General features: G+C 71.0%; 51 protein-coding genes, 2 pseudogenes and 1 riboswitch (1 of these 54 running past the window's edge). Of the genes and pseudogenes, 21 read left to right on the top strand and 32 right to left on the bottom strand.

From position 1 onward, the window contains the following. The first annotated feature begins 25 nt into the window (after positions 1 to 25). From DQ384_RS09910 to DQ384_RS09900, 4 genes are all read left to right on the top strand, one after another. Positions 26 to 511: an ATP-binding protein gene (locus tag DQ384_RS09910; RefSeq protein WP_181871121.1), complete on the top strand. Its 486-nt coding sequence runs from the start codon at positions 26 to 28 to the stop codon at positions 509 to 511. Between the two features lie 127 nt (positions 512 to 638). Beyond that, positions 639 to 965 carry a class I SAM-dependent methyltransferase gene (locus DQ384_RS42130; RefSeq protein ID WP_220182865.1) on the top strand — a complete coding sequence of 109 codons (327 nt, stop codon included), beginning with the start codon at positions 639 to 641 and terminating at the stop codon, positions 963 to 965. A gap of 158 nt (positions 966 to 1123) precedes the next feature. Further along, positions 1124 to 1324: a hypothetical protein gene (locus DQ384_RS42125; protein WP_220182864.1), complete on the top strand. Its 201-nt coding sequence runs from the start codon at positions 1124 to 1126 to the stop codon at positions 1322 to 1324. Between the two features lie 94 nt (positions 1325 to 1418). After that, positions 1419 to 2201 (top strand): hypothetical protein, encoded by a 783-nt coding sequence (locus DQ384_RS09900; protein WP_147268718.1) that lies wholly within the window; start codon positions 1419 to 1421, stop codon positions 2199 to 2201. Between the two features lie 16 nt (positions 2202 to 2217). On the opposite strand, the gene DQ384_RS09895 is transcribed toward DQ384_RS09900, so the two are convergent. Further along, positions 2218 to 3072, bottom strand: coding sequence for a class F sortase (locus DQ384_RS09895; RefSeq protein WP_220182863.1), 855 nt, complete (start codon positions 3070 to 3072; stop codon positions 2218 to 2220). After that, positions 3069 to 4406, bottom strand: a complete 1338-nt coding sequence (locus DQ384_RS09890; protein ID WP_114028400.1) for a hypothetical protein — start codon at positions 4404 to 4406, stop codon at positions 3069 to 3071. The genes DQ384_RS09895 and DQ384_RS09890 overlap by 4 nt, the downstream gene beginning before the upstream one ends. Before the next feature lie 247 nt (positions 4407 to 4653). Between DQ384_RS09890 and DQ384_RS09885 the strand changes: the two genes are divergently transcribed. From DQ384_RS09885 to DQ384_RS41160, 3 genes are all read left to right on the top strand, one after another. Further along, entirely contained in the window at positions 4654 to 5799 is a 1146-nt protein-coding gene (locus tag DQ384_RS09885) for an acyl-CoA dehydrogenase family protein (RefSeq protein WP_114028399.1), read from the top strand. Positions 5800 to 6032: 233 nt separating this feature from the next. Beyond that, positions 6033 to 6197, top strand: a complete 165-nt coding sequence (locus tag DQ384_RS41165; protein WP_181871120.1) for a hypothetical protein — start codon at positions 6033 to 6035, stop codon at positions 6195 to 6197. A 962-nt stretch (positions 6198 to 7159) separates the two neighbouring features. After that, positions 7160 to 7321, top strand: coding sequence for a hypothetical protein (locus DQ384_RS41160; RefSeq protein ID WP_181871119.1), 162 nt, complete (start codon positions 7160 to 7162; stop codon positions 7319 to 7321). A 370-nt stretch (positions 7322 to 7691) separates the two neighbouring features. Here the strand turns inward: DQ384_RS41160 and DQ384_RS09880 are convergent, their stop codons facing one another. From DQ384_RS09880 to DQ384_RS09840, 9 genes are all read right to left on the bottom strand, one after another. Then, a complete protein-coding gene (locus tag DQ384_RS09880; RefSeq protein ID WP_114028398.1) occupies positions 7692 to 9278 on the bottom strand; it encodes an aldehyde dehydrogenase (NADP(+)) in 1587 nt (528 codons plus the stop codon). Positions 9279 to 9324: 46 nt separating this feature from the next. Next, positions 9325 to 11055: a dihydroxy-acid dehydratase gene (locus tag DQ384_RS09875; RefSeq protein ID WP_114028397.1), complete on the bottom strand. Its 1731-nt coding sequence runs from the start codon at positions 11053 to 11055 to the stop codon at positions 9325 to 9327. 33 nt (positions 11056 to 11088) lie between these two features. Continuing rightward, positions 11089 to 12012: a U32 family peptidase gene (locus DQ384_RS09870; RefSeq protein WP_114028396.1), complete on the bottom strand. Its 924-nt coding sequence runs from the start codon at positions 12010 to 12012 to the stop codon at positions 11089 to 11091. Between the two features lie 53 nt (positions 12013 to 12065). Further along, entirely contained in the window at positions 12066 to 12299 is a 234-nt protein-coding gene (locus DQ384_RS09865) for a hypothetical protein (protein WP_114028395.1), read from the bottom strand. Beyond that, positions 12296 to 14074, bottom strand: coding sequence for a hydantoinase B/oxoprolinase family protein (locus tag DQ384_RS09860; protein WP_114028394.1), 1779 nt, complete (start codon positions 14072 to 14074; stop codon positions 12296 to 12298). Before DQ384_RS09860 ends, DQ384_RS09865 begins: the two co-directional genes overlap by 4 nt. Next, positions 14071 to 16209, bottom strand: coding sequence for a hydantoinase/oxoprolinase family protein (locus DQ384_RS09855; RefSeq protein ID WP_114028393.1), 2139 nt, complete (start codon positions 16207 to 16209; stop codon positions 14071 to 14073). The genes DQ384_RS09860 and DQ384_RS09855 overlap by 4 nt, the downstream gene beginning before the upstream one ends. Then, positions 16206 to 17756: an ATP-binding cassette domain-containing protein gene (locus tag DQ384_RS09850; protein WP_114028392.1), complete on the bottom strand. Its 1551-nt coding sequence runs from the start codon at positions 17754 to 17756 to the stop codon at positions 16206 to 16208. Before DQ384_RS09850 ends, DQ384_RS09855 begins: the two co-directional genes overlap by 4 nt. After that, on the bottom strand, positions 17753 to 18805 hold the full coding sequence (locus DQ384_RS09845; protein WP_114028391.1) for an ABC transporter permease: 1053 nt from the start codon (positions 18803 to 18805) through the stop codon (positions 17753 to 17755). The genes DQ384_RS09850 and DQ384_RS09845 overlap by 4 nt, the downstream gene beginning before the upstream one ends. 66 nt (positions 18806 to 18871) lie before the next feature. Then, positions 18872 to 19885 carry a sugar ABC transporter substrate-binding protein gene (locus tag DQ384_RS09840; protein WP_114028390.1) on the bottom strand — a complete coding sequence of 338 codons (1014 nt, stop codon included), beginning with the start codon at positions 19883 to 19885 and terminating at the stop codon, positions 18872 to 18874. 272 nt (positions 19886 to 20157) lie between these two features. On the opposite strand from DQ384_RS09840, the gene DQ384_RS09835 reads away from it, so the two are divergent. Further along, positions 20158 to 20949, top strand: a complete 792-nt coding sequence (locus DQ384_RS09835; RefSeq protein WP_181871118.1) for an IclR family transcriptional regulator — start codon at positions 20158 to 20160, stop codon at positions 20947 to 20949. Between the two features lie 127 nt (positions 20950 to 21076). Here DQ384_RS09835 and DQ384_RS09830 read toward each other — a convergent pair whose 3' ends face one another. The 4 genes from DQ384_RS09830 to pdxH all read right to left on the bottom strand — a co-directional run bounded on the left by DQ384_RS09830 (position 21077) and on the right by pdxH (position 26385). After that, entirely contained in the window at positions 21077 to 23299 is a 2223-nt protein-coding gene (locus tag DQ384_RS09830; protein WP_114028388.1) for an ATP-binding SpoIIE family protein phosphatase, read from the bottom strand. A gap of 168 nt (positions 23300 to 23467) precedes the next feature. Next, positions 23468 to 24172 carry an iron-dependent transcriptional repressor DtxR gene (locus DQ384_RS09825; protein ID WP_114028387.1) on the bottom strand — a complete coding sequence of 235 codons (705 nt, stop codon included), beginning with the start codon at positions 24170 to 24172 and terminating at the stop codon, positions 23468 to 23470. A gap of 199 nt (positions 24173 to 24371) precedes the next feature. After that, positions 24372 to 25661, bottom strand: a complete 1290-nt coding sequence (locus DQ384_RS09820; protein ID WP_114028386.1) for an MFS transporter — start codon at positions 25659 to 25661, stop codon at positions 24372 to 24374. Between the two features lie 70 nt (positions 25662 to 25731). Beyond that, positions 25732 to 26385, bottom strand: coding sequence for a pyridoxamine 5'-phosphate oxidase (pdxH, locus tag DQ384_RS09815; RefSeq protein WP_220182862.1), 654 nt, complete (start codon positions 26383 to 26385; stop codon positions 25732 to 25734). 169 nt (positions 26386 to 26554) lie between these two features. On the opposite strand from pdxH, the gene DQ384_RS09810 reads away from it, so the two are divergent. Together DQ384_RS09810 and serC are read left to right on the top strand one after the other, a co-directional pair. Beyond that, on the top strand, positions 26555 to 27661 hold the full coding sequence (locus DQ384_RS09810; protein ID WP_114028384.1) for a citrate synthase 2: 1107 nt from the start codon (positions 26555 to 26557) through the stop codon (positions 27659 to 27661). A 392-nt stretch (positions 27662 to 28053) separates the two neighbouring features. Then, positions 28054 to 29166, top strand: a complete 1113-nt coding sequence (serC, locus tag DQ384_RS09805; protein WP_114028383.1) for a phosphoserine transaminase — start codon at positions 28054 to 28056, stop codon at positions 29164 to 29166. A gap of 38 nt (positions 29167 to 29204) precedes the next feature. On the opposite strand, the gene DQ384_RS09800 is transcribed toward serC, so the two are convergent. The 9 genes from DQ384_RS09800 to DQ384_RS09760 all read right to left on the bottom strand — a co-directional run bounded on the left by DQ384_RS09800 (position 29205) and on the right by DQ384_RS09760 (position 37190). Then, positions 29205 to 29615 (bottom strand): BlaI/MecI/CopY family transcriptional regulator, encoded by a 411-nt coding sequence (locus tag DQ384_RS09800; protein WP_220182861.1) that lies wholly within the window; start codon positions 29613 to 29615, stop codon positions 29205 to 29207. Positions 29616 to 29753: 138 nt separating this feature from the next. Continuing rightward, entirely contained in the window at positions 29754 to 30389 is a 636-nt protein-coding gene (locus DQ384_RS09795; RefSeq protein ID WP_114028382.1) for a rhomboid family intramembrane serine protease, read from the bottom strand. A 181-nt stretch (positions 30390 to 30570) separates the two neighbouring features. Further along, positions 30571 to 31335 carry a crotonase/enoyl-CoA hydratase family protein gene (locus tag DQ384_RS09790; protein WP_114028381.1) on the bottom strand — a complete coding sequence of 255 codons (765 nt, stop codon included), beginning with the start codon at positions 31333 to 31335 and terminating at the stop codon, positions 30571 to 30573. Between the two features lie 18 nt (positions 31336 to 31353). After that, positions 31354 to 32127, bottom strand: a complete 774-nt coding sequence (locus DQ384_RS09785; protein ID WP_114028380.1) for an SDR family NAD(P)-dependent oxidoreductase — start codon at positions 32125 to 32127, stop codon at positions 31354 to 31356. A gap of 48 nt (positions 32128 to 32175) precedes the next feature. Beyond that, complete coding sequence (locus DQ384_RS09780) at positions 32176 to 32517, bottom strand: STAS domain-containing protein (RefSeq protein ID WP_114028379.1); 342 nt, start codon at positions 32515 to 32517, stop codon at positions 32176 to 32178. 162 nt (positions 32518 to 32679) lie between these two features. Beyond that, positions 32680 to 33438 (bottom strand): energy-coupling factor ABC transporter ATP-binding protein, encoded by a 759-nt coding sequence (locus tag DQ384_RS09775; protein ID WP_114028378.1) that lies wholly within the window; start codon positions 33436 to 33438, stop codon positions 32680 to 32682. After that, positions 33435 to 34199: a cobalt ECF transporter T component CbiQ gene (gene cbiQ, locus DQ384_RS09770; RefSeq protein ID WP_114028377.1), complete on the bottom strand. Its 765-nt coding sequence runs from the start codon at positions 34197 to 34199 to the stop codon at positions 33435 to 33437. The genes DQ384_RS09775 and cbiQ overlap by 4 nt, the downstream gene beginning before the upstream one ends. A 25-nt stretch (positions 34200 to 34224) precedes the next feature. Then, complete coding sequence (locus DQ384_RS09765) at positions 34225 to 35256, bottom strand: energy-coupling factor ABC transporter permease (protein ID WP_114028376.1); 1032 nt, start codon at positions 35254 to 35256, stop codon at positions 34225 to 34227. Between the two features lie 101 nt (positions 35257 to 35357). Next, positions 35358 to 37190, bottom strand: coding sequence for a glycosyltransferase (locus DQ384_RS09760; RefSeq protein ID WP_114028375.1), 1833 nt, complete (start codon positions 37188 to 37190; stop codon positions 35358 to 35360). A gap of 140 nt (positions 37191 to 37330) precedes the next feature. Here DQ384_RS09760 and DQ384_RS09755 point away from each other — a divergent pair, with 140 nt between their 5' ends. The 3 genes from DQ384_RS09755 (at position 37331) to DQ384_RS09745 (ending at position 41625) form a co-directional block, all read left to right on the top strand. Beyond that, positions 37331 to 37702: an STAS domain-containing protein gene (locus tag DQ384_RS09755; protein WP_114028374.1), complete on the top strand. Its 372-nt coding sequence runs from the start codon at positions 37331 to 37333 to the stop codon at positions 37700 to 37702. A gap of 148 nt (positions 37703 to 37850) precedes the next feature. After that, a complete protein-coding gene (locus DQ384_RS09750; protein ID WP_114028373.1) occupies positions 37851 to 40178 on the top strand; it encodes a HelD family protein in 2328 nt (775 codons plus the stop codon). Between the two features lie 217 nt (positions 40179 to 40395). After that, complete coding sequence (locus tag DQ384_RS09745) at positions 40396 to 41625, top strand: monooxygenase (RefSeq protein WP_114028372.1); 1230 nt, start codon at positions 40396 to 40398, stop codon at positions 41623 to 41625. A gap of 75 nt (positions 41626 to 41700) precedes the next feature. Here the strand turns inward: DQ384_RS09745 and DQ384_RS09740 are convergent, their stop codons facing one another. The 3 genes from DQ384_RS09740 to DQ384_RS09730 form a co-directional block, all read right to left on the bottom strand. After that, positions 41701 to 43032 (bottom strand): ferredoxin reductase family protein, encoded by a 1332-nt coding sequence (locus DQ384_RS09740; RefSeq protein ID WP_245966340.1) that lies wholly within the window; start codon positions 43030 to 43032, stop codon positions 41701 to 41703. Positions 43033 to 43277: 245 nt separating this feature from the next. Continuing rightward, positions 43278 to 43883 (bottom strand): DUF305 domain-containing protein, encoded by a 606-nt coding sequence (locus tag DQ384_RS09735; protein WP_114028371.1) that lies wholly within the window; start codon positions 43881 to 43883, stop codon positions 43278 to 43280. A gap of 300 nt (positions 43884 to 44183) precedes the next feature. Continuing rightward, complete coding sequence (locus tag DQ384_RS09730) at positions 44184 to 45512, bottom strand: glycosyl hydrolase (protein WP_245966339.1); 1329 nt, start codon at positions 45510 to 45512, stop codon at positions 44184 to 44186. A gap of 308 nt (positions 45513 to 45820) precedes the next feature. Between DQ384_RS09730 and DQ384_RS09725 the strand changes: the two genes are divergently transcribed. Together DQ384_RS09725 and bluB are read left to right on the top strand one after the other, a co-directional pair. Beyond that, on the top strand, positions 45821 to 47701 hold the full coding sequence (locus tag DQ384_RS09725; RefSeq protein WP_114028369.1) for a sigma-70 family RNA polymerase sigma factor: 1881 nt from the start codon (positions 45821 to 45823) through the stop codon (positions 47699 to 47701). An 89-nt stretch (positions 47702 to 47790) separates the two neighbouring features. Next, positions 47791 to 47985, top strand: a riboswitch (cobalamin riboswitch). A 30-nt stretch (positions 47986 to 48015) separates the two neighbouring features. Continuing rightward, positions 48016 to 48702: a 5,6-dimethylbenzimidazole synthase gene (bluB, locus tag DQ384_RS09720; RefSeq protein ID WP_114028368.1), complete on the top strand. Its 687-nt coding sequence runs from the start codon at positions 48016 to 48018 to the stop codon at positions 48700 to 48702. Positions 48703 to 48716: 14 nt separating this feature from the next. On the opposite strand, the gene DQ384_RS09715 is transcribed toward bluB, so the two are convergent. Together DQ384_RS09715 and DQ384_RS09710 are read right to left on the bottom strand one after the other, a co-directional pair. Then, positions 48717 to 49829 carry a winged helix DNA-binding domain-containing protein gene (locus DQ384_RS09715; protein WP_114028367.1) on the bottom strand — a complete coding sequence of 371 codons (1113 nt, stop codon included), beginning with the start codon at positions 49827 to 49829 and terminating at the stop codon, positions 48717 to 48719. A 111-nt stretch (positions 49830 to 49940) separates the two neighbouring features. Further along, complete coding sequence (locus tag DQ384_RS09710) at positions 49941 to 50786, bottom strand: LLM class flavin-dependent oxidoreductase (protein ID WP_114028366.1); 846 nt, start codon at positions 50784 to 50786, stop codon at positions 49941 to 49943. Between the two features lie 136 nt (positions 50787 to 50922). On the opposite strand from DQ384_RS09710, the gene DQ384_RS41155 reads away from it, so the two are divergent. Then, a complete protein-coding gene (locus DQ384_RS41155) occupies positions 50923 to 51078 on the top strand; it encodes a hypothetical protein (RefSeq protein WP_181871117.1) in 156 nt (51 codons plus the stop codon). Between the two features lie 102 nt (positions 51079 to 51180). Here DQ384_RS41155 and DQ384_RS09705 read toward each other — a convergent pair whose 3' ends face one another. Beyond that, the gene (locus DQ384_RS09705; RefSeq protein WP_114028365.1) at positions 51181 to 52002 is read right to left on the bottom strand and encodes an NAD(P)H-binding protein; all 822 of its coding nucleotides are present in this window, start codon (positions 52000 to 52002) and stop codon (positions 51181 to 51183) included. Positions 52003 to 52172: 170 nt separating this feature from the next. Between DQ384_RS09705 and DQ384_RS09700 the strand changes: the two genes are divergently transcribed. From DQ384_RS09700 to DQ384_RS43615, 5 genes and pseudogenes are all read left to right on the top strand, one after another. Next, entirely contained in the window at positions 52173 to 52913 is a 741-nt protein-coding gene (locus DQ384_RS09700; protein ID WP_114028475.1) for a class I SAM-dependent DNA methyltransferase, read from the top strand. A gap of 48 nt (positions 52914 to 52961) precedes the next feature. Further along, on the top strand, positions 52962 to 53405 hold the full coding sequence (locus DQ384_RS42790; RefSeq protein WP_114028364.1) for a type II toxin-antitoxin system PemK/MazF family toxin: 444 nt from the start codon (positions 52962 to 52964) through the stop codon (positions 53403 to 53405). Between the two features lie 4 nt (positions 53406 to 53409). Continuing rightward, positions 53410 to 53550: pseudogene (locus DQ384_RS44125) on the top strand (ricin-type beta-trefoil lectin domain protein); the annotation flags it as partial. 169 nt (positions 53551 to 53719) lie between these two features. After that, positions 53720 to 54637 (top strand): hypothetical protein, encoded by a 918-nt coding sequence (locus DQ384_RS09685; RefSeq protein WP_114028362.1) that lies wholly within the window; start codon positions 53720 to 53722, stop codon positions 54635 to 54637. A 37-nt stretch (positions 54638 to 54674) separates the two neighbouring features. Then, positions 54675 to 54902, top strand: a pseudogene (locus DQ384_RS43615) (amino acid ABC transporter ATP-binding protein); the annotation flags it as partial. A gap of 119 nt (positions 54903 to 55021) precedes the next feature. On the opposite strand, the gene DQ384_RS40355 reads toward DQ384_RS43615, so the two are convergent. Then, positions 55022 to 55447, bottom strand: a complete 426-nt coding sequence (locus DQ384_RS40355; protein ID WP_147268717.1) for a hypothetical protein — start codon at positions 55445 to 55447, stop codon at positions 55022 to 55024. Between the two features lie 144 nt (positions 55448 to 55591). Beyond that, a protein-coding gene (locus DQ384_RS09675; protein WP_114028361.1) for a sensor histidine kinase crosses the window boundary here: on the bottom strand, positions 55592 to 56760 show its 3' portion. The gene runs 256 nt beyond the window's last position; 1169 of the gene's 1425 nt are visible here — the last part of the coding sequence; its start codon lies off the right edge, out of view; it ends in the stop codon at positions 55592 to 55594.

Here is a 56760-nt window from a genome sequence, read left to right as displayed (position 1 = left end):
CGGCGAGTCAAGATCACGAGGGGCGATGACGATTCAGATGGCAGCGGCCGACCACCGCATCGGACAGGACGGCGACATGGCTCTCCTGGGACAGAAGTGGATACCGGGAGACGAGAAATGCATCGCCTCCGCACGCCGCTTCGTACGGGACATCGCCAACGACTGGAGCGCGGCCGGCGACGTACCGGACCTGGCCGAACTCCTCACCTCGGAAGTCGTTACGAACGCGCTCGTCCATGGGGCGCCGCATCTCCCCGGACGCAGCACCGTGCGAATCTCGGTCGGCCGGGACGGGCCATTGATGACGGTGGACGTGTACGACTCCTGTATCGCCGTCCCGCACATGAGAACGGCCGGCTCGATGGAGACGTCCGGCAGAGGTCTCGCCATCGTGGAGGCCCTGGCCTGCAAATGGGGCTGGAATCTCCACCGCCAGGGAAAATCGGTCTGGTTCCAACTCACCGCATGGCCGCCGAGCCTGCCAGGTGGAGCCCTGAAACTCCTCGCGTAATGTCGCTCGGACGTACTCCGGCCTCGTCCCCGCACGTCGGTCGAGCGGCTCCAGGCGGCACAGAAGTCGTCACGAGAGGAGAACCACGCGCAGGCCGTCCGGCAATTCCGTAATGCAGGATGTGGGCATGACCTCACAACCGCTGTATCACGGGACCGGGCCAGGAGCGATCACTCCCGACGGCTGCGCGGTCGACTACTACGCCACGCTCAAGCCCAGAGGCGAGCCGGAGCGTATCCACGCGGCGATCCCGGAGGGCGCGTCCATCCTGGAGCTCGGCGCGGGTGCGGGCCGGATCACCCACAGCCTGCTGGCCCTCGGGCACGAGGTGGTCGCCGTGGACGAATCGGCCGAGATGCTCGCGCACATCCGGGGGCCGAGACGGTCCACTCCCCCATCCAGTCCCTCGCGCTCGACCGGACGTTCGACGTCGTCCTGCTCATGTCGTTCGTGATCGAGACGGCCGACGACGAGATGCGCCGGGGCTTCCTGCACGCCTGCCGACGGCACGTCGCCGCCGACGGCTGCGTGATCTTTCAACGCTAGCCGCCGGAGTGGTACGACACGATCGAGGCGTTCGAGCGGGTCACCGACGACGGCAACCACGTCCGCATGACGGACATCAGCCGCCCGGGGCCCGGTCTCCTGCTCGCCACCATGGAGTACAACCTCGGCGACCAGCGCTGGACCCACACCTTCCTCAGCAAACGGCTGGACGACGATGACTTCGAGGCCCAGCTCAACGAGGCGGGCCTGACAATGTCCGGCTTCCTGGACGGCGACCGCGGCTGGGTACGTGCCGTCCCACGCTGACTTCGTTCAATACACGCCGTCGCGCTTCCACCGGCGCGGCGCGGCCGCGTCCCCGAGACGCGATCGTGATCAACGGTGACCATGATCAAGTGACATGAAGAGAACATTGACGGTGCTCGTCGCGACGGCACTCGCCGTACTGCTCGCGCCCGCCCCGGCCGAGGCCGCGCCCAAGGACCCCTTATCGGCACTGAAGAAGCTGGTCGCCGCAGGACGAGGCGTCTCCTTCACCGAAGCCGCTGGGGCCGGCGAGAGCGGCAAGCCCTCGTTCACACGCAAGGGCGTCCTGCGGTTCGGCAAGGGCGGGATCGCGGCGTCCGATCTCACTAGTAAGCAGATCTGGAAGGAATCGGACGAGTCGAGCACCTGGAACGAGCCCGAGCGCACGATCAGAATCGGCACGACGTCCTACACCCGAGGCCACCTCATCGGTCAACAACTGCCGCCGGGGAAAACGTGGTGGAAGCAGTCGCCCGGCTGGACCTCGGGCGTCAGCGCCATGTTCGGCAACTACCTCAACGTCGCCGAACCGGCCACCCTCAAGGCGCTGCTCGCCGACGCCGAGCGCAGCGGCAGCACGTACGAGGGCGAGATCAGCCTCAAGAAGCTGCTCAAGGTCTCCCCGTGGACCCGCGCGACCGTGTGGTGGAAAGTCAATGACAAGGCGAAGGTCGGCTGGCGACTCGTCGTGACGTCCTCGGGCCTGCCGCGCCGCCTGACCACCTACGCCATGGGGTTGGACGGCCCGAAGGAGGCGGAGGTGCGGTTCACCGGCTGGGGAGCCAAGGTCACCGTCAAAGCCCCGCCGCGCGGTGCCGTCACGACCAAACTGGTGGGGGTCGACCGTCCCCCGCTGCCGCCGGCTCCGAAGCGGTAGCCCTCCTGGCAGCCGGTCAGCCTCGGCCGGAGGCGGACAGGGTCGCGTAGACGATGATGTTGTCGGTGTAGCTGTGCGCGCGGGGGTTGAAGATGCCTCCGCAGGTGATCAGGCGCAGGCTCGGGCTGTCGACGTGCCCGTAGACGCGCTTGGTGGGGAATCTGTCCTTGCTGGCCTGCTCGGCGCCGTCGACCGTGAACTGCGCCGAGGACCCGTCCGCGCGCACAACCGTGATCTTGTCACCGCGCCCCAGCTCGCGCAGACGGCTGAACACCGCCGGGCCGCTCTTGGTGTTCACGTGGCCGAGGATCACCGCCGGGCCCATCTCCCCCGGGGCCGGGCCGAGCCGGTACCAGCCCGCGAGCTTGGGACGGCTCAGCGGCGGCACCTCGATCTCCCCGGACTTCTCCACGCCGACGGACATTAGCGTCGCGTCCACGCCGATCTTGGGGATCTTCACCCTGGTCGGGGTGGATTTGCGAAGGGGCTTGACCGTGACGGCGGCCGGCACGGGCGGGGCGGCCGTGGGCGCGGCCTCTATCAGAGGGACGTTCGCTCCCCCGGGGCCGACCGTGGCCGCTCCCATGGCGGCGGGGTCCAGTACCGCCTGGCCGGTGCCTGGGTTCAGGTTGACGGCGTTCGTCGCATCGGACGCGGCGGCCGCCGCCGGGGCCCCGGTCGCGTCGAGAGGGGCTACTTGGGCGGGCTTCGTCCCCGGCGCGGAGGCCAGGTCCGTTTCGTCCGTGGGCGAGAGGTACAACAACAGGCCCGTCATCACGGCCCCCACTCCGGCGAGCGATCCCGCCGTCAGCAGGACGGGCGGGAGTTTCGCCTTCCACCTGGTACGAGGGGACGGCGCCGGGGCGCTCAACCGAGGCTTCCTCGGCCGGTGGATCGGTGCGCGGCACGCCTGCGCCTCAGCAGCAACCGGCCGCCGAGACCACCCAGGGCGAGTGCGGTGCCGTACCCGATCAGGAGCGACGCGGTGCCGTTGTCCCGGTCGGACGCCTCACCTGTATGCGCGCCTCCCTTCGGGGTCACGCGTACCTGAGGGGTGGAGCTGGCCTTGGGCTTCGGCGTGACGGTCTTCGTCGCGGTAGCGGTAGCCGTAGGCGCCCCATGCCCCTGCCCACCCCCCGACAACACCACAACTCCCCGAACCGAGTCGTCCCCATCACTGATGTGTCCGTCGCCGTCGTTGTTGCCATCGTTCGAGTCTTTGACCGGGGGTAGCACGTCGACAGTGACCGGCATCAAGTCGTCATTGGAGGTGCAGGTCGCCCTGTAGTACTCCGCAGGGCTCGACAGCGGGTCGGTGATGACATTGAACGCATCCACCAGCATGTACTTGCCGGGAGCGGCAGCCTTATTGATCAGCCAAAGCCTGTGTTCGCCATAAGGAAGATCGTGGACCGACCAGAGAACTTGCTTACTCTCCCGCTCCTCGGCCGGACTGCCATTGACATCTTTCGAGGCGTCACGCTCAACGCTCGGGGCCGATTCCTTATCGAGTCGTATCTCGACAGCGCCCATGTCCTTGTAGCGCTCAGTGATGTACTCAATCCCGGTGCCGACGAAGGTCACGAGAGCCCTATCGCTCACCTGGTCGGTGGCGTGGACATCTTTCTCGTGGTCACCCGCCCGAGACGGGTCGGTCTCACCTGAGTAGAACCACTTGCCGGTGTACTTGATGGCCTCGTGATCATGGTTCCCAGCACCGGGCGACTCGGGCTCCGTATCACCCGCATCGTCGTTGATCAGCGCACTGCCCGCAGGCGGAGTGAAGTCGATGACGACGTCCTTGGGGATGACCGTTATCTTGCCCTCTTTAGTCGTGGAGACCGCGCCCGAGACACCTGAAGGAAGCACGAGCTTCTGACCAGATGCCAGCTCGGCCTGGTCCTTGGTGCCGTCGGAATCGAGTTCACCCTTCCAGAGGCCGTCAACGACTACAGAGCCGGTGAACGACACCTTGCCGCCGGCCTTGAACGAGGCGGGAGACGTCACGTCGGAACTGGTCACATTCCATGTCACGGCCAGCGGTTCTCCGACGTGTACCGACTTTGGTACCGACACCTGGACTTTGAGCGTCTCGTAAACGTCGCTGAGCTTCCGCTTGCAGCTGTAGGTATAGGCGAAGTTGTCCGTATCGGCGACGCTCACATTCGCGGGCAACGCCACCGCGCCCAGGGATGCCAGCGACAAAGCGGCTAATGATCCGCGAACCTTTGAACCCCACCTGTTCACGAGCGCCTCCGATCATCCGGCGGTCGAGGACGACCGAAGGTAGATCGTACGACTTTCAACTCTCGCGGAGTACGGACAGAGAGCCCGCGCGCACCGAACGTAGCTGATTCGTAACGTTCGACTGGTTCGCCGGACGGGGAGGGCAGTGATGTCCGGGTCGTGAACAGAATTGTATTCTAGTGAGCGAGCCCCTAGGAGGATGTGAATGCAGCGAGACCTCTTCGAGGAGGAGCATCTGCTCTTCCGTGACAGCGTGCGGGAGTTCATGACGCGCGAGGTCGCACCCCACCACGAGCAGTGGGAGAAGGACGGCATCGTCCCGCGCGAGGTATGGAAGAAGGCCGGAGAGCTCGGCATGTTCGGCTTCTCGGTGCCCGAGGAGTACGGCGGGTCCGGCATCAGCGACTTCCGGTACAACGCCATCATCGTCGAAGAGATCATGAGATTTGGTGCGACGGGCCTCGGATTCGGGCTGCACAACGACATCATGGCCCCCTACCTGGTCGACCTCACCAACGACGAGCAGAAGCAGCGCTGGCTGCCCGGCTTCGCGTCCGGGGAGGCGATCACGGCCATCGGCATGACCGAGCCGGGCGCGGGCAGCGACCTACAGGGCATCCGGACGACGGCCATCCGTGACGGCGACCACTACATCGTCAACGGGCAGAAGACGTTCATCACCAACGGCATCAACGCCGACCTCGTCGTGGTCGTCACCAAGACCGATCCGGCCGAGGGCGCCCGCGGCACGACGCTGCTCATGCTGGAACGCGGCATGGACGGGTTCACCCGGGGCCGCAACCTGGAGAAGGTCGGCATGCACGCCCAGGACACGGCGGAGCTGTTCTTCGAGAACGTCCGCGTCCCTGTGGCCAACCGGCTCGGCGAGGAGGAAGGTCACGGCTTCTTCCAGCTCATGGCCAACCTGCCGCAGGAGCGGCTGTCCATCGCCGTGGCGGCCGTGGCGGCGGCCGAGTCGGTGCTGGAGACGACGATCGAGTACTGCAAGACGCGCCAGGCGTTCGGGCGGAACATCGGCAAGTTCCAGAACACGCGGTTCGTCGTCGCCGAGATGTCGACCGAGGTGGAGATCGCGCGGCACTACGTGGACAAGTGCATCCGCGCGCTGAACGCCAAGGAGCTGACGGTCGTGGACGCCGCCAAGGCGAAGTGGTGGACCACCGAGCTGCAGAACAAGGTGATCGACCGCTGTCTGCAACTGCACGGCGGGTACGGCTACATGACCGAGTACCCGGTCGCGAAGGCCTGGATGGACGCCCGCGTCCAGACCATCTACGGCGGCACCACCGAGATCATGAAAGAGATCATCGGCCGCTCCTTCGGCTTCTGACCACCACACCCATGGCGCGCACGCCCCGCCGTAGGTGACGACGGGACGTGCGCGCCCCTGCTCTCCGAGCAGAGGCGTGGGCGGCGGGCGGCGAAAACGGGAGGCGCGGAGTGTAGAACGCCGCGCTGGGCGGGGATGGGCCGCATACTGGTCAGCGGAGGCTCCCGAAGGCGGGCTCCCATCGACGGTCCCGCGCGTGGCGGGGCCCCAGCGAGCGCCCGGAGGCGGTGGCGGTGGACAACGGCGGACTGATCCTGCTGATCTTCCTGGCGTTCCTGTTCGCGTGGGGTCTGAACCGGGTCCGCAAGATGCTGCGCTTCGGCCCGATGGCCTACACCGGCGTCATGATCACCTTTGTGATCGTCATGCTGGCCGTGTACACCCAGACACAGCGCTGACACGCATCCCCGCCATCCCCGCACCACCGCATTCCCCCACCACCGCGCCCCCAGCACCGCACTACCGCGCCACCGCGCCGGCACCGCATACAGGTCGGCGTCCTGAGGGTGGTGAGTCGGCCATGTCTGGAGCGTCGTCCGCGCGGGGCGTCCTAGCCGGGGATGGCGGACGCACGACCAGGAGACGCGGGCGGCGGCGACGGTAAACGTCCGGCCGAATGCTGTCAAAGGCGCGAAGAGTGCGATCACCGGCAAACCAGCGAAGATCGCAAGGAATGAAGGTTCCTTCCCCATTCTGTCGGCCAATTTTGCCCACGCGGAGCCGTGGCCATATGGCACGTGCCCGGACAGGGAGTGATCCTGACCAGAGCGCCATCACCTGGCGCGAGAAGAAGTCTGATTCACCGGCAACAGAACTGATGGGGGAGAACCGAGTGATTTCTCGGGATAGAAAGCGTATTTCGCGTCCGTCGGCGAATACGGCCGTATGGGCCGTCGCGGCGACGACCCTGGCGACCGGCGCGCTGATCGCCATGACATCTCCGGCGTCGGCCGGTGTGGGTTCGAAGGTGCGACAAGCCACCGGCCATCTCGGGGCGGCCTGGTCCCCCACCTCTCCTACGGGGACCTGGAGCATGCGCTGCCCGGGGACGGCGACGGTGTCGACCGACGGCGACTGCACGCACTCGGAAAAGCATCGAAAGAAGAAGTGCAAGGGATGCGTGGGCCCGCAGGGACCCCAGGGACCCCAAGGACCTCAGGGACCTCAGGGACCCGCAGGACAGCCGGGAGCGTCAGGTAGTTCCATATCCACCGCGTTCCAGGGGAACACGAAGTTCATCGGTTACGCGCCGGGCGACGGAAGCACGCTGATCCGGGACCCGCGGACCACTCCGCCCTGGCACGACATCAGCAGCGTCGCCGGTTATCCCGGGAAGGTGACGGGCGTCTCCTTGTCCGTGATGGGAAACACCCTGCACGTCACCGTGGTGAACGCAAGCGGCAGCATCGCGCAGTCGCAATGCACCGTGAACCCGACCCCCGGTACGGGATCGAACCCCGCCTGGCCCGGCAACTGCGCCGCGTTCACCAATTTCACCCCGCCGCTCAGGGTGAAGATGTGAGTTAGACGAGGACTCTCAGGAACATGGAACGGCTTGGCCAGTCCTGCCGATCCACGCTATGAGGGGCACGGACGACGAACGGCGGGTGATCAGAACTGTCACAGTCATGATCGCCCGCCGCGTTGGATCGCTGACCGCCGGGCGTGTCCCCCACGTCCGCCGGCGAGACCCGCATCCGCTCCCAGACCGGCACTCCCTCTGAGACCGGCACCCGCGACCGAGACCGGCGCCCGCTCCGAGAGTGGGGGCCGCGCGTCCGGTGCCGACCTCCAAGACCGAGGAAGCCTCCAAGACAGAGGGAGCCTCCGAGACCGCGGGCACGTCACCCCGTGGGGAAGCGCCGGCACGGCGGTCGCCCCTCGTGGACGTCTCAACCGGCGGCGCCGGCCCGGGAGCTCGAAGCGGAACCTCCGCCGGAGGTCCACTCGGAGTCGACAAGGCGGGGGAGCCCGAGCGGGTTGCCCTCGCGCAGGGCCTCGGGCAGCAGGGAGTCGGGCGTGTTCTGGTACGCCACCGGCCGCAGGAACCGGCGGATCGCGGCCGAGCCCACCGAGGTGTGGGCGGCCGAGCTGGTGGCGGGGTATGGCCCGCCGTGGTGCATGGCCTCGGTCACCGCGACCCCGGTCGGGTAGTCGTTCCAGACGATGCGCCCGGCCCGCTCGGCGGCGAGCGCCACCACCGGGTCCAGGTCCTCCCCCGGCTCGGCGTGGAGCGTGAACGTCAGACTGCCCGGCAGCAGGTCCAGCATCGACAGCAGCCGAGCCGGCGAACCGTACCGGACCACGATCGAGGCGGGGCCGAAGTACTCCTCACGCAGGTGCGGCCGGGCGAGGAAGGCATCGGCGTCCGCGACGACCAGCGTGTTCTCGACCTCGACGTCCGACAGCCGCCGCCCCCCGGCCGCGAGGCGCACTCCCGGCGTCGCGCACGCCTCCTCCAGCGCCGAGGTCAGCGCCCCGGCCATGCCGGCGCTCAGCATCGGCCCCCGTCCCCCGGCGGTCAGCTCGCGGCGCAACTCGTCCACCAGCGTGTCGCCGCGTTCGCCGTCGGGCACGAACAGCAGCCCCGGGCTGGTGCAGAGCTGGCCGGTACGGAGCAGCAGCGACGCGGCCAGCTCTTTCCCGATCCGCGCGCCGCGCGCCCTCAGCGCGGGGTCGGTGATCACCACCGGGTTCACGCTGCCCATCTCGGCATAGACCGGGATGGGCTCGGGGCGTGCGGCGGCGAGGTCGTACAGCGCCCGCCCCCCGGCCGTCGATCCGGTGAAGCCGACGGCCTTGACGCCCGGCTCCGCGACCAGTCGCCGGGCGAGCGCATGGGAGCCTCCCTGGAGCAGGGCGAACGTTCCGGCGGGCGCCGCGACGTCTCCGAGGGCGGCGTGCACGGCCTCCGCGCACAGGGCGGAGGTCACCGGGTGCAGCGGGTGGCCCTTGACGACGACCGGGCACCCCGCGGCCAGGGCGGACGCCGTGTCGCCCCCGGCCACCCCGAAGGCGAGCGGGAAGTTGCTGGCCCCGAACACCGCGACGGGGCCGAGCGGCACGTTCATCCGGCGCAGGTCGGGGCGGGGCGGGCGGGCGCCGGGGTCCGCGTGGTCGATCGTCGCCTCCAGCGGACGGCCGGTGAGCACCAGGCGGGAGAACATCCGGAGCTGGCCGGTCGTGCGGACGGCCTCCCCCTCCAGCGCGGGCACGGGCAGGCCCGTCTCCTGGTGGGCCGAGGCGACGATCTCGCCGCTCCGGTCCTCCAGCGCGGCGGCGACGGCGTCCAGCAGGGCCGCCAGCCGGGACGGCGGCCAGGTCCGCAGCACCCGGTACGCGTCCGTAGCCGCCGCCACGGCCGCCGTGACCTCGGCCGATGTGGCCTCGCGGATCGGGGGACCCTCCTGGCCCGTCAGCGGGGACGTGGCCCGGAAGGTCGTCGGCTCGGCCGTCTGGCCGGGGACATGAGAGGGCATCGCTGTTTCCTTGGGAGTCCGGTTGGCGGGAGACCGCGCGAGAGCTTCAGGAACGCCCGACGACGGGCTCCACGAAGCGGCGGTGCTCGGGGGTCGGCGCCTGGAGGAAGTCGAGGTCGCACCCCTCCGGCGCCTGGGTCACGTGGTCCTGGTAGAGGCGGGGCCATCCGCGCAGGTGCGGCGTGCGGAACGGTTCGGCGCGCCCGCGGCGCTCGTCCAGCTCCGCCTCGGGGACGTCGAGGTGGAGCAGACCGGCCTCCACGTCGAGTTCGATCATGTCCCCGTCCTGGACCAGTCCGAGCGGGCCTCCGGCCGCCGCCTCGGGCGCCACGTGGAGCACGCAGGTTCCGAAGCTGGTGCCGCTCATGCGCCCGTCGCTGATGCGCACCATGTCCGTCACTCCGGCCGCCGCCAGGCGCGCGGGGATCGGGATCATCCCCCATTCCGGCATCCCGGGCACGGCCTTGGGTCCGCAACCGGTGAGCACGAGCACCGTGTCCGCGCTGAGCGGCAGCTCCGGATCGTCCAGTCGCCGCCGCAGGTCGTCCCATCCCCGGAACACGATGGCGGGGCCGCGGTGGCGGAACAGCGCGGGGCTCGCGGCCGAGGTCTTCAGGACGGCCCCGTCCGGGGCGAGGCTGCCCCGCAGGACGGCGATGCCGCCCCGCTCGTGGACCGGGGAGTCCAGGGTCCGGATCGCGCCCCGGGGTGACCCTCCGGCAGAGGAGACGTAGTCGCTCAGCGGGCCTCCGGTGACCGTCGCCGTCCGCAGGTCGAGATGGGCGGCGATCTCGGCGAGCAGGACGGGGAGCCCGCCGGCCCGGTCGAAGGCGTCCATCAGGTACCGCCCGGACGGCGACACGTCGGCGAGGACGGGCACCCGCCGGCCCAGCTCCTGGAACCGTTCGAGGGGGAGCGGCAGCCCCAGCCGGCCGGCGATCGCGCAGAGATGGATGACGGCGTTGGTGGACCCGCCGATCGCGGCGAGCACCGTGACCGCGTTGTCGAAGGCGGCCGAGGTCATGATCGCCGAGGGCCGTAGTCCCTCGCGCACCATGGCCACGACGCGGCGTCCGGCCCGTTCGGCCCCCACCCGGGCGCGCGGGTCGCCGGTCGGGACGGAGGACGTCCCCGGCAGGGACATGCCGAGGGACTCGGCCAGCAGCGCCATGGTCGAGGCCGTCCCCATCGTGTTGCAGGCGCCCGGACCGCAGCTCAGGCAGCGCTCGAACGCGGCCCAGTCCTCGGGGCTCATCCGCCCGGCGCGGTACTCGTCCCAGTGCCGCCACAGGTCGGTCCCCGTGCCGACCGGCTTCCCCCGGAAGACCGCGACCGGCCGGGACCCGCCGGCGACCTGGATCGCCGGGAGGTCGGCGCTCGCCGCGGCCATGAGCTGCGCGGGGATCGTCTTGTCGCAGTTACCGAGCAGGACCACACCGTCGATGGGGTGCGCCCGCAGGGTCTCCTCGACGTCCATGGCCATGAGGTTGCGGTACAGCATGGCCGTGGGCTTCATGAGGTCCTCGCCCAGGCTGATGGTGGGGAACACGAGCGGGATGCCCCCCGCCGCGTGGACGCCCTCCTTCACCGCCTCGGCGAGGTCGCGGAGCCCCTCGTTGCAGGGGTTGAGGTCGCTGACGGACTGCGCGATGCCGATGACCGGCCGGGGGTCGCCGGGCGAGACGGCGATCCCCAGCGACCCGAGGGCGGCGCGGTGCTCGACGGCGACCTCGTCGTCGCCGTCGAACCACGCGGCGCTGCGCAACGGCGGCGTCATCGTCCGGGCCTCCCCCGCTGGCCGGCGGTCACGCTAGGCCGCCCTGCGGGGGATGCCGAGCCCGGCCGCGTGCGGCTTGGACTGGAGGGCCTCGCTGCCGGAGCGGGCCAGCCATTCCAGGGCGACCGCCGCCCGGTGAACCTTGGCGCGGACGTTGCGCACGGCGTCGTCGAGCAGTTGCTCCCCGCACGGGTAGACGTCCTTGGCGTTGCGCAGGCCGAACTTCGCGTAGAGCGGGGCTCCGATCGCCACCAGATCGGCGATCTCGTGGCCTCGCACGACTCCTCCGAGGGCGTCCGACGACTCCAGGTAGAGGTCGAGCGGGAGGTCGGTGACCGCCCGCATGTCGGCCAGGTCGGCGTAGGTCAGGTCCGAGGGGACGTTGACCGTGGAGGCGCCGAGGTCCGCGAGCACCCGCAGCGCCGCCGGGTTGGAGGGGGCGAGGGAGACGCTGACCTTCCACACGCACTCGTCCGGAATGTCGCCGGACCGCTGCAGGTCGCGCAGGGCGGCGAGCAGCCCGATGTCGGCGATGAGGAAGCTGCGGATGCCCGCGTCGACGGCGCGTACGACGTCCTCGACCCCGTACATGAGCTGGCGCACCCCGCGCAGTTGCCCGCCGCGTCCCGCGCCCTCGGGAGTGCGCGCGTTGGCCCCCACGTCGAACGACTCGCGCGGCCCCACGAACAGCGACACCTCGACGCCGTTCTCGGCGCCCAGCGCGGCCATGTCGCGCAGTTCGGCGGTGGTGAGCAGCATGGCCCCCGAGCCCTGCGACACGCGGTTCACCACGACGCCGTACGTCGCGGCGGCCGACAGCGCCGCCTCGAAGACCGACGGGCCCTCCACGCTGGGAATCTCGATGCGGAAGCTCGCGCCGTCCGGGAAGCGCCCACCGCTCGGAGGGACGTCGTGCCGATACGGCAGCCGGTAGGTCTGGTTCACTAGCGTCGGCATTTTTCTCCTCGATGAGAACGCCAAAGACGGGACGGTTGACGACTGCGCGGGCCTCACTCGCGGGCGGCGGCCACCAGGCCGGGCGGCGGCGTGTGGCCGGGCGGCGGGTAGCCGGCCCGGAAGCCCTTGAGGCGGTGCCACAACGCCTCGTCCTCCTGCCGGCATGCCCGCAGGGTGGCGTCGCCGTCGGCGAACTCCCAGTACGTGTGGATCAGCAGGTTCCCGCACACGTCGCAGTAGTCGACGGAGGTGTCCTGCCAGCTCTTGGTCAGATCCTGCCAGCTCATGCGGAGGTCCCTTCACGGAGACGGGCGGTGGCCACGGGGTCGACGTCGCCGGAGGCGTCCAGGCGCACCCGGTACACCGACTCCGCCTCCTCGGGGCTCGCGTAGCCCTCGCGGACGTCCCGCGCCACCAGGTCGGGAACACGCTCGGCCGGGGGGCCGTAGCCGGCGCCCGAGGGGGACGTCAGGCGCACCCGGTCGCCGCGGTGCAGGCGGACGTTGGTGAACTTGGTGGGGCTGACCAGCCCGAAGTGTTCCTGGAAGCTGACGAACTCCTCGCTTCCCGCCGGGCTGATGTCGATCCTGGTGCGGCTGCCGTCCGACCCGCCGAACAGGCCCCACGGCTCCTGGTGGGCCCGGTCGGACAGGGCGCTGACGGAGATGGTGTCCGCGGCGACCTCCAGCACCCGCACCACACCCGCGCCGCCGCGCAGCCGTCCGGCCCCCACCTCGTCACGGGTGAGACGGTAGCTCTCGTGGATCCACGGCCACCGCAGCTCGAAGATCTCGACCGGGGTGTTGCGGCAGTTCGCGTGGGGAGGCATGGTCGCGTTGTTGCCGTCGGTGCTCATCCGGCCGCCCCAGCCGGTGGCCTCGAAGTGGTAGTGGGCGTAGTACTCGCCCGACCGCGGGTCGATGCCGCCGAACAGGAAGTTCAGCGAGGTGTTGCCGCTGGACGCGGCAGCCCGCTCGGGCAGCAGCGGCCCGAGCACCCGACCCATGATCATCTCCATGACCCGGGGCTGGTACTCCGTCTGCCCGCCGACGCAGGCTCCCGGGAGCTGGACGCAGCAGATGGTGCCGGGCTTGGTGACGATGCGCACCGGCCGGTTGAGGCCCGCGTTGACCGGCAGGTCCGTCCCGATCATGTACAGCAGCGCGTTCAGCGACGCGGACATGGTCACGACGTACGGCGCGTTGATGGGCCCGGTGGCCTGCGGGTCCGACCGGGAGAAGTCGAAGATGATCTCGTCGCCGTCCACGATCAGGCTCAGGCGGATCGCATGCGGGGTGGAGGTGATGCCGTCGTCGTCGAACCACTCGATCCCGTGGTAGACGCCGTCGGGCAGCGCCCGGATGTTCTCCCTCAGGGCGGCCTCGGTGTAGTCCTGGATGCCGCTGAACACGCGGGTCACCAGGTCGGTGCCGCGCTCCTCCATGAGCTGCTCCAGGCGACGCCGCCCGACTTGGAGCGACCCGTACATCGCGTGCAGGTCGCCCCAGGAGTCGTTGGGCGTGCGGTGGTTGGCGAGCATGATCCGCCAGATGTCCTTGACGGGCTCCCCGCCCTTGTAGAACAGCACCGGGGGAAGCCGGAGCCCCTCCTGGTAGACGTCGGTGGCGGTGGCGGCGAAGGATCCGGGCGCCATGCCGCCGATCTCGGCCATGTGGGCGATGTTGCCGATGAAGGCGACGAGCTCCCCGTCCACGAACATCGGCATGACCATCATGTGCTCGGGCATGTGCGACCCGCCGCGGTAGGGGTCGTTGTGGATGTAGACGTCGCCCTCGGCGAAGTTCTCCGCACCGACCTCCCGCACGATCCAGGTCGCCGCGTACAGCGACGCGCCGAGCATCGACGGGTTCAGGCCCGCGTTGGCGACGAGGTTGCCCTCGCGGTCGAGGATGAGCGTGGAGAAGTCCAGGCCCTCCGAGAAGATCGGCGAGTAGGCGGTCCTCATCATGGACACGGCCATCTCGTCGCAGGTGTTGACCAACTGGCGGTGGACCAGGGTCAGAGTGATCTTGTCCACGTCCGTGCCCGTCCGTGTGCTCACGCGTCCGCTCCCGTGTCGAGGCTCTCGCCGAGGTCCTTGACGGCCTCGATGATCAGGCAGTACGTCCCGTCGACCTCCATGCGGTAGCCGGGAGGGACGAAGGTGGTGGAGTTGGGTTCCTCCACGATCGCCGGTCCGTTCAGCGCGTAGCCCGGCTGGAGCTCCTCGCGGTCGACGACCACGGTGTCGGCCCAGACTCCCCCGCCGACCTGCACCCTCCTGGTGGAGATCCGCGGGTTCGGGGTGGTGCGCGCGTAGGGGACGAACTTCACCTCTCCCCCCGCGAGGACGGCGGTCGCGCCGACGTACACGCTCTGGACGGCCTGCTCCGGCAGGTCGTACCCGTACACGCGCGCGTGCGAGGCGTGGAACATCTCCACCAGGCGCCGGTCCAGGTCCGGGTCCCCGGGAGACGCGGTGAGCACCGTCTCGTACGAGCGGTCGAGGTGGCCGCGGTAGGTCCGGATCTCCTGCTCGTAGTTCTGGCCGACGTACCGGCAGCTCACGTAGGTCGTGACGACGATGTCACCGGTCGCGTCGGCCCGGCGCTGCCCGGCCAGCTCCGCGTGCGCCTCGCGGGCGAGGCCGGCCAGGATGCCGGCCAGGTCGGTCGCCTCCGGGGAGTCGAGCCGGCGGACGGCCGTCATCCTGCGGTCCACCCGCTGGTCGGAGATGATCGTCCCGAAGGCGGACACCAGGCCGGGCGTCGGGGGCACGATGACCCGCCGCATCCGCATGTGCCGGGCGATGGCCGCCGCGTGGAGCGGACCGGCGCCGCCGAAGGCGACCAGGTCGAACTCGCGGTAGTCGTGGCCCCGGTCGACGGTGACCAGCCGCACGGCGCCGGCCATGTTCTCCACGGCGAGCGTGAGCACCGCCTCGGCGGCGGCGTCGACGCCGAGTTCGAGCGACTCGGCCAGCTCGCCGACGGCCGCCTCGGCGCTCCCGGCGTCCAGGGCGAGCTCTCCGCCGAGGAAGTGGTCGGGATGCAGCCGTCCCAGGACCAGGTTGGCGTCGGTCACGGTCGGCTGGGTGCCGCCCCGGCCGTAGCAGACCGGGCCGGGATCGGCCCCGGCGCTCTCCGGCCCGACGTGCAGCAGCCCGTCGTTGCCCACGTACGCCAGCGAGCTGCCGCCCGCGCCGATCGTCGACACGTCGATGATGGGGACGGCGATGGGCACGCCCCACTCCACCTCGAACAGGCCGGTGTACTGGAGCTGGCCGTCCACGACCACGCCGACGTCGGCGCTGGTGCCGCCCATGTCCAGGGTGACCGCCTTGTCCGAGCCCACCGCCCGCGCCCAGTAGCCGCCGCCCATCATGCCGCCGGCCAGCCCCGACAGGACCAGCTCGATCGGACGGTCAGCGGAGTGCTCCAGCGGCACCTGGCCGCCGTTGGACTTCATCAGCGCGTGCCAGCCGGACATGGCCCGCTCGTCCAGGCCGGTCGCGAGCGTGCGCGCGAACCGCCGGACGATGGGGCTCACGTAGGCGTCCATCGCGGTGGTGGCCGTGCGCTCGTACTCGCGCCACACGGGGGCGACCTCACCGGACAGCGAGACCGCCACCTGCGGGAAGGCCGCGCGCAGCTTCGCCGCCAGCGCGCGCTCGTGTTCGGGGTTGAGGTAGCTGTTGAGCAGGCAGACCGCGATGGCCGCGCCGTCGTGCCCGGCCAGCAGGCCGCCGACGGCCTCGATGACCCGTTCGACCTCCTCGTCCGCCAGCGCCAGGCGTACGGACCCGTCGGCGAGCACCCGTTCCCTCACCCCGACCGTGGTGCGGCGTGGCGCGTAGGGCTCGGCCTTGACCCACTGGAGGTCGTACCGGCCGGGCCGGTCGATGCGCTGGATGTACAGCACGTCCTCGAACCCGGCCGTGGTCAGCAGGATGACGGGGGCGCCGCGGCGCATGATGACGGCGTTGGTGGCGATCGTGGTCCCGAGGACGAAGTCGTCGAGGTCGGCGGTCAGGTCGAGGCCGGTGCGCTCCAGCGCGGCGAACACCGCGTCCGAGGGGTTGCGGGGGGTGGAGCTGACCTTCCTCAGCAGCAGCTGTCCCTGGTCGGACAGCGCGACGAGGTCGGTGAACGTCCCACCCGTGTCCATCCCGACGCGCCAGCGGGGCGAGGTCGTCACGATGATTCCTCCGTGCTATCGGACGGGCCGGCGAGGGTCGCGCGACCGTTCGCGGGCCGGTCCTGGGTCGTTTCGACGCCTTCGAGCAGCGCGAGCGCGTGCGCGAAGGCGTCGACGGTGTCGTAGTCGCCGACCGCCAGTTCCTGGACGATCCGGCCGCCTTCCAGGACCATCACCCGGTTGGCGACCTCGAAGACCTCGGGGGCCTCGGTGCAGAAGACGACGACGGCGCGGCCGTCGGCGGCGAACTCGTTGAGCATGGTGTAGATCTCGGCCTTGCTGCCGATGTCCACCCCGCGGGTGGGCTCCTCGATGACGAGCACCTCGGGCATGGTGGCCATGGCGGACGCGATGGCGACCTTCTGCTGGTTGCCGCCGCTGAGGGCGGACAGGTTCTGGTCCGGGCCTGAGGTGCGCACGGCGTACCGCTCGATCATCCGCTCGGAGCGCGACCGGATCTCCCGGCGGCGCAGACGGGCGAACGGGCCGCAGATCTCGCGCCGTCCGAGCCGGAGGACGAGGTTGTCGCCCACGGACATGTGCTGGAAGAGCATCTCCTGGCGGTCCGCCGAAAGGTACGAGGTCCTTTCCCGCAGTGCCTTGGCGCCCTGCCCGCCGTTCAGCCGGGCGTCGCCGGTCGCGGGACGGTGCCCGCCCAGGGTCGCCACCAGCTCGCGCCCGCCCGAGCCCTCGACGCCGACGACCGCCAGCACGTCTCCCCGGCGAAGCTCCAGGTCCAGCGGGCGGAAGGACCCGGGCTCGTCGGTCCACCCTGTGACGGTCAGCACGCGCGCGGAGTCGTCGCCGTCGGCGGCGCGGGAGGCCACGCGGCGCTCCGTACGCGGCGTCTGGCCGGCGACGAGCTCGACCGCGATGGCCGGCTCGGTGAGGGCGTCCCCGGTCAGGGTCGCCGCGAGAACGCCGTCTCTGATCACCACGACGCGGTGGCAGTGCGCGACCATCTCCGACAGGCGGTGGGAGATGAAGACCACGATGTAGCCCTGGTCGGCCAGCCCGTGCATGAAGGCGAAGAGCGCGTGGGACTCCTCGTCGGTGAGGGCGGAGTTCGGCTCGTCGAACAGGAAGAACCGGGCCGACCTGACCAGGGCGCGGGCGATCTCCGCGCGCTGCCGCACGGCGAGGGTGCACCGTTCCAGCGGCTGGTCGGCCAGGTGTGCCACTCCCAGCGATTCGAGGACGCGCCGCTGTTCGTCCCCCGCGACCGGCGCCCGCCACCAGGCGCCCTCGTTGCCCACCAGGAGGTTCTCCTCCAGGGTGAGGTTGGTCCACACCTGGGGTTCCTGGTGGACGATGGCGATCGGGTCGGAGACGTCTCCCGGCTTCCACGGGCGCCCGTCGACGAGGATCTCGCCGGAGTCCATCGACTCCTCGCCACAGAGGATCTTCGTCAGCGTGCTCTTGCCGGCGCCGTTGGGCCCGGCGATGCCGAGGATCTCGCCGCCGCGCAGGGTGAGGTCGACTCCGGCCAGCGCCTGGGTGTTCCCGAACCGCTTGCGCACCCCGCGGATCTCCATGGTGGTGGTCATGAGGCCGCCGTCGCCGTCCCCCGGCGGCGGTTGCCGAGATCGCTCGTCACCCGGTCGAGGATCACCGCGCCGATGGTCACGAACCCCACGAAGAGCAACTGGGCGAAGGCGCCGATGCCGAGCAGGGCGAGGCCGTTGGCCAGCACCGCGAGCAGGACCGCTCCGAGCAGCGTCCCCCAGATGGTCCCGCGGCCGCCCATGAGGCTCGCGCCTCCGATCACCACGGCGGCGATCACCTGGAGGTTGAGCTGACCCGCGGAGTTCGGCCCGACCGAGCCGACGTAGGAGAAGTCGAGGATGCCGGCTACGGACGCCATGAGCGCGCTGACCATGAAGACCACCAGGCGGTAGCGCCTGATCGGCAGGCGCGCGATCGCCGCGGCCTTGGGGTTGCCTCCGATGGCCAGCAGGCGGAACCCGACGATGCTCCGGTGGCGCAGGAACCAGAAGACCCCGAAGAAGAGCGCCAGCCACAGCACCTGGATCGGGACGCCGAACGGGAGCTGCGTGCCGCCGAGGGCCTGGAAGAACGAGAGCTCGCCCGAGGGCGGGGGCGGGGTGTTGTACGCGGGGTTGAACGTGGAGGCGTTGCTGACCAGAAGCTCGGTGCCGGACGCGAGGCTGAGCAGCCCGAGCGTGGCGATGAACGAATGGATCTTCAGATAGGCGGTCAGGAAGCCGCTCAGCGCGCCGGCGAACAAGCCGATGAGCAGCGCCGCTCCGAGGGCGGGGAGGAACGGAAGCGAGAAGGGAAGGTTTCCGCCGCCCAGCCACAGCACCGCCAGGGAGGTCGAGACCAGCCCGTAGATCGCGCCCACGGCGAGGTCGATCTCGCCCAGCAGGATGACGGAGAGCTGGGCGAAGGCGATGATGCCGAGCGAGGACATCGACCGGAGCAGGGTCAGCAGGTTGTCGCTGCTGAGGAACGTCGACCGCTGCGACTGGAAGAACAGGCCGATCAGGATGATCGCGAGCACCAGCCCCAGGGTCCGCAGTCGCTCCAGGGGCAGGGACACGCGCTGGAGGGGTGGGCTAACGGCGGTTGACATGTGACACCTCCTGACACTCGATGCAGGGTGGGCGGTTCGTCGCGGCTGGTCCGGCGAGGCGCACGTCTACCGCGTCGTGGCGTCGGCGAGGCGCTTGCGGGCCTCGGCAGTGGTCATGAGCCCGGGGCCGCCTTCCTTGGTGATCACGATCGGCTTCAGGTACTGAAGGGGCTCCGAGGGGACCGTGCCGGCGGTCAGGTAGTCCACGCACGCGGAGACCGGCGCCTCGGCCTGGTTGTCGAAGCCCTGGTCGATGGTGACCAGCGTCCTGCCGGCGTCGATCGAGTCGAGGATCGGGCCGCTGACGTTGAAGCCCGAGGTCCACACCTTGCCGGACAGGTTCTTGCTCTTGATGATGTCGCCGACTCCTTCGACCCCCTGGTCGGTGTGGAAGAAGAGGTTGACGTCGTTGTGGGCGACGAGGAACGGCCCCACGCTGTTGAGCACTTCCTGGGTGGTGAAGTTGTCACCGGTGGGGATGCCGCTCTTGGGGTCGTTGAAGAACTTGGCGTCGGGGAAGGCGGAGGTGAACCCGGCGACGAAGCCGGTCATGCGCGCCTGCGCCCACGGCCCGGCCGGCTGGCCGCTTCCCAGCGCGACGGTGTCGACGGTGAGCCCCTTGGCCTTGACGATGGCGGCGGTGGTCTCGCCGTTGACCTGGCCGGCCTGCTGCTCGTTCAGCGCGTAGAAGGCGAACCGCTTGGAGTTGGGAACGTCGTTGTTCAGGGTGAAGACAGGCACGCCCGCCTTGACGTACTTGTCGATGATGCCCACGTACTGGTCGGGCAGGGGTGACTGAAGCCCCAGGCAGTCGACCTGGTTGCCGCTGAGCAGCGTCTCCAGCTCGGCGAGCTGCGCCGAGGTGTTGGTGGTGACCGGGCCGGTGAGCCGGCACGCGATCGCCAGCCTGGCCTGCTCCTTGTCGCACCCGCGCTGCATGCCGATGCGCATCTGGGCGCCCTGGATCGGCAGCGCCGTGCCCTGGATGTCGATGACGACGTTCGCCTGTTCGCCGCTCTTGATCTTCTCGGCGATGCGCGGCGCGAGCTTGAACTCGCCCCACGAGAACGTGTGCGACATCGCCTGGGCAGGCACCTCGGTCCCCGTGGAGGTCGATGTCTTCGAACTGCTCTGACAACCTGCGGTCGCGAGGACGGCCGCGAGGCCGGCCACGCCTAGTGACCAGGAGCGATAGCGGAGCATGCGTTCCACCCTAGGTCTTGTTCGGTATCACCAAACGGGGTTATGTGATACGAAACTATGGCATTGGGAAATTTCGGACGTCAAGGGGGTATACGTCACTTTACGCGCACGGGTTGACGGCCGCGTTCGGTGATGCCGATAATCGTTCGGTGACCCCAAACACTGACAACGCCGACAAGTACCGCGTGAAGAGCCTCGACCATGCCCTCGACGTCGTGGAGGCTCTGGCGCACGGTGGACGCGAGGGCCTCGCCGTCACCGAGGTCGCGACCACCGTCGGCATGTCCAAGAGCAGCGCCTACTCGATCCTCCAGACGTTGCTGCGACGAGGTTTCGTGGCCAGCCAGGGCACCGGCCCGACCCGGCGCTACCGCCTCGGCCTGAGCTTCGCCTACCTGGGAGACCAGGTGACGTCCCAGACCGGGCTCCGCGAGATCGCGATGCCGTACCTGGAGGAGCTGACCCGCGTGGCCGGGCTGACCTCACGCCTGGCGATCTTCGACGAGGGGTACGCCGTGGCCATCGGGCGCATCGACGGGCCGGGCACCATCCGCATCGCGCCGTTCCTCGGCCGCCGCGAACTGCCCCATGCCACCGCCATCGGCAAGGCGATGCTGGCGACGCTCGACGACGAGGAGGTGCGTGCGATCATTGGGGCGATCGGCCTCCCGGCACGTGGCCCCAACACCATCGTGGACATCGACACCCTGCTGCACGATCTTCACCGCACCGCCGAGCGGGGGTACGCGATCGACGACGAGGAGGACACGGCGGGGGTCGTCTGCATCGGTGCGAGCGTGCTCGACCGCACGGGCACCTGCGTGGGGGCGATCAGCGTCACGGCGCTCAAACACGAGATGCGCGCCGACTCCGCCGCCGAGATCGGCGCCCTCGTCCGCCGCTACGCCGGCACCATCACCACCGAGCTCGGCGGACGCTAGGCCGTTCCCGTCCTGACCACTCGCCGGGCGGTTCCTCGGTCACTCGCCCGGCGGCCCACCACCCCGGCCGGCGAGCGAGAACGCCGGCCGGCCGATGGCCAGGGGACGATCCCCGGCACGGCGGAGGTCAGCGGCCGCGCGTCGGGATCTCGAACCAGACGGCCTTGCCCTCCTTGGTGGGGCGGGAGCCCCAGCGCTTGGCGAGCTGGTCGACCAGGTAGAGGCCCCGGCCGCCCTCGTCGTTCTCGCCGGCGCTGCGGATGCGGGGCAGGCGCAGGTCCTGGTCGAAGACCTCGACCCAGATCGACTCCTCGCCACGGCGCAGGCGGAGGGTGAACTCCTTCTCGTTGACGATGTCGGAGTCGAAGCCGGGGACGTCCCACGACTCGTCGAAGGGCAGCGGCGGGCCGTCCAGGACCAGCTCCCTGCGCGGGACGCTGGCGCTGGCGGCGTGCAGGACGACGTTGGTGACGACCTCGGACACCAGCAGGCAGGCCATCTCGGCGCGCTCGTCGGGTACGCCCCAGCTCGCGAACGCCTCCAGCGCCATGCGCCGGGCCTCCCCCACCATGATCGGCTGGGCGGGGAACGTGCGCTCCTCGAACTTCAGCTCCTTGCCCGCCGACCGGATGACCAGGATCGCCATGTCGTCGTCGATCTCGCCGGGCACCGCCCGCGTGGCGGCCTCGGCGATGCGCTCGACCGAGTCGGCCGAGGCGCCGGCGACCTTGTCGCACAGGACGCGCAGGGTCTGCTCGTCGGTGAGCGGGGCCTCGCCCTTGGGCGGGCGCCGGTCGACCAGGCCGTCGGTGTAGAGCAGGAGCGCGGCGCCGGGCGGCAGCACCCGGCTCTCCTCCTTGTAGACCAGGTCGGCGTGCATGCCCTTGGCGCTGACGCCGAGCGGCTGGCCGACCTCGGAGATGTCGAGCTCGCGCACCATGCCGTCGACGATCAGCAGCGGCGGCGAGTGGCCGGCGTTGGCGAACGAGAGCTGCCGCGACCACGCGTCGTACACGAGGTACTGGCAGGTGACGATGGGCGGGGTGCTGACGTCGGCGCCGTAGTCGTCGCGCTCGGGCGGGCCGATGATGCGCGTCCACTCGTCCAGCCGGGCGAGGATGTCGGCCGGGGACTTGTCGTCCTGGGCGAAGGCGCGCAGCGCGGCCCTGAGCTGGCCCATGACGGCGGCGGCCTTGGCCCCCCTGCCCTCGACGTCGCCGATCACGATGCCGACGCGGCCCGCGGACAGCGGGATCACGTCGTACCAGTCGCCGCCGACCTGGGTCTGGATTCCCTGGCCGTGCGAGGCGAGCGGGGCCGCCGGGTAGTAGCGGACGGCGATCTCCAGGCCGTCGAGCTGGGGCAGCTCGCGCGGCAGCAGGTACTTCTGGAAGGACTCGGCGGTGTGGCGCTCCTCCTCGAAGAGCAGCGCGTTGTCGACGGCGATGGCCACGCGGGTGGCGATGGCGCCGACGAAGTCGCGGTCGAACGCGTCGTAGTGGGGCGAGCGGCGGTCGGTGAGGTTGGACAGGCCGAGGTACATCAGGCCGAGCGTCTCGCCGCGCGCGCACAGCGGCGCCACGATGGCGGAGGTCATGCCGATCTCGCCGCAGAGCTTGGTGCTCTCTTCGCTGGGCGAGGGGTAGCTCATCTGCGCGAAGTCCTCGACGATGATCGTCTCTTGGCGGCGCATCGCGATCTCGGCGTAGTGGCCGGCCGGGTAGCGGATCTCGGAGCCGACGGGGCGCCAGGTGCCCGGTGGCGGAGTCCAGCCCTTGACGTGCGTGGAGACCTTGCGGACGAGCCGGTCGCCCTCGTTGAGCTCGATGAAGCAGTGGTCGGCGAACTGGGGGACCAGCATCTCGGCGACCCGGTTGAGCGTCTCTTCGACGTACAGCGAGCTGGCGAGGCGCTCGCCGATGCGTTCGAGCAGGCCGAAGCGGTCCTTCTCGCGCTCGTTGCTGCGCATCGCCTCGCGGGCCGTGATGACGACGCCGGTGACCGAGCCGGAGGGGTGGCGCAGGGGGACGGCCTGCGCGCGGACGTAGATGATCGTGCCGTCCGCGCGTAGCACGTCGAAGGTGCCCTCCCACACGCCGCCCTTGAGGACGTGCTTGGCCAGTTCGACGGCCAGCGGGTGGTCCTTCTCCATGATGCCTAAGGACAGGACGGTCTGCTCGCCGTCCGGCGTGCGGTCAGGACGGCCGAACAGGCGCTCCGCGAACGGGTTCCAGTAAAGGACGTTGCTGAAGCGGTCGGTGACCACCACGGCCATCTCGGCGTTGTTGAGTACCGAGTCGGGTGTGAGGTGGTCGGCCGCGTCCTGCGAAAGGTCCCCCCATCGCTTCATCTTGCGGCCACCCCCCGGAGGGGGTAAATCCCGTAGAGGACCACATGCGCTCCTGGAGCAGCCTCGGCGGCCTGCCGTGGGCTTCCCAGAGGACCCGGGAAAGCCGGGTTGTCGGACATGGAAAGGGGGGACTTTCTACCGGGAGCCAACCAAGCACACCCTGGACGATCAGCGCCTGGACACGAAGACATGCGCGGCGACATCGCGCGGGAGATCCGCGAGAGTGTTGTCCGCTTCATCGTCACCTGTCACCCGTACACCGTCGTCGCTCGCCGCGAGCGTCACCTCGCGTCCGGGTTGTATCCCAACTTGCTTGAGTTTAAGCATCACGACGGGATCACTTTGCACTTGTTCGCTGATTCGTCGGACGACCACCGGGATGTCTCCCGGCCCGGCGAGGTCGGCCATGGCGGACATCATCTCGGCGGTGGTGACACCTGGCTCCTTGACGCCGAGCTCGTCCAGCCCCGGGATGGGGTTGCCGTGCGGGCACACCACCGGGTTGTCGAGCAGGGTCACGAGGCGGGTCTCGACCGACTCCGACATGACGTGCTCCCAGCGGCACGCCTCGATGTGGACCTCTTCCCACGGCAGGCCGATGACCTGCGTGAGAAGGCATTCGGCCAGGCGGTGCTTGCGCATGACCCGGGTGGCGAGGGCACGGCCGAGGTCCGTCATGGTGAGGTGGCGGTCGCCCTCGACCTTGACCAGACCGTCGCGTTCCATGCGGGCCACCGTCTGGCTCACCGTCGGGCCGCTCTGCTGCAACCGTTCGGCGATGCGGGCGCGTAGAGGGGTGATCCCCTCTTCCTCCAACTCGTAGATCGTGCGGAGGTACATCTCGGTGGTGTCGATGAGGCCGTGTGCGGTCAAGGCTCCTCCCCTCCCAATATCGATGCTACGTCCCGCTTCCTGGGGTTACAGCCATCGGTGACAGGCCTGTGGCACCGGCTCTCGGAAGCAGGGGTCCGTGTCGGAACAGAGCTTACGCAGACCGACTGACAGAACGGTCGCAGATGGGGAACGTGATCGTTCCTCATTATCTCAGGCCGCCGGACCCCCGGCGTCACACCTACAACTGAGGAGTCGACCGAGGAGGCCCCGCCGCGCCCGGACGATCTTTCGACGTGTCGTACTTCCAGAAGGCCGGGACGGCGAGACCGGCGACGACGACGATCGCGGCGCACAGCAACCCGCCGCCCGCCCAGGCCGGTCCGAGGCCGAACGCGCTCGCCGTCGCGCCCGCCCGCAGATCCCCGAGGCGAGGCCCGCCGGCGACCACGACCATGAACACGCCCTGCATCCGCCCGCGCATCTCGTCCGGGGCGTAGGTCTGCAGGATCGTCTGCCGCCACACCGACGAGATCATGTCGATGCCGCCGCCGACGGCGAGCAGGACGACGACCAGCCACAGCGGCCCCGCGAAGGCCGAGGCGGCGACCGTGAGCCCCCACAACGCGATCACGACCGTCAGCGCGACGCCCTGGCGGCGCACGCGGCCGACCCACCCGGAGACCAGGCCCGCGGTGACCGCGCCGATCGCCAGGCTGGCCGAGAGCCATCCGAACGCGACCGGCGACCCGCCGAAGCGCTCGGCCGCGATCTCGGGGAACAGGGCCCTCGGCATCGCGAAGGCCATGGCGATGAGGTCCACGACGAAGGACATCATCACGACCGGCTGGCTTCCGATGTAGCGCAGGCCGTCCACGACCGAGCGCAGGCCGGGCCGGGACACCGCGCCCAGCGGGTCCAGGCGCGGCAGCCGCACCGCCGCGTAGAAGCCCGCGCCGAACAGGACGGCGTCGATGAGGTACGCGGTCCCGTACCCGCCCCGGGCGAGCACGAGGCCGGCGAGCAGGGGGCCGAGCACCGAGCCGATGGCGCTGACGAGGAAGTTGAGCGTGTTGGCCGCGGGGACGTTGTCGAGGGGAACGAGCCGGGGGATGATCGCGACCCGCGTCGGCGAGCTGACCGCGAACCCGGTGGACTGCAGCGCCACCACGAGCAGCATGAAGGAGACGTTCTCCCCGCCCGACAAGGCATGGAGCAGCAGCGCGAGGGTAGCTAGCCAGGCGACGACCGAACCGGTGAGCAGCAGCTTACGACGGTCCACCGCGTCGGCGACGGCGCCGCCCCACAGCCCGAACACCACGAGCGGGATGAGGTTGGCGGGGCCGAGCAGGCCCACCCACAGCGAGGACTGGGTGATGTCGTACACCTGGGCGCTGACCGCCACCGAGGTCAGCTGGAAGCCGACGAACGAGATGCCCTGCCCTGCCAGCAGCCGCCGGTACGCGGGGACGCGCAACGGCCTGGTGTCGACGGCGATCCGTTTGAGCCCGGACTGGACGACCCCCGCCATTCCCCACCCCGCCGACCCGGTACATATGGAACATCTCCGGGCACTTTACTCAGCCACGCTGAGCAGCGAGTCAGGGGGCGAGGCGTTCCACCGCCCACGAGGCGCCCGTCCGGCGGTAGCGCAGCCGGTCGTGCATGCGGTCCACCTGCCCCTGCCAGAACTCGACCTCCGAGGGCACCACGCGGAAACCGCCCCAGAAGTCCGGCATGGGTGGATCCTCCGGCCACCGCTCGGCCAGCTCGGCGAAGCGCGCGTCCAGCTCCTCACGCGAGCGCACCACCGCCGACTGCCGCGAGGCCCAGGCCCCGATGCGCGAGCCGTACGGCCGGGAGTGGAAGTAGGCGGCGGAATCCTCCCGGGGAAGACGTGTGACTTTTCCCTCAACGCGCACCTGGCGGCGCAGCGGGTGCCAGGGGAACAGAAGGCAGGCGCGGGGGTTCTCGGTGAGGTCGCGGCCCTTGCGCGACTCGTAGTTGGTGTAGAAGACGAAACCCCGCTGGTCATACCCCTTGAGCAGGACCGTACGGGCGGTGGGCAGGCCCCCGGCGGAGGAGGTGGCCAGCACCATGGCGTTGGGCTCGGGAAGCCCGGCCTCGACCGCGTCGGCGAACCACGACGCGAACTGAGTGACCGGATCGGCGGCGAGGTCCTCCTCTTTCAGAGGACGACCCTCGTATGTACGGCGAAGCCCGGAGAAGGACGGCGGGCTCGAAGCGGCATCCACAGACCGGTATTCTTCCGCGTCCGGCGGCGCGTCCATCGCGGCACCCCCTACCAGGGGGTTCGCGTTTCGCGGAACCCCGTGGCGGATCACCACCACCGAGGGGGTTGAATATGACCCGCCGGTATCTCGACATCAAGGCTTTGACTTCAAGAAAGGGAGGCGGCCGAGAATGTCCGACTTCAAACCCGGGCTGGAAGGCGTCGTAGCGTTCGAGACCGAGATCGCGGAACCGGACAAAGAAGGGGGCGCTCTGCGCTACCGGGGCGTCGACATCGAAGAGCTGGTCGGACGCGTGTCCTATGGGCACGTGTGGGGCCTGCTGGTCGACAACACGTTCAAGCCGGGCCTCCCCCCGGCCGAGCCGTACCCCATCCCCGTCCACTCCGGTGACATCCGCGTCGACGTCCAGAGCGCGCTCGCCATGCTGGCGCCCGCGTACGGCTTCCGTCAGCTCCTCGACATCGACGAGGACCAGGCCCGCGACGATCTCGCGCGCGCCTCGGTCACCGCGCTGTCGTTCGTCGCCCAGTCCGCCCGCGGGCTCGGGCTGCCCATGGTGCCGCAGTCGCGCGTCGACGAGGCGTCCACGATCGTCGAGCGCTTCATGGTCCGCTGGCGCGGCGAGCCCGACCCCAGGCACGTCAAGGCCATCGACGCCTACTGGACCTCCGCGGCCGAGCACGGCATGAACGCCTCGACGTTCACCGCCCGCGTCATCGCCTCCACCGGCGCCGACGTGGCCGCCGCCCTGTCGGGCGCGGTGGGCGCGATGTCCGGGCCGCTGCACGGCGGCGCCCCGGCCCGCGTGCTGCACATGATCGAGGAGGTCGAGCGCATCGGCAACGCCGAGACCTACGTCAAGCGCGCCCTCGACGACGGCGAGCGCCTGATGGGCTTCGGCCACCGCGTCTACCGGGCCGAGGACCCGCGCGCCCGCGTGCTGCGCCGCACCGCGCAGGAGCTCAACGCGCCGCGGTACGAGGTCGCCGTCGCGCTGGAGAAGGCCGCGCTGGCCGAGCTGCACGCCCGCAAGCCCGACCGCGTGCTCGCCACCAACGTGGAGTTCTGGGCCGCGATCATGCTGGACTTCGCCGAGGTCCCCCCGCACATGTTCACCTCGATGTTCACCTGCGCCCGTACGGCGGGCTGGGCCGCGCACATCCTGGAGCAGAAGCGCACGGGCAGGCTCGTCCGTCCAAGCGCGCGCTACGTCGGCCCTCCCCAGCGGTCGATCCAGGACGTCCCGGGGGCGGACGAGGTCGTCGGCAAGGACTGACCCGTCGTCGGCAGGGGCTGACCCGCAAGGACCACTCACCACACCTCCGGACATCTCCGCCGTCTCCCCTCCGGCTCGCGGAACGACAGCCGTCCTCCAGCGCCACCGGCGTCTCCGCGTCCCCTCAGGCGCCCTACGGCGTCTCCCGGCGTCTCCCGGCCGCCCTTGGCCTCGCCGGACCGGGGCACAGAACCCCGTACAGGGCCCGCAGCCCCCAGTTGCGGGCCTTTCGCGTGTCCGGGCCTGGACTTCGCACCGTCCCGCTCACACCGCCCAGGGAGCGACGGCGGACGGCCCGGCTCGCGTACCAGGGCGTCTCGCCCACGTTCGCGCGTATCTCACGATCCGGACCCGCGGCATGACCACCGGTAGGGCTCACTAGGCTTGGTCAGGTGGCTGACATCGAGATTCCCGCTGACCTCAAGCCCGCGGACGGCCGTTTCGGCTGCGGGCCTTCGAAAGTACGCCCGGAGCAGCTCGCCGCCCTGGCCTCCGCCGGCGCGAGCGTCATGGGCACCTCCCACCGCCAGAAGCCGGTGAAGAACCTCGTCCGCCGGGTCCGCGAGGGCCTGACCGACCTGTTCTCCCTCCCCGAGGGGTACGAGGTCGTGCTGGGCAACGGCGGCACCACCGCGTTCTGGGACATCGCGGCGTTCGGGCTGATCAGGGAGAAGTCCCAGCACCTCCACTTCGGCGAGTTCTCGTCGAAGTTCGCCGCCGTGGCGGCCAAGGCCCCGTGGCTCGGCGAGCCGACCGTGATCAAGTCCGAGGTCGGCAGCCACCCGCAGGCCTCCGCCGAGGAGGGCGTGGACGTCTACGCGCTCACCCACAACGAGACCTCGACCGGCGTGGCGATGCCGATCAGGCGGGTGGGCGGCGACGACTCGCTGGTGCTGGTGGACGCGACGTCCGGGGCGGGCGGCCTGCCCGTCGAGGCCGGCGAGTTCGACGTCTACTACTTCGCCCCGCAGAAGAGCTTCGCCTCCGACGGCGGCCTGTGGATCGCGCTGTTCTCGCCCCGCGCGCTGGCCCGGGTGGACGAGATCGCCGCGAGCGGGCGGTTCGTCCCCGAGTTCTTCAGCCTGCCGACGGCGATCGACAACTCGGTCAAGGACCAGACCTACAACACCCCGGCGGTGGCCACGCTGTTCCTGCTGGCCGACCAGCTCGACTGGATGAACGGCAACGGCGGCCTGGCCTGGACGACCTCGCGCACGGCCGAGTCGGCGTCCCGGCTCTACACCTGGGCCGAGAAGACCGCCTACACCACGCCGTTCGTGGCCGACCCGGCGCAGCGCTCCAACGTCGTCGGCACGATCGACTTCTCCGCCGAGGTCGACGCCGCCGAGGTCGCCAAGGTCCTGCGCGCCAACGGCATCGTCGACACCGAGCCGTACCGCAAGCTCGGGCGCAACCAGCTGCGCATCGCGATGTTCCCGGCCATCGACCCCGACGACGTCGAGGCGCTGACGGCCTGCGTCGACCACGTGGTCGAGCGCCTCTAGCCTCCGCCGGAGGGCCCCTCGGCTCCTGCCAGGGGCCCTCAGGCCGAGGGCGGCGGCACCCAGCCGGGGCCGGCGACGTGGTCGTGCCCGCCCGTGCGGCGGGCCAGCTCCTCCAGCAGGCGCAGCGCGTCGTCCAGGTCCACGCTGCGCGCGAAGCAGGACAGCACGGGCGCGCGGTCGTGGCTCTCTGCCAGCGCCTCCAGCATCACGGCCGTGACGTGCTCGTCGCGCGAGCGGCTCGCGGAGTACCGGAAGGCCTTGCCCTCGGCCGTGCGCCGTACCAGGCCCTTCCTCGCCAGCCGCTCGGCGACGGTCTGCACCGTGGTGTAGGCGAGCGGCTTCTCCGCGTCCGCGTTGAGGAGCGCCAGCACCTCGCGGACGAGCAGGGGATGAGGGGAATCCCAGAGCACCTCCATGATGGCGCGCTCTAGGGATCCCAGATTGTTCACGCGGGCACTCTCTCCAATCGTCCGCGTCCAGGCGAGCCTGGTGCCGGAACCTCTCTGCCACTCTGCTGGGCCAATCCGCGGCGCGGGCGCCGCGTGTGTCGTCGGCCGTACGGGCGGTCAGGGGGCCCGGACGGCGGTTCAGGCGAGCGCGGGGCGCCTCCTCCGGCGGAGCGTCCAGGCGGCCAGCACCCCGCCGATGAGCCCGAACAGGTGGCCCTGCCAGGAGATGCCGGGCTGGCCCGGCAGCACGCCCCAGATCAGCGAGTAGTACAGGACCGCCACACCGACACCGAGGGCGATGTCCAGGACGTGCCGGTCGAACAGGCCCCGCGTCACGACGTACCCGAAGTACCCGAACACCAGGCCGCTGGCCCCCACCGTCAGGCCGGGAGGGCTGAGGAACCAGACGCCGAGCCCGCTCACCACGATGATGATCAGGCTGGCCAGGAAGAACCGCCCGAGGCCGCGCACGGCCGCGAGGAAGCCCAGGATGGCCAGGGGGACGGTGTTGGCCATGAGGTGGCCGAACCCGGCGTGCAGGAAGGGAGCGATCAGGATCCCGCTCAGCCCGTCGACCTGGTGCGACACGATGCCGTACCGGTCCAGGTCCTGGGGCAGGACGTAGTCCGCGACCTCGACGGCCCACTCGACCGCGACCAGGAAGATGACGACGATGGCGGCGGCGGCCGCCCCCGTGACCAGGCTGCCCACACGCCGCTTGACCATCTCGCTCGAAGTGCGGCTCGGTGCCACCCCGGTCGCGTAATCGTTCATCGCTCTCCTCTTGTACCACCTTGGAACGCGCTACGTATCTCCCTTTACCGTACGCAAACTGCGTTTAACTCGCGATTTCGCGTTAGACACGAAAAAGGCGCATGTTGCCCACATTGCTGGGCAACATGCACCCACCTACCTGCGGTGATCATTCATACGAATGATCACTCGGCGGAGAAGATCACTCTCCCGTCCACCGCGGCTCGCGCTTCTCGGCGAACGCCGCCGCGCCCTCACGCGCGTCCTTGGAGCCGAACACCGGGTCGATGATCTCCCCCTGCCGGGCGAACATCTCCCCCCGCGGCCAGTCCGCCGACTCCACCACGATGCGCTTGGTCGCCAGCAGCGACAGCGGCGCGTTGGCGGCGATCTTGGCCGCCAGCTCCTTGGCACCCGCCAGCGCCTCGCCCGGCGGGGTCACCCGGTTGACCAGCCCCAGCTCGCGCAGCCGCTCGGCCGAGTAGAAGTCGCCGGTCAGCGCGATCTCCATGGCGATGTGGTACGGGACGCGGCGCGGCAGCCGCATGACCCCGCCCGCGCCCGCCACCAGGCCGCGCTTCGGCTCCGGCAGGCCGAACTTCGCCTCCCGCGACGCCACGACGATGTCGCAGGACAGCACCAGCTCGAACCCGCCGGCCAGGGCGTACCCCTCCACGGCCGCGACGATGGGCTTCCTCGGGGGCTCCTCGGTGATGCCGCCGAACCCTCGCCCCTCGACGACGGGCAGGTCACCGGTCAGGAACCCCTTCAGGTCCATCCCCGCGGAGAACGTGCCGCCCGCGCCGGTCAGGACGTACGCCGAGACGTCCTTGCGCTCCTCCAGCTCGTCCAGGGCCGCCGCGATGCCGCGCGCGACGGCCCCGTTGACGGCGTTCCTGGCCTGCGGCCGGTTGATGGTGATGACGGCGATGCCGCCGTCCACCTCGACGAGAACCTCGTCAGACACCTGCTACCTCCGCGGATCTCACTTGGGCTGGAAGCGGATTCCGCCGTCGAAGCGGATGACCTCGCCGTTCATGTAGTCGTTCTCGATCAGCGAGCGCACGAGCTGCGCGAACTCCGACGCCTGACCCATGCGCTTGGGGAAGGGCACCGGCGCGGACAGCTTGGCCTTGAACGCCTCGGCCTCGGGGCCGGACCCGTAGATCGGGGTGTCGATGATGCCGGGGCAGATCGTCAGGACCCGGACGCCGATCGCGGCGAGGTCGCGCGCGGCCGGCAGCGTCATGCCGATGATGCCGCCCTTGGAGGCGGAGTAGGCGACCTGCCCCGTCTGCCCCTCGATGCCGGCCACCGAGGCGGTGTTGATGACGACGCCGCGGGCGCCGTCCTCGTCGGCGGGCTCGGTCTTCGCCATCGCGGCGGCGCCGATGCGCATGAGGTTGAAGGTGCCGATCAGGTTGATGTCGATCACCCTGCGGTAGCTGGCGAGGTCGTGCGGCGAGCCGTCGCGGCCGACCGTGCGGGACGCCCAGCCGATGCCGGCGCTGTTGATCACGCCGCGCAGGGGCTTGCCCGTCGCCACGGCGGCGTCCACGGCCGCCTGGACCGAGGCCTCGTCGGAGACGTCGGTGTGCGCGAAGACGCCGCCGAGCTCGTCGGCGATCGTCTTGCCGCGGTCGGCGTTGACGTCGGCGATGACGACCGTGGCGCCGATACGGGCGAGTTCGCGTGCCGTGGCCTCACCGAGGCCGCTGGCACCGCCCGAGATGATTGCTGCTGCTCCGTTCAGGTCCATATCCCGGACACTAACGCGGGTACCGAATGAAGTTCTACTGGGGGTGGCTCAAATCTCGCCGGAGATCGCGGAGTCCACATCGGAGTAGACCTTTATGCGGCGATCCAGACCGGTCGTCCGTAATATGCGCGCCACGGGCGCCTGCGGAGCCGCGAGCGAGACGCCGCCGCCCTCACCGGTCGCCAGGCGCCACGCCTCGATGAGCACCGACAGACCGCTCGAATCCATGAAGGAGAGACCCCCGAGGTCGAGCACGAGGCGGTTGCTGTCCTGCTTGATCGCCTCGCGGATCTCGTCGCGCAGGAAGGGCGCCGTGAAAAGGTCCAGCTCGCCCTCGACCGCGACCACGACCGCGTCGGGGAACGCGCGCCGCGCGAGCCGCAACTTCATATGGAACCTCCCTCGCGGGGCCCACTTTACTTCGCCGAGACAGTGACCGAAGTCACGCCGCGTAAGATCGCCGAATTCGTGGGACACCGTAGCGCAGCGTCGCTGACCTCGCGATTTGGGAACCCCTAACCGCCGCACGGACGCGTCCCGCCGGAGGGCGGCTCACGAGGGCCGGTCGGCGACCGCGAACCCGTACGGCAGCTCCAGGCGGTGGGCGGCGAGCAGGGCGTCGTCGGCCAGGATCTCGCGGGTCGGGCCGTCCGCCGCGATCACGCCGCCGGAGAGGATCAGCGAGCGTTCGCACAGCTCAAGGGCGTACGGCAGGTCGTGGGTGACCATCAGCACGGTGACGTCCAGGGAGCGCAGAACCTCGGCCAGCTCGCGCCGCGAGGCCGGGTCCAGGTTGGACGACGGCTCGTCCAGCACGAGGATCTCCGGCCGCATGGCGAGCACCGTGGCCACGGCGACCCGGCGGCGCTGCCCGAACGACAGGTGGTGCGGCGGCCGGTCGGCGACGTCGGGCAGGCCCACGCGCTCCAGGGCCTCCCGCACCCGGTGCTCCAGCTCGGCGCCGCGCACGCCCAGGTTCGCCGGGCCGAACGCCACGTCCTCGCGGACGGTCGGCATGAAGAGCTGGTCGTCCGGGTCCTGGAACACCAGCCCCACGCGGCGGCGGATCTCGCCCAGCGTGTCCTTGCCCACCGGCAGCCCGGCCACCTCGACCGTGCCGTGCCCGGCGGTCAGGATGCCGTTCAGGTGCATGACCAGCGTGGTCTTGCCCGCGCCGTTGGGGCCGAGCAGCGCGACCCGCTCGCCGCGCCCGATGGTCAGGTCGACGCCGAACAGCGCCTGGGTGCCGTCGGGGTAGGCGTACGCCAGTCGGCGCACGGAGAGCGACGGGGGCGACGGGGGCGGGGTCATGAAAGGCTCCAGGAGAGTGCGGCCGTCGCCAGCGCGGCCACCGGCAGGACGGCGGCGACGGCCCAGCTCGCCGCCGAGGCCCCCACGTCGTCGATGATGGGCATGGACCCGTTGTATCCCCTGCTGAGCATGGCCAGGTGCACCCGCTCGCCGCGCTCGTAGGAGCGGATGAACAGCGCGCCCGCCGACTTGGCCAGCACAGGAAGCTGCCGGACGTCGCGGGCCGCGAAGCCGCGCGACTCGCGGGCCACGCGCATGCGGCGCATCTCGTCGAGGATCACGTCCATGTAGCGCAGCATGAACATCGCGATCTGCACGAGCGTCTGCGGCAGCCTGAGCCGCCGCGCGCCGAGCAGCATCATGCGCGGCTCGGTGGTGGCGGCCAGCAGGATGCTCGCCACGACGCCGAGGGTGGCCTTGGCGAGGATGTTCCACGCCGCCCACAACCCCTCCACGCTGAGCGACACCCCGAGCACCTCCACCCGCGCGCCGAGCCCGATGACCGGCAGTGCCAGGGCGAAGACCACGAACGGCACCTCGACCACCATGCGCCGCAGCACGAACCGCGCCGGGACGCGGGCCGCGGCGGCCACCCCCGCCAGCAGCAGGGCGTACACCCCGAAGGCCCAGAAGGCGTCCCTCGGGGTGGCCACCACGACGACGGCGAAGGCCGCCACGGCGGGCAGCTTGCACTGCGGGGGCAGCCGGTGGACCACGGTGTCCCCCGGGCGGTAGAGCTGGTGGTGATGTCCCGCGCCCACTACAGCGGGCCGCCTCGCGTGATCATCACGCGCCCGCCTTCGCGGGCTGGCGTGCCCGGCGGCGCACGGTGTAGAAGACCGCTCCCCCGGCGAGGACCGTGATGCCGACCCCCGCGACGCCCGCGACGCCGACCGCCAGACGCTCGTCGCCGACGCCCTTGACGCCGTAGTCGGCCAGCGGCGAGCCGCCGAGCGCGTGGCCGCGCTCCTGGGCGTTCAGGCCCTTGTCTCCGGCGACCTTCTCCAGCCCGTCGGGGCTGCTGGAGGCGTAGAACGAGACCACCCCGGCGAGCAGGACGGCGACCACCGCGCCTCCCACCAGCAACGGCCGGATGCTCCGGGCCGGCGCGGGCGGGGGCTCGGGGGCCACGAAGGTGTCCCCGCCCGCCGTGCGCAGAACCAGCGGCGCGGTGAGGCCACGGGCGCCGTAGACGAGGTCGGGGCGCACGGCCAGCACGCTGCTCACCGTCAGCGCGGTGATCAGGCCCTCGCCGAGGCCGATCAGGACGTGCACGCCTCCCATGGCCAGCGCGACCGAGGAGATGTCGATCGGCGCGGTGCCGCCGATCCAGAACAGCACCGTGAAGACCAGCGCGGCGGCGGGGACGGAGACGACGGCGCCGAGGAAGGCGGCCACCGGGATCGCGGCGCGTGCGCGGGGGGCCAGGCGGACGACGAGGCGGAACACGAACCAGCCCACGGCGGCGGTCACGATGGCCATCAGCGTGATGTTGACGCCCAGGGCCGTCAGGCCGCCGTCGGCGAAGAAGAAGCCCTGGACCAGCAACACCACGGCCACACATAACACGGCGGTGTACGGACCGACGAGGACCGCGGCCAGCGTGCCGCCGAGCAGGTGGCCGCTGGTGCCGGCGGCGACGGGGAAGTTGAGCATCTGGACCGCGAAGATGAACGCCGCCACCAGGCCCGCCATCGGGGCGGTGCGGTCGTCCAGCTCGCGGCGCGCGCGGCGCAGGCAGACGCCGAGCCCGGCCGCCGCGAAGGCGCCCGCGGCGATGGAAACAGCGGCGTTGAAGAAACCGTCCGGTACGTGCACGTCGAGCCTCCGACGATGGTGTGGATCGCCTCAACTCTATGCCTGTGAGTTGTAATTGCAAAGCTATGGCATTAAGGATTCGCCGTGAACATCGTGTGACGTCAGCGCTCCATGCGCGAGGTGCGGCGCCCCATGCGCATGGAGCGGCGCACCACGGCCCTCGGGCCCGTGGCGAGCACGGTCACGACGAGCCGGCGCCGCACCTTCGACGCGCGCGGCCGCGCCGTCCAGCGCCGCCTGCCGCGCCACCACACCGCGCCCGCGCCCAGCCTGCCAGGCTCGGCCTCGCCGACCTGCACCGGGTACCGCACCAAAGGGCCGCCGAGGTTCAGCTCCAGGTCCGCCTCCCAGACGCCCGGGGCGTCGAGCGTCGCCGTCGCGGTGAACGCCTCCTCGCCCACGGCCGACGCGGGGGCCCTGCGCTCGTTGCCCGAGGCCCGCTCGCGCCACACCACATGGCGCACGCACCGCGCCGCAGGGCAGCCGCCGCCCACGCTGACCGTCCCCTCGACGGTCAGCACGCCCTTGCCTCCCCAGGTGAGGCGCGCGAGCCGCGCCGAGGCGGGCACCGTCACCACGTGACCGCCGACGTCGATGCTGAGGTTGCCGTACGGCCGGGTGAAGTACGGCGCGGCGACGGCGGTCACCAGGCGCGCGGCGGGACGGTCGACGCCGGGCTCGCGGCGGGCGCCGAACCTCGCCACCCGGCGCACGCCCTCGCAGGCCACCACGACGTACACGTCCCACACCCCGGGCGGGAGGCGCGAGACCTCGATGCCGCCGGCGAAGACGTCGGCCGCGGAGGTCACCGGGACGCGGCGCTCGGCCGAGGTGAACCGCTCGCGCAGCAGGAGGCCGACGGCGACGCCGTTCCAGGAGTCGGTGAGGAAGGCGCGGCCCGTGACCTCCAGCCGGTCGCCCGCCCAGGCCAGGGCGGTCAGGTGGTGGCGCAGCCCGGCCGTCTCGACGCGGGCGATGCGGACGAGGCGGTCGGCGTCCCCCAGCGTGGCGACGCGCAGGCGGTCGATCGGCCGCAGGCGCTCGACGACGCCGTCGGTGAGCCAGGTGGCGCACATCTCGGCGACCTCGCCGATGGCGGCGCGACGCCCGTAGGGGTCCAGGGACAGCAGCGGGGCGCCGAGCTGGGCGAGGATGTCGAAGCGGAAGTGCCGCCGCAGCAGGTGGTCGCGCAGCGGCCCGGCCGGGATGTGGCGGGTCATCAGCTCGATGGGCGTGCGGATCATGCGCAGCCAGGCCAGCGGGTCGCGGCTGCCCGGCTGCTGCATGACGCTGGTGCCGTCCGGGCGGGCGACGAGGTGGTAGCAGTCGTGGTCGGCGACCACCGAGATCGTCCGGGCGTGGCAGTAGGCGTGGACGGAGAAGACGATGTCCTCGCCCACGCGCAGCGACTCGTCGAAGCGGATCTCGTGACGGATCAGCAGCTCGCGGCGGAAGAGCTTGAAGCAGGTGAGGACGTTGTAGACGGTGGTCTCGCCGAGGGGGGCGCGGTCGCGGTTCTCGCGGAAGATCGCGGTGGGCACCTTGCGGCCGTGGCCGACCATCTTGCCGAGGACGATGTCGGAGCCGTTGCGGTCGGCCATGGCGAGCATGCGGGGCAGCGCCTCGGGGCCGAGGTGGTCGTCGGCGTCGCAGAAGAAGACGTAGCGGCCGCTGGAGTGGGCGATGGCGCGGTTCCTCGGGCGGGCGGCTCCCCCGGAGGCCGGCTGAAAGTACAGCCGTATTTCCGGATATTTCGCTGCATAGTCGGCCAGGAGGTCGCGGCTGCCGTCGGTCGAGCCGTCGTCCACGACGACGATCTCCTTGCTGACCGACTGCTCCAGCAGCGAGGTGAGGCACCGGTCGAGATAGGGGCGGCAGTTGTGGACGGGCACGACGATGCTCACGTCGACAGGCCGGTTACTTTCCGTCTTCATTGTGATTCATTATGTAACCGGCGACCCGCACGATGAAGGGCAATCATCCGCGATGGCATCACCTGGACCGCCCACTTATTTGGCTTTGCGGGCTTATTGCCTTTTCCTCAGGGTAACGAGTGTGCAACGGAGGTGACGACATGGTGTATCCGGCGCGCGAGACAGGACTGGAGATCCAGCAGAGGCACGTGGGGGCGTGCACGGTCGTGGAGATCGCCGGCGAACTGGACATGTACGCGGTCCCGCGGCTGCGCGCCACTCTGGACCTCGCACTGAAGGCCCGGCGGCCGCCCTGCCTCGTGCTCGACCTCGGCAGGGCGGCGTTCTGCGACTCACTCGGCCTCGGCCTGCTGGTGAGCACGCTGAACAGGGTGCGCGAGGCGGGGGGCAGGCTGGCTCTGGTCGTGGGGCCGGGCATGATCTCAAGGCTGCTGGCGATCACTAACCTCGACCATCACTTCGAGACCTACGCGACATGCGAGGAGGCGGTGGCGGTCGTGGAGGCCGCCTGAAGTTCGATCATCGCGTGTGGGCGCTCAGGGCCCGTACGGCCGAAGGCCGCGTACGGCTGCGCACGAAGAGGCGGAGCTGTTACGCTCTCATGTTTAGGCATGCTTCGACCAAGCCGCACACCCTGCCCGTAAGGAGTATACCACACCGATGGAGCATCGTGCATCCGAATCCACCCGCGACTCCGCCCGCGCCGAAGCCCTGCGCGCCGAGCAGTCCTATGTGACCATGCTGTACGACCGCCTGGACGTGGTGCGCGAGCGCGCCGAAGCGGCCCTGCGCGCCGAGCACGGGCGCGGCGCTCAGGGGGGCACGCGCCAGGCGCGGGTCGAACGCGACGTCTCGGCCGGGGAGTACGCCCGGCGGGTCGCGCGGCTCTCGTCGATCGAGCGCGGGCTGTGCTTCGGCAGGCTGGACGACGACGAGGGCGAGACCTACTACATCGGCCGGGCCGGCCTGCGCGACGAGCGCGACGAGCTGGTGCTGGTCGACTGGCGGACCCCGGCCGCCCGCCCGTTCTACACGGCGACGCCCAGCGACCCCGGCCCGCTGGTGCGCCGCCGTCACCTGCACACCCGGGGCCGTACGGTCGTGCGCATCGACGACGAGGTGTTCGACCTCGGCCGCATGAGCGAGCCCGACCGCCGCGCGCTGGTCGGCGAGGCCGCGCTCATGGCGGCGCTGCGCCGCGGGCGCACCGGGCGCATGGGCGACGTGGTGGCGACCATCCAGACCGAGCAGGACCAGGTCATCCGCTCGGGGCTGCCCGGGGCGCTCGTCGTCCAGGGCGCGCCGGGCACGGGGAAGACCGTCGCCGCGCTGCACCGGGCGGCCTACCTGCTGTACGCGCACCGCGACACGCTGGAGCGCAGGGGCGTCCTGGTCATCGGCCCGAACACCCTGTTCCTGCGCTACATCGGGCAGGTGCTGCCCTCGCTCGGCGAGACCGACGTCGTGCTGACCACCGTGGGCGAGCTGTACCCCGGCGTGCGGGCCACCGCCCGGGACACCCCCGAGGCCGAGGTCGTCAAAGGCGACACGCGCATGGCCGAGGTGATCGCGGCCGCCGTGCGCGACCGCCGGCGCGTCCCGGACGGCGATCTGGAGGTCGCGGTCCCGGTGAAGACGTCCGTGCGCGGCGGCGTCGAGGTCGTGGTCGAGCGGATGACGCTGCGCGTCGACCACGCCACGTGCGCGCGTGCACGCGACCGGGCCCAGGCCGTGCGCAACCCGCACAACGTCGCGCGCAAGCTGTTCGTCGACTCGGCGCTGACCGCGCTGGCCCTCGACGAGGCCCGGCAACTCGACCGGCCGATGGACGAGGAGGACCTGCGGTACGCGCGGCAGGCGTTGTGGCGGACGGCCGAGGTGCGCGAGGCGCTGGACGCGCTGTGGCCGCTGCTCACGCCGGAGCGGCTGGTCGCCGAGCTGCTGTCCGACGCCGACCGGCTGCGCGCCGCGTCGTACGGCCCCGGCGGCGAGGTGCTGCTCACACCCGAGCAGCAGGGGGCTCTGCTCCGGCCGCCCGGCTCGCCGTGGACGACGGGCGACGTCCCGCTGCTGGACGAGGCCGCCGAACTGCTCGGCGAGGACGACTCCGCCGCGAGGGCCGCCGAGCGCGAGGCCCTGCGCAGGCGGCGGGAGGAGCGCTCGTACGCGCGCGGCGTGCTGGAGATCAACGAGCTGACCGAGATGATGGACGCCCGCGCGCTCGCCGAGCGCACCCCGTCCGGCGGGCCGGCCCCGACCACCGCCGAGCGGGCGGCGGCCGACCGCGAGTGGGTGTACGGGCACGTCATCGTGGACGAGGCGCAGGAGCTGTCGGCCATGGCGTGGCGGACGGTCATGCGCCGCATCCCGACGCGTTCGCTGACCGTGGTGGGCGACGTCGCCCAGACCGGCTCGGCGGCGGGCGCGCGGTCCTGGGCCGAGATGCTCGACCCGTACGTGAAGGGCCGCTGGCGCGAGGCGCGGCTGCTCGTCAACTACCGCACCCCGGCCGAGATCATGGAGGTCGCCGCCGACGTGCTCAAGGCCGTCGACCCCTCGCAGCGGCCCCCCGTCTCCGTGCGCGACGGGGAGGCCCCGCCCCGCGCGGTGCGCGCCGACCGCGCCGACCTCGCCACCGTGCTGCCCGCGCTGGTGCGGTCGGAGCTGGAGGAGATCACCGGGCTCGGCGAGGGCCGCCTGGCCGTGCTGACGCCCGACGCCCGGCACGGCGAGATCGCGGCTCTGCTGCCCGGCTCGGCGTCCGCGCTGACGGCCGAGGCCCTGGACTCGCCGTCGGTGGTGCTGACCGTCACGCAGTCCAAGGGGCTGGAGTTCGACGGGGTGATCGTCCTGGCGCCGGACGAGATCCTGGCCCAGGGGCCCAAGGGGGGTCAGGACCTGTACGTGGCGATCACGCGTGCCACGCGGCGGCTGACCGTCGTGCACGAGAACGCGCTGCCGCCCATGCTGGCCCGGCTTCGGAGATAACGCCCGCCGAGTGCATATAGGGCCGGATAAGCCGATTCGTCTACGACCCTGGCCTCCAAAGTCGCGAAAACCCCTCACCCCAGCGGATGAGCGGCTTCGGCCTCAGGTCGGATGCCGGGACATCCCGCGAGGGAGAAGGCTGGAAGCGGGTCGGCGGGAGCCGTTCCCAGGCGCACGCCAGAACACCAGAGGCTCCACGGGGAGAGCAGGAGGCGGTATGAACGACGCGGTCCGGCCGGCGCGATGGCTCGGCGGGGTGGCCCTCGCCCTCGCCGGCACACTTCTCGTCGCGTCATGCGCGAAAGGAAACGACTCGGCGACCACGGGGGCCCAGGGCGACGCGGCCGTCGCGGGGACGCGGACGCCGTCCGCCGGCCCCCACGGCGGTCACGGCGGGACGTTCAGCGCGCCGCCCGCGGCCCCGCTGCGGGCGTCCGAGCGCTTCGTCAACGTGAAACTGGCCGAGCCGTACCAGCCGGCCGCCCCGTCGGGGGGAACCGACGAGTACCGCTGCTTCATCGTCGACCCCGGCATCACCCGGAGCGCTTTCTTGACCGGCAGCCAGTTCATGCCGCAGAACAGCGCGCTCGTCCACCACGCGATCATCTTCCGCCTGGACCCCGACAAGGTGAAGGCGGCCCAGGACCTCGACGCCAAGACACCCGGCGAGGGGTGGACGTGCTTCGGCGACGCCGGGGTGGACGGCAGCGCCTGGGTCGGCCACTGGGCGCCCGGCGCGAACGAGACCCTGCTCACCGAGAAGGTCGGCTACCCGATGCCGCCCGGCAGCAAGCTCATCATGCAGATCCACTACAACCTGCTCGCCTCGCAGGGCAAACCTGCCGAGACCGACCAGTCGAGCATGCGGCTGCGGCTCGCCGACGGCGAGACCGCCCTCAAGCCGCTGAGGACCGCCCAGCTTCCCGCGCCGATCGAGCTCCCCTGCACCGCGCAGGAGTCCGGCCCGCTCTGCGACCGCGACGCCGCCGTCAAGGACGTCGTCCAGCGCTTCGGGACGCACGCGGGCCAGACCGTCAAGGAGCTGGAGCAGTACTGCAACGACGGCAAGCCCATCGCCCCGGGGGTCACCCAGCACTGCGACACGAAGTTCCCCGTCAAGGCGACCGTCTACGCCGCCGCCGGGCACATGCACCTGCTCGGCCGCTCCATCAAGATCGAGATGAACCCCGGCACGCCGAAGGCGAGGACACTGCTCGACGTCCCGTCCTACGACTTCGACGACCAGGCGATCCGCCCGTTCTCCGAGCCGGTGACCGTCAGGTCCGGCGACGTCCTCCGCGTCACCTGCACCCACGACGCGGGCCTGCGCGAGCGGCTCCCCGCTCTGCGGGGCCTGCCGCCGAGGTACGTCGTGTGGGGCGAGGGCACCAGCGACGAGATGTGCCTCGGCCTTCTCATGATGTCCCCCGAGCCCCAGGGCTCCTGACCACGCGGCCGCTCTGCTACGAAACGCGCGGCTCGGGGCTTCGGTCGACGGGGACGCGATCAGGCCCCGGACCGCTCAGAAGTCGAAGCGTTCGAGGTGGACGCGCCGGCTCGGCACGCCCGCGCGGCGCAGCGCGTGCCGGGCCGCCGCAGTCATCCCCTCCGGTCCGCACAGGTAGACGTCGTGGTCGGCCAGTCCCGGGATCAACGTCCGCAGGGAGCGCCCGGTCAGCGGCACGGTGTGGCCGGTGGTCGTCGCGGTCAGGTCGTCCACCGTGTAGTGCACGGTGGCGCCGCGCGCGGCGGCGATGGCGTCCAGCTCGTCGCGCAGCACCAGCTCCTCGTCCCGGCGGGCCATGTAGACCAGCGTCACCTCGCCGGGCAGCGTCTCGAAGAGCGTGCGCAGCGGGCTGATGCCCACTCCCCCGCCGATCAGCAGCACCCGCGGCCCGCGGCGGCGCGCGGCGGTGAGGGCGCCGTACGGTCCCTCGGCCCAGACGCGGACGCCGGGGCGCAGCCGGGCCAGCGCGCGGCTGTGGTCCCCGACCGCCTTGACCGTGATGCGGAGGAAGCGGGGGTTGGCCGGCGCGGACAGCGAGTACGGGTTGGCGCTCCACCACATGCCGGGAGCGAGGAACCGCCAGCGGAAGAACTGCCCCGGCTCGGCGCCCAGCTCGTCGAGCCGCCGGCCGGTCACGTACACCGACACCACGGTGGGCGACTCCAGGCGGACGCCCGCCACGCGCAGCCGGTGGCGCAGGGCGCGCCGGACGGGCGTGAGGAAGCGGTACCAGGCGAGCGCGGCGGCGACGCCGGCGTACAGGGCCTGCCAGAAGGTCGTCGTGACCGGATCCCCGGAGAAGTCCGGGCCGGTGAGCTGGTGGGCGAACGCCAGGTAGACCGCGCCGTAGGTGAGGAAGTGCAGGTAGTGCCAGGTCTCGTAGCGCATCCTGCGCCGCACCGCCCGCGCCGAGACCACGCCGACGGCCGTCAGGATCGCCAGACCGGCGGTCGCGGCGAGGATCGCCGGGCCGTGCAGAATCAGCCCGAGCGTCCCCTCCAGCACCCCCGCGCCCGACCGGGCGACGTGGGCGGCCGTGGCGAACAGCATGTGGACGGCCGCCAGGCCGAGGGTGAGCCGGCCGCCGGCCGCGTGCCAGCGGGCCAGGCGGTCGGCGCCCACCCCGCGGTCCAGGGCCGGGACGCGTGCCATCAGGCCGAGCAGGACGGCGCAGGCGTACCCGGCGAGCAGGCCGGTGAGCCGTCCCGCCCAGGCGAGCCACCCGGCCACGCCCGTCGTCGAGGCCGGCCCGGCCCAGCAGCCCAGCGTCACGACGGCGGCCCCGGCGAAGACGAGCGGCAGCACCAGCGCCGGGCTCGCCTGCGGCGCGGGGCGGCGGAGGGGCACCCATGCGGGCCGAGCGGGGACGGGCGGGCGGGAGCGCCGAGGTGTGGCGGCTCCGACGCGGGAACGCCGGCGTGGGCTCCCGGCCCGGTCACCGTCGCCGCTCCGGGGATTCCGGGCTGTCGTCATGGCGTGGTCCCCGCCGTTGATCAGCGCCGTCATGGCATAGTCCCCGTCGGTGGGGCGGGGGTGCCGCGCATTGGTCATGGTGCCCGCCGTAGTCGCGCGGCGGTCATGGGCCGAGGACGTCACGAGGGGAGCTGGGCGAGGTCCGCGGTGCGGGCCCTCGACAGGGCCGCAGCGAAGATCTTGATCTCGGGGTCGGCACCGGACGTGCGCTCGCCGGCCGCGACCAGGACCGACTGCCGGAGGTACTCGCCGATGTGCCGCGCGAAGAGCCGGTCGAACGCGGGCCCCTGGGCCCGGCCGAGAACGGCGAGGTCGTCGGCCGTGACGACGCCCGGGATGTCGTGACCTTCGTGCTCGTCGCTCTCCGGCACGCCGGTCGCGCGCAGCAGCTCGCGCAGGCGCCCGAGTTGCGCGCGGTGGGCTTCGCTCATCCGTGCCGCCGCCCGGATGAGCGCCGGATCGGACGTCCGATCCCGCACGGAGCCGAGCAGGCGAAGCGCCTGGCCGGTCATCGAGATGGCGAGCTGGAGCCAGGCGACGTCGGTGGCGTTGGCCGTGCGCGTGCCGTCCCCGGGCCTGCCGTCCGCGAGCGGACCCGTCGTCCGGGACGGCGCCTCGGCGGCGACGGCGAGGGGTCCACCGGCGTCCGATCCGGGGGCGCAGCTCGCGATAGGCAGGACGCAGAGCACCACGAGCACCGGCACGCCGGCGATGGCCGCCCTCATTTCGGCTCCTTCTGTCGCTCGTCTCGTGCGTGCGCTGCCGCTTCCCCGGGCCGCGCACGCAGATGGTGCCGTCGGGGCCGGGGCGGGGCCGGCCGTACCGGACCCCACCCCAGGTCACCGGGAAACGGTCACCGTCAGGGGGTGCCGTCGGCGCCGCACTTGACGATCGGGCGGATGCAGTCGCGGATGCGCCGCTCCAGTTCGGCCGCCGGCCAGGCATTGAAGGCCTGACGTACGCTCCGGAACAGTTGCCCTCATGTCTGATGAGGTCCTTCGTTGGGTTATGGGAGGGGAGCAGGGTCAGGGGGCTGCCTGGAACGCGCGGCCGGCCGGGGTGGCGACCCCGTTGCCGTGGAACAGACCGCTGCTCGGCCCGGTGTCGGAGGCCGGCAGGCCGAACCAGGCGTACCGGTGCACGTAGGACAGCGAGTTGAGCATCTTGGTCGAGGCCGTGACGAAGTCCGCCGTCTGCGCCTCGGTCGGGTAGCGGACGCCCTTGGAGAAGTCGATCAGCGCGTACTCGGTGAGCCAGATCGGCTTGTGATAGCGCTCGTACACGGCCTGTAGATAGGACTTGAGCTGCCCCGTCGCCGCGTCGGCGCGGAAGTCGCCGCCGTACCAGTGCAGGGTGACGAAGTCGACGCGGTAGCCGCGCTGCGCGGCGCCCGTCATGAAGCGGTCGAGCCAGCCGCCCGCCCTGTCGCCGCCGTAGGCGACGGCGGGGCTGCCGAGCACCTTGCCGGCCGCCATGAGCTTGGGCCACAGCGACAGGGCCTTGTCCACGGACATGTTCGACTGCTCGGCCATGTCCGGCTCGTTGAACCCGAGCAGGTACGGGCCGGCGGCCTTGGCCTCGGCGAGGGTCTGGTCGTTCACGCTGGCCGCGCCCCACACCATGGGGACGAACTCGGCGCCCTTGGGCGTGGTGACGCCGTCATGACGCGAGGCCCACGTGTAGTACCAGCCCGCGCCGGACTTGGCGAGCGCGTCGCTGACGTTGTTCATCTTCCACACGCCCACGCCCTTCTTGGTGGACGGCGTGGCGGGGTCGGACGGCTTGGTGGGCGTGGCGCTCGGCTTGGTCGGGGTCGTGCTCGGGGAGGGCTTGGGGCTCGTGCTGGAGGTCGGCTTGACGGTGGGGGTCGGGGTGGCCGCCGCGCCCGCGCCGAAGACCTGGAACTCCCAGAGGGAGACGCCGTACTTGCCGGACCGCTTGGTGGTGTAGAGCCGCACGTACCGGCCGGTGCCCGAGACGTTCAGCGTCTGCGTGCCGCCCTTGCCGGAGCTGGTGGAGTAGAGCGTGGTCCAGGCGCCGCCGCCCGTGGAGGACTCGATCCTGAACTGTGTGGCGTAGGCGTTCTCCCAGCGCAGCACGACCTTCTTGATGGCCGTGGACCTGCCGAGGTCGACCTGGAGCCACTGGGGGTCGCTGAACTTGCTGGACCAGCGCGTCCCGGTCCTGCCGTCCACCGCGGCCGAGGCCGACAGGTCGCCGCGCTCGGCGGAGGAGGCTGTGGCGGTGCGGCCCTGCGAGAGGGGAACGTCGGCCGCACCGGCCGGGAGGGTGCCGTTCGCGAGGGAGACGCCCAAGACGGCGGCGAAGACGCTCGCGACCGCGATGCGACGCATCCCCCGGCTCGCACGTCCTGGTGCGGCGGCCGGCGGAACAGTCTCACTCATGATCTTCAGTGCCCTTCGTAGAGCTGTCGGGGGTCGGGACGTCGGCAGCGACGCGAGTGCCGCCACACAGGAGACCGCCGGGCCGATGGCGGACAACGAAAACCTGGAAAGAAGTTCGCCGATTTCCGTTGTCCGCAGGTCGCCGGCCCGTCTCCTGTTCAGAAGGCCAACACTGGTCTCCCCATTTGCGGACTTTGGGGAGAATCGTCCAGGTCCGTCGTACCGTGACGGGGACGACCGACAGAGAGCGGAGTGCGATGCCCGGAACCGGTAGGGGCGGTCCCGACACGTCGATGGTGGCCGCCGCGCGCGACGGCGACCAGCGGGCTCTGGACGCCCTGGTCGCCGAATCGCTTCCCCTGCTCTACAACATCGTCGGGCGCGCCCTCAACGGCCACAACGACGTGGACGACGTCGTCCAGGAAACCCTGCTCCGAGTCGTCCGCGGCCTGCCCGACCTGCGCGACCTCGGTGCCTACCGGTCGTGGATGGTCGCCATCGCCGTCCGCCAGGTACGCGACCACCAGCAGGACCGCAGCAACCTCCACAACCGCCGCACCGACCTCGACACCGCCAGGGAGATCCCCGACCCCGCCTCCGACTTCGCCGCCGTGACGATCCTGCGGCTCGGGCTCACCGACCAGCGGCGCGAGGTCGCCGAGGCCACCCGCTGGCTGGACGGCGACGACCGCTCACTCCTCGCCCTGTGGTGGCTGGAGGAGACCGGCGAGCTCGGCCGCTCCGACCTGGCCGGCGCGCTCGGCCTGTCCGGACGCCACGCCGCCGTCCGCGTGCAGCGCATGAAGGAGCAGGTGCAGACCGCGCGCATGGTCGTCCGGGCGCTGAACGCCGACCCGCGCTGCCCCGAGCTGCGCACCCTCACCTGGAACTGGGACGGCGTGCCGAGCGCCCTGTGGCGCAAGCGGTTCGCCAGGCACGTCCGCGGGTGCGCCGTCTGCGGGCGGCGCGCGGCCGGCCTGCTCCCCATCGACCGCCTGCTCGGCGGGCTGCCCCTTCTGCCGATCCCCGCCGGGTTCCTCCTGGACAAACTGCATGCCACCCTCACCGCCGCCGACGCGGCCGGACGCGCCGCCTCACACCTTCCCCTCGGGTGGGGCGGCGCGTCCCCAGGGGCGCACGCGCTGCACGCGCGGCCGCGCGGGCTGTTGTCCTCGATTCCGCACGGCCCGGTGGCCGGGACCGTCGCGGGGCTGGCCGTCGTCGTCGGCGGGGTGCTGATCACCCGGCATGTCACCATCCCTCCCCCGGCCCCCGCGCCCCGGGCCACCATCGCCCTCAGCGCGACGCCCTCCCCCTCCGCGTCTCCTTCCCCGTCTCCGTCGCCCTCCGCCACCCCCACACGGAAGGCGACGCCCCGCGCGACCAGGCCCCCCGTCGTCGCGGCGTCCGTGAAGAAGGGCGTGGCCGCGTGGCGGGCCGCCGGAGGCAGCGCGGCGCTCGCCAAGTCCGGCGCGAGCTGGTACTACACATGGTCCACGGGCAACGAGGGGGTCTCCGCGCCGAAGGCGAAGTTCGTTCCCATGATCTGGGGCGCCTCCAGCGTCACCGCCGCCAAACTGGCCGAGGCCCGGCGCGCCGGCCCGTACCTGCTCGGCTTCAACGAGCCGGACATGCCCGGCCAGGCCGACATGACCGTCGAGCAGGCGCTCGACCTGTGGCCCAAGCTGATGTCCGCCGGGCGCGTCCTCGGCAGCCCGTCGGTCGCCTTCGGCGCCGCCACCCCCGGGAGCTGGTTCGACCGCTTCATGACGGGCGCGGCCGAGCGCGGCCACCGCGTGGACTTCATCGCCCTCCACTGGTACGGCGGCGACTTCCGCACCGCCGCCGCCGTGAGCCAGCTACGGTCGTACATCCAGTCCGTGTACAAGCGCTACCGCAAGCCGATCTGGCTCACCGAGTACGCGCTGATCGACTTCTCGAACGGCGCCCGCTACGCGAGCGACGCCCAGCAGGCGGCCTTCGTCACCGCCTCGACGCGCATGCTCACCACCCTCCCGTACGTGAAGCGCTACGCCTGGTTCGGCCTGTCCGCCTCCGCCCGCAAACCCGGCAGCGGCCTCTTCCACGAGAACGGCACCCCGACGAAGGCCGGCCGCGCCTTCCAGTCCGCCCGCTGAAGCGGAGACCCGGAAACCTCTGTGCTCCGCCGCCGCCATGGTCGCCGGTGCTATGGCGATCGAGCGGTGTGGATTATCGTTCTTGGTGGCGAACAGTTGTGAGGTGCCTCGCTTCGGTGAGGAGAATCGGGAAGCCGGTGTGAGTCCGGCACGGGCCCGCCGCGGTGACCGGGGAGCCTCCACCCACGCGCGTGTGCGCGGCCACTGGCCCGGAAGGGCTGGGAAGGCGGGTGGGCGGGCGTCGATCCGGGAGTCCGAAGACCGGCCTCGCGCTCAGAGCCCCCTCGCGGGGGCACGTGCAGCGGGAGCCTGCCATGGAACACCGGTCACCGGAAAAGCGCCTCAACGACCAGCCCTCGGACGACCGATCGGGCCTGCCGCCAGAGGATGGGCTTTACGACGTCATCCATCGTCGCCGAGACGTGCGCGCGCAGTTCACCGGTGCGGCGATCGACGACGATGTCCTCCGGCGGATCCTGACCGCGGCGCATGCCGCGCCCAGCGTGGGGCTTTCCCAGCCGTGGGACTTCGTCGTGGTGCGCGACATCGAGACCCGCCAGAAGTTCTACGAGCACGTCCGGTACGAGCGCGAGGTGTTCGCCGCGACGCTCGACGGCGCCGCCGCGGCGCGCTTCGCGAGGATCAAGATCGATGGGGTGCTGGAGTCCACGTTGTCGATCGTCGTCACCTACGATCCCGAACGCGGGAGCCCCGCCGTCCTCGGGCGGCACGCCATCGCGGACACCGGCCTGTACTCGGTGTGCCTCGCCATCCAGAACCTGTGGCTGGCCGCCACCGCCGAGCGCCTGGGCGTGGGGTGGGTGTCGTTCTACCGCGAGGCCTTCCTGAGCGACCTGCTCGGCGTCCCGGACCCGGTCCGCCCGGTCGCGTGGCTGTGCCTCGGGCCCGTGACGCACACCGAGACCACCCCTGACCTGGAACGGCACGGCTGGCGACGCCGACGCCCGCTGAGGGACGCCGTTCACGAGGAGCGGTGGTGAGCGTGGGCGGAAGTTCAGGAAATAGTGATCGTTCTTCCGTTTCCGCCGCCCAGCAGTGAACTGAGGTGGGCCGCCTCCATAGTGACCGCCTCCTCGGCGGGCTTAGGAGAATCCGGGAACAAAGTCACGGACAGGGCACCGCCGGTGGACTCCCAGACGCCGGTCACCCTGCCGGCGTCGACCACCACCGGGGCGATCCAGCCGGAGGTCCTGCTGACGTCCTTGCGGTGACGTGCCGGGATGATGTGGGTGTCGTCGGTGCCCACGCCGAGGACGTACTGGTCGAAGGCGGGCAGCAGCCGGAACATGTCGGTGGGGGGCGTCGCGGCGAGCGACTCGGCGTCCTCGCTGCGGATCCACAGCGTCTCGCCTTCGACGTCCACCTCGGTGAGGGTGTCGCCGAGGTCGGCGAACCACTGGCGCACGGTGGTCTTCTTCAGCGCGCCCCGCGCGAGCCAGCGGTTGAAGACGTCGGGGCCCGCGGGGCCGTACGCGGACAGGTACGCGGGGATGGCGACGCGGGCGGCGTCCTCGGGGTCGGGCAGGCCCGGCCAGCCGGGAAGGTAGGTCACGGGGCTGGTGAAGGTGATGCGGCCGTCGTCCCCGTCGCCGTTGCACAGGTGGCCCTGCCAGGCGAGCGGCTTCAGCACCGCGCCCCATCCGGACTTCATGGCCTCGGAGATGACGGAGTCCTTCGTCCGCCTCTCGACGGCCGCGACCAGGTCCTCGCGGCTGAGGACGGCCCCGTCGAGCTCGGCCTGGACGGCGTCCGCGAGCCGGGCCATGCGCGGGGCGTCCAGGAAGGCCCGCTGCCAGGCACCCTTCTCCCACGTCCGCGTCGCGGCCAGCAGCGACAGGTACGCCGGCGCGTCCCGCGTCGACAAGGTGTGCAGGGTGCCGCGCATCGCCCAGGTGCGCATGAGCTCCTTGCCCGCCACGGCGCGCTGGACGGCGTCCTTGACCGGGTCGGGCGAGCGGACCGCGACCGTCAGCTCGGCATTCGATTTCACCTGGCTCTGGATTCCGCACAACCGGCGGACGATCTCCTCCGTGGAGGACGTTTTCGGCCGGTGGAGGAATTGCCTGCGCATGCGCCACGCGAGGACGGTGTCCCAGGTCAGCTTCATCGTCAGCTCCTCAGGTCTGTGGTGAGAACCTGCCCGGCGACGGTCCGGCCGTGCTCGCGGCCGAGGATAACCCACGTCCCCCGGCCGGCCGGTCCGAAGACCGGCGTCGCGTCACACGACCTCTGCGAAGCGGTCGACCTGGGCGGGATCGCGGCCGTAGCAGTACAGCATGACCTCGTCGGCGCCGAGCTCCTCGAAGCGGGCGATCGCGTCGCGGATCTCGCCGGGCGTGGTGAGCATGCCGGCGACCATCTCCTCGGCCTGCCCGGTCCAGGCGTAGTAGGCGCCCATGGCCGCACGGGCGTCCTCGACCACCTCGCGCGGGCCGAGGGCGGCGTTGGCCTGGGCCACGATGCGGGGACTCCCCGCTCGCGCGTGCTCCTCCCACGTCCTGCGGACGAGATCGACGAGCGGACCGAGCCGGGAGGGCGGAACGGCGGCCAGGAAGCCGTCCCCCCAGCGGGCGACGCGTTCGAGCGCGGCGGGCTTGAACCCGCCGAACAGCACCTCGGGGCCGCCGGGACGCGCGGGGGCGGGCCCGATCGGGCCGACGTCGGCGCCGAACGGCTCGCCCGCCCACAGGCGGCGCATGAGCGCCATCTGCTCGTCCAGGCGGCGGCCGCGGCCGCGGAAGTCCACGCCTGCGGCCAGGTAGTCGTCCTCGCGGGGGCCGACCCCGATGCCGAGCACCAGGCGGCCGCCGGAGATCCGGTCGAGCGTCGCGGCCTGCTTGGCGAGCAGTGCCGGACGGCGCAGCGGCGCGATGAGCACCTCGGTCTGCACGCGGATCCGGGTGGTGGCTCCCGCGAGGGCGGCCAGCGTGACCATGGGCTCGGGGTTGTGGTACGCGAGGCGGTCGAGCAGGCCGAGGGCGGTGAAGGGACCGGCGTCGGCGCGCCTGGCCCAGTCGAGCAGCAGCGGCGGGTCGGCGATGGGCAGGCCGAGACCAACGTTCACGAGATTCCTCCGAAGGAAGAGACGGCAAAGACCGCGCCGCCCCTCCAGACCTCGGGCGCTCCATGGGCCGGAGGTGGGACTCCCGTTTGCGGCTTACTTCTGGGGAGTGCCCGTTTCAGAGTGAGGCGAGCGTAAGGTGAACACTGTTCTTACGGCAAACCGTTTCCCGATCCCGCCGTCCCACGAGGACGGCGATGGTGCGATCCGCGCCCGGCTCGACGCGGGGGCCGACCCCAACTCGGGCGTGTTCTACCACGGACGGCCCCTGCACGCGGCGGCCGAGAACGGCTGACCCGGCGACGCGTGCCGGGGGGCACGCCATGGCCGCCCGCCCGGGCATCCGGAAACGCCGGCGCACGCACCGTCGTCACCTGGCGGGCCATGAGCCGGCCTCTCAGGGCCGGAAGGCGTCCGCGTGCTCGGCGGCCCACTGGGCGAAGGTGCGGGCCGGGCGGCCGGTGACCTTCTCGACATTGGAGTTGACGATGTTCGGCTCCTCCGGCACGTTGCCGAAGACGCCGATGAGGAAGTCGATCAGCTCCTGGGGCTGCCCCTCGGCGGCCATCTTCTCGCGCGCCTCCTGCTCGCTCAGCTCGATGAACTGGATCGCCCGGCCGATCGCCTCCCCGATGACGCGCACCTTGTCGCGGGTGGTGAGCCTTTCCGGCCCGGTCAGCCCGTACGTACGGCCCCGGTGACCGTCCTGCGCCAGCGCGGCCGCCGCCACGGCGGCGATGTCGGCCTCGTGGACCATCGCGGTGGTGGCGTCCCCGAACGGCTCGCGCACGACGCCTTCCGTACGGATGGGCTCGGCCCACTTCAGGGCGTTGGACATGAACTCCGTCGGCCTGACGTAGGTCCAGCCCAGGCTGCTTGCCTTGACCGCGGGCTCCAGCGTCCCCTCGTCCCACCCGCCGAGCACGGTGACCCTGAGGACGCCCGCCTTGACGGCCAGGTCGACGATCTCCTGCCCGTTGCGCAGAAGGCCGTAGTCGTCTCCCCCGAAGTTGATTAGGTGGACTCCCGTGACGCCGTCGAACGCGGCGCGCAGGCTGTCGGTGACGGTCAGGTCTCCCGCCACGACCTCCACCCCGGCGGGCATGCCCGCCCGCTCCGGCCGCCGGGTCAGCGCCCGTACGCGGTGACCGCCCCGAACAAGCTCGTCCACCACGTGCCGCCCGACGGTCCCGGTCGCCCCGGTCACAAGAAACGTCATGAGATCTCCTTCGCTGGTGAGCCCTGGCGCTGTATCGCCGGCTCTCGTTGGCCTCGGGAAAACCGTAGGAGCGATAGCGGCCACTTTCCGTCCTCAATTCCGCTGCGGCGCCCAAGGGGCAGGCAAAAAGCGTTGGACAACGCGTACCGTCCATGGCGATCGTGGGAGGCATGCCACAGGAGATCTGGGACGCCGAGACCGCCGCGCGGTATGACACGCCGGGCATCGGCATGTTCGCGCCCGAGGTCGTGGGGCCGACCGTGGACCGCCTCGCCGAACTCGCGGGCGACGGGCGGGCCCTGGAGTTCGCCATCGGAACCGGCCGTGTGGCCGTCCCCCTCGCCGGGCGAGGGGTGCCCGTCACCGGCATCGAGCTGTCACCGCCGATGATCGACCGGCTGCGGACGAAGGCGGACGAGGCGACGATCCCGGTGATCGTCGGGGACATGGCCACCGTCGCCGCCCCGGGGAAGTACACGCTCGTCTACCTCGTCTTCAACACGATCTCGAACCTGCTCACCCAGGCCGAGCAGGTCGCCTGTTTCCGTAACGCCGCCCGCCACCTCACACCCGGCGGCCGGTTCGTGATCGAGCTCTGGGTACCCGAGCTGCGCAAGCTCCCACCGGGTCAGCAGGCCACGGTGTGGCACTGCGAGCCCGGCTACATCGGCCTGGACACCTACGACGTCCTGCGCCAGCACGCGGTGTCGTACCACTTCACGTTCGACGACAGCAGACAGGCTCAGCTGTCCCGCAGTCCCCACCGCTACATCTGGCCGTCCGAGCTCGACCTCATGGCCCAGCTGGCGGGGTTCGAGCTGGAGACCAGGCACGCGGACTGGGCCGGAGCGGACTTCACCGCCGACTCGCGTTCCCACGTCTCCGTCTACCGCATCCCGCCGGACCACTGAGCGTCGTCAGAAGTCCGAGGTACCAGGAACCGCCGTTAGGCTGCGAGCATGCGTGATCTCGACGAGGACCCGCGCCCTGTCCGCGGCGTGGTGCGGCAGGTGTACGACGTGGAGCGGGCGGCGGCCCTGGAATACTCCCCGGACCTGGACGGTCTGGCCGATCCGGGCGAGATCGTGTGGGCCTGGGTGCCGTACGAGGAGGACGCCTCGCGGGGCAAGGACAGGCCCCTGCTGCTCGTCGGCCGCCACGGGCGCCGGCTGCTGGGCATGATGCTGTCCAGCCGCGACCCCGGAGAAGATCACCGGGATGACTGGCTGGAGCTCGGCTCCGGCGCGTGGGACCGCGATGACCGGGTGTCCTACCTGCGGCTGGACCGCATTTTCGAACTCGACGAGGACGACATCCGCCGCGAAGGCTCCGTTCTCGACCCGGCCAGGTTCGCCCGCGCGGCCGCGGTCCTGCACCGCCGCTACGGCTGGCCGTTCGCCTAGGCCGCGAGCGACCTTCACCTCCACCGGCACGGTCACCAGCGCCGCCAACAACCTCTGCCTCAACGTCACCGGCACCGGCAACACCTCCGCCGTGACCATCGCCACCTGCAACGGCCAGACCACCCAGAGATGGACCAGGTCATAGCCGATTCCACCCCGCCGGGTCCAGACGGCCCTCCCCTGGACCCGGCGCACCGGCTACCGGCGATCACGAAGCCGTACGGGACGTGCCGACCGGCGGGGGAACAACGGCCGGCCCGCCGGCGAACCGATCGACGGGGAATCGACGTCTAGCAATTGTGAAGCTCTCCCATTTGATCGGCCTCGGGCTCGGCCTCGCGGCGGCCGGGGTGTGCACAGCGGCCGTGGTGCTCTCGGGGTCGGCCGGCGACTCACCACCCGTACCGTCCACCTGCCCCCAACGCTGGGGAAGCGGCGACATCGGCGGCTGGGTGCCCGCCGCCGCCGACATCGAAGGCGTGGAGGAGTCGCTCGTCCCCGGCTCGCCGGTGCGGGCCCTCATCTGCGCGTACCCGGGGGACAACACGCGTCCGGGCGGCGAGCGGCTGGCCGGTTCACGGACGCTGACGGACCAGACGGCGGCGATGGCCCGTGACCTCGCATACCTCCCGGTGGCGACCCCCGACGTGGGCCGTATGTGCACGCAGATGGGGGGAGCGATGACCAACTACCTCATCCGGTTCGCCTACCCCGACGGCCGCGCCCTCTGGGTGGGCAGCGCCGAGGAGGTCAACCACTGCGTGAGGACCACCAACGGCACGGCCACCAGCAACTCCTACGCCGGCCCGGCCCTCACCACCGCCTACAAGCACGGCGTCTGGCGACCCGTACCGCCGGACGACCCCTGCCGGGGCCCCGGCGACCGCAGGGGTCAGGACAAGCTGATGGTCCCGGGACGACCCGGCCGGGTTACCGTGTGCAGGGAGGCCGCGTACGTGAGGCCGCCCTACCGGAAGCGGCATGGCAGGGACGTCGCCCGCTCCCTGGCCAGGACTCTGAACTCCCTGGACACCGTCACGAGCCAGAACTCATGCCAGGGGACGGGCGACGCTGAGGAACGGAGCATCCGCCTCATATTCGACTATCCGGAAGGACCGCCCGCCGCGGTGTCGATCACGATGAACTGCGTCCCCGCGATCGACAACGGCCTACTCCAGGCCGCCCTGAACGACGACGTCCGCGACCAGATCCTGCCCCTCGCCCCATCCTGACGATGAGACCCACCCTCCACCGAGCCGGTGCTCGGCGGCGCTGATGCTGTTCGACGATCCGACCTCCGCGCTGGACCCAGAGCTCGTCGACGGAACTGGCCGCCGACGGGATGACGATGGTCGTGGTGACCCACGAGATCGCCTTCGCCAGGGAGGTCGGAGACTGGCTGACCTTCTTCGCGCACGGCGTGGTCATCAAGCCGGGCCGGCCCGGTGAGCTCCTGGCGGCGCCCGACACCAACGGACCAGGACCTTTCTGTCCAGCGAGTCCTCGACGATCGACCGGCCCAGATCGCACAGACGCCCAGGAAAGCCACGAGCCGGGGCCACCCCCTGGGCCCCGGCTCGTGTCCGTCTCTCGCTGTTACGCCTCGCCGGTGGGGGTCACTCCTTGCCGGCGGCCTGGTGGTTCACGTCACCAGGCGGGTCGGTGTGCCCGCCGGGGCCGTCGTTCGTCTCCGCCTCGGCCTTTCCACCGGGGCCATCGTTGGTCTCCACGTCGGCCTTCCCGCCGAGGTCGTCGTTGGTCTCCGTGTCGGCCTTCCCTGCGGGCTCCTTGTCCTTGGAGTCGACGGGGTCGTTGGGGCCGGCCTTGTCCTGCTTGTCCTGACCCTGGTTGCTCGCGGTGGTCGCGTTGTCGTCCTGCTGCTCGCCATCGGCACCGGCGTCCGACGTGGTCGGCTGCGACCCGTTGACAGCGACCGGCGCCTTGGGGGCGGGGTTGCCGGAGGCGAGCGCCGTGCCGGCTCCCACACCTCCGAGGGCGAGGGCCGTCAGGGTGATCGCGACGATCTTGGGCGTGACCTTCACTGATTACTTCCTTGGAATCGGTTGTCGACTGACACCGATCAGCTTGCAGGGGGACTCATGAGACGGCCGTGTACGCCAGATGTGAGCACTGACATCTTTCCCCACATGCCTGGTCAGAGGCCGAGGGACCACAAAAGCGGCACGTCACAGGTGGTCACGCCCACGGGAATGCCCCCGAGGTCGATGGAGAGGGAACTCTACCCAGACACGTGCGCCCCCGCCTGGGCGGTTCTCGGCCCGGGCCCGGCCACCGTGGGCGTTGGCGATGGACGCCACGACCGCGAGGCCCAGGCCGGCCCCGCCCTGTGTGCGAGCACGTCCCGCGTCGGCGCGGCGGAAGCGTTCGAAGGCGTGGGGAAGGAACTCCGGCGGAAACCCGGGCCCACGGTCGCTGACCTCGATGACGGCCACACGCTCGCCGTCGCCGGTCGCGGTCCGCACGTTCAGTGCCACGGCGCTGCCCTCGGGGGCGTGGCGAAGTGCATTGCCGAGCAGGTTGTCGACGACCTGGCGAACCCGGTCCGGATCGCCGACGATCCGTATCGACGGGTCGGCGTCCAGTTCCATCGAGATCGTCCGGGTGGCGGCGGTGGCCTCTGAGCTTCGTACGGAGGCCGCTACGAGATCGGAGAGCGTGATCGGCCGCGCTTGCAGGAATTCGGCGCCTTCGTCGGCGCGGGCCAGCAACAGCAGGTCTTCCGCCAGCCGGATCAGCCGCTCGGTGTCGGCCGCCGCGGCCGAGATCGCCATGTTGAGCGTCTCCCGGTCCCGCCCCGGCCTGGCAGCGAGCTCCAGCTCCGCCTTGAGCGCGGTCAACGGGGTGCGCAACTCGTGGCCGGCGTCGGCGACGAAGCCGCGCTGACGTGCCAGAGCGCGCTGCAGCCGGTCCAGCAGCCCGTTCATGGCCTCCGCGAGGGAGGCGATCTCGTCGCGGGTTCGCGGGACGCGCAGGCGAGCGTCCGTACTGTGCTCGGTGATGTTCGTCAGCCGGCGGCGCATCCTGGTCACGGGGTGCAGCGCCGCTCCGGCCACCAGCCACGCCCCGAATCCCGCCACGGCGACGGCCGACCCTCCCACAGCCCAGATGGCCGTACGCGCCCGCGTCTGCGCGTCCTCGATGACACCGGTGCTCTCGCCCACCGCCGCGATGACCTCGTCGCCCGCTCGGCGCGCGGGCATGGCCAGCATCCGCACACGCTCACCTTCGATGCTGCCGGTGAAGAACAGCGATCCCTCGGAAGCGCGCTTGAGTTGCGCGGCCGTGAGCAGCGTGGCCGGACCCGCGGTCGATTCCAGCACGGCACCTTCGGGGG

Source organism: Sphaerisporangium album (assembly GCF_003323745.1).
Taxonomy (GTDB): domain Bacteria; phylum Actinomycetota; class Actinomycetes; order Streptosporangiales; family Streptosporangiaceae; genus Sphaerisporangium; species Sphaerisporangium album.
The sequence above is the reverse complement of the archived record's forward strand: the minus strand, read 5'-3'. Positions and strand labels throughout refer to the sequence as shown.

What these genes read in the sequence shown, in the direction of transcription:
- DQ384_RS09875 (WP_114028397.1), bottom strand. Translation starts at nt 11,055, where the DNA reads ATGACGCCGCCGTTGCGCAGCGCCGCGTGGTTCGACGGCGACGACGAG.
- DQ384_RS09705 (WP_114028365.1), bottom strand. Translation starts at nt 52,002, where the DNA reads ATGACGTTTCTTGTGACCGGGGCGACCGGGACCGTCGGGCGGCACGTG.
- DQ384_RS09730 (WP_245966339.1), bottom strand. Translation starts at nt 45,512, where the DNA reads ATGCGTCGCATCGCGGTCGCGAGCGTCTTCGCCGCCGTCTTGGGCGTC.
- DQ384_RS09830 (WP_114028388.1), bottom strand. Translation starts at nt 23,299, where the DNA reads ATGAAGCGATGGGGGGACCTTTCGCAGGACGCGGCCGACCACCTCACA.
- DQ384_RS09780 (WP_114028379.1), bottom strand. Translation starts at nt 32,517, where the DNA reads ATGAAGTTGCGGCTCGCGCGGCGCGCGTTCCCCGACGCGGTCGTGGTC.
- DQ384_RS09880 (WP_114028398.1), bottom strand. Translation starts at nt 9,278, where the DNA reads ATGCCCTCTCATGTCCCCGGCCAGACGGCCGAGCCGACGACCTTCCGG.
- DQ384_RS09795 (WP_114028382.1), bottom strand. Translation starts at nt 30,389, where the DNA reads ATGAACGATTACGCGACCGGGGTGGCACCGAGCCGCACTTCGAGCGAG.
- DQ384_RS09715 (WP_114028367.1), bottom strand. Translation starts at nt 49,829, where the DNA reads ATGAAGCTGACCTGGGACACCGTCCTCGCGTGGCGCATGCGCAGGCAA.
- DQ384_RS42790 (WP_114028364.1), top strand. Translation starts at nt 52,962, where the DNA reads ATGCGTGATCTCGACGAGGACCCGCGCCCTGTCCGCGGCGTGGTGCGG.
- DQ384_RS42125 (WP_220182864.1), top strand. Translation starts at nt 1,124, where the DNA reads ATGACGGACATCAGCCGCCCGGGGCCCGGTCTCCTGCTCGCCACCATG.
- DQ384_RS09775 (WP_114028378.1), bottom strand. Translation starts at nt 33,438, where the DNA reads ATGACCCCGCCCCCGTCGCCCCCGTCGCTCTCCGTGCGCCGACTGGCG.
- DQ384_RS09785 (WP_114028380.1), bottom strand. Translation starts at nt 32,127, where the DNA reads ATGGACCTGAACGGAGCAGCAGCAATCATCTCGGGCGGTGCCAGCGGC.
- DQ384_RS09760 (WP_114028375.1), bottom strand. Translation starts at nt 37,190, where the DNA reads ATGAAGACGGAAAGTAACCGGCCTGTCGACGTGAGCATCGTCGTGCCC.
- DQ384_RS09750 (WP_114028373.1), top strand. Translation starts at nt 37,851, where the DNA reads ATGGAGCATCGTGCATCCGAATCCACCCGCGACTCCGCCCGCGCCGAA.
- DQ384_RS09735 (WP_114028371.1), bottom strand. Translation starts at nt 43,883, where the DNA reads ATGAGGGCGGCCATCGCCGGCGTGCCGGTGCTCGTGGTGCTCTGCGTC.
- DQ384_RS09865 (WP_114028395.1), bottom strand. Translation starts at nt 12,299, where the DNA reads ATGAGCTGGCAGGATCTGACCAAGAGCTGGCAGGACACCTCCGTCGAC.
- DQ384_RS09850 (WP_114028392.1), bottom strand. Translation starts at nt 17,756, where the DNA reads ATGACCACCACCATGGAGATCCGCGGGGTGCGCAAGCGGTTCGGGAAC.
- DQ384_RS09745 (WP_114028372.1), top strand. Translation starts at nt 40,396, where the DNA reads ATGAACGACGCGGTCCGGCCGGCGCGATGGCTCGGCGGGGTGGCCCTC.
- DQ384_RS09885 (WP_114028399.1), top strand. Translation starts at nt 4,654, where the DNA reads ATGCAGCGAGACCTCTTCGAGGAGGAGCATCTGCTCTTCCGTGACAGC.
- DQ384_RS41160 (WP_181871119.1), top strand. Translation starts at nt 7,160, where the DNA reads ATGGGAAACACCCTGCACGTCACCGTGGTGAACGCAAGCGGCAGCATC.
- DQ384_RS42130 (WP_220182865.1), top strand. Translation starts at nt 639, where the DNA reads ATGACCTCACAACCGCTGTATCACGGGACCGGGCCAGGAGCGATCACT.
- DQ384_RS09810 (WP_114028384.1), top strand. Translation starts at nt 26,555, where the DNA reads ATGTCCGACTTCAAACCCGGGCTGGAAGGCGTCGTAGCGTTCGAGACC.
- DQ384_RS09700 (WP_114028475.1), top strand. Translation starts at nt 52,173, where the DNA reads ATGCCACAGGAGATCTGGGACGCCGAGACCGCCGCGCGGTATGACACG.
- DQ384_RS09725 (WP_114028369.1), top strand. Translation starts at nt 45,821, where the DNA reads ATGCCCGGAACCGGTAGGGGCGGTCCCGACACGTCGATGGTGGCCGCC.
- DQ384_RS09840 (WP_114028390.1), bottom strand. Translation starts at nt 19,885, where the DNA reads ATGTCGCACACGTTCTCGTGGGGCGAGTTCAAGCTCGCGCCGCGCATC.
- bluB (WP_114028368.1), top strand. Translation starts at nt 48,016, where the DNA reads ATGGAACACCGGTCACCGGAAAAGCGCCTCAACGACCAGCCCTCGGAC.
- DQ384_RS09910 (WP_181871121.1), top strand. Translation starts at nt 26, where the DNA reads ATGACGATTCAGATGGCAGCGGCCGACCACCGCATCGGACAGGACGGC.
- DQ384_RS09845 (WP_114028391.1), bottom strand. Translation starts at nt 18,805, where the DNA reads ATGTCAACCGCCGTTAGCCCACCCCTCCAGCGCGTGTCCCTGCCCCTG.
- DQ384_RS09755 (WP_114028374.1), top strand. Translation starts at nt 37,331, where the DNA reads ATGGTGTATCCGGCGCGCGAGACAGGACTGGAGATCCAGCAGAGGCAC.
- DQ384_RS09900 (WP_147268718.1), top strand. Translation starts at nt 1,419, where the DNA reads ATGAAGAGAACATTGACGGTGCTCGTCGCGACGGCACTCGCCGTACTG.
- DQ384_RS09820 (WP_114028386.1), bottom strand. Translation starts at nt 25,661, where the DNA reads ATGGCGGGGGTCGTCCAGTCCGGGCTCAAACGGATCGCCGTCGACACC.
- DQ384_RS09870 (WP_114028396.1), bottom strand. Translation starts at nt 12,012, where the DNA reads ATGCCGACGCTAGTGAACCAGACCTACCGGCTGCCGTATCGGCACGAC.